Here is a 57671-nt window from a genome sequence, read left to right on the forward strand (position 1 = left end):
TCTTTTATATAGGAGATGATCTTATCGATTCTGGATTGATAGTCATTGTTCATTGGAAAAATCCCTCTATCTGCTAGGTTCTAATAGGATTTCGATTCTTCTTAAAAGGGAACAAAAAGCCGCCGTCATTGACGGCTTGACTTCTCCGTCAAATCAAGTGGCTGAGCAACGCAAAGATTCATACCAGTCACGGAAAACATTGGTCTGTATGTTGATTGTATCTCATCCGGACTCTTTAGCCTACAAACGAATTTATCACCAACCCGTAAGGTTGATTTACATTTCCTCCATTAAATTGGCCCGCGTGTACAGGGGCTGTCGGAGTAGAAATATTGTAGATTTCCACCGTACTATTGTTCTGATTGGCTACATACAACGTGATCCCGGTTATCGCCATTCCAGCAGGTTCGCTTACCTCGCCTGAACCAAATTCAGTTATACGCACCGGAGCGATTGGGTTCGTAATATTATAAATTTCAATCGTGCTGTTGCCCTGATTGGCGACATACAGCGTGGTTCCCGTTATCGCCAGACCTACAGGCTCGCTTAAGTCTCCAGAACCAAACTCAGTTACGCGTACCGGAGCTGTCGGATTCGCAATATCATATATTTCGACCGTACCATCATTTTGATTGGCTACATACAGCGTAGTGCCCGTTATTGCGAGGCCTTCAGGACGGTGCAAATCGCCTGAGCCGAACTCCGTGACATGAGCAGGGGAGGTTGGATTTACAATATTATAGATTTCGATGGTGTCGTCCCCCCGATTGGCTATATACAGTGTAGTGCCCGTTATCGCCAAGCCGTGAGGAGAGCTTAAGTTGGCTCCATTAAATTCACTAATATACAGAGGAGCTGTCGGATTAGCTGCATTATACATAGATACCGTGAAGCTGCCTGCATTCGCAACATAGAGCGTGGTTCCGGTTATCGCCATGCCTCTTGGATTGTTCAAGTTGCCTCCATTAAATTGCCCGATACGCACAGGAGACGCGGGATTTGCAATATTATAGATTTCTACCGTCTTATCGCCTACATTCGATACATACAGATAATCAGGTCCGTCAGCGTACATATCGACAGCAAATTGCAAGCCCGCTGGATTCGGTGGATTCATGACAAGATAATTCGTCACATGAAAGGAAACTACGATTTTGAACGTTCGAGCGGCAGTTGGCGAACCAGAAACGAGGCAGCGAGTAGAATATACGCGGATATCCTGCCAGTTATACGGCTGCGTCTCTAGGAGTCCGAGTGCGGGCATATTGGGATCTCCCGCCATCAAGAAGAAGTCATCTAACCCCGCAGGCTGCACAGCAGACTTCGCAAAGGGCCCCGTACCAGCACCGCCCGTATCCTCAAAAATCTCAATTCTCGCCTCCATCGCATTGTCGGCAAAGGCATTGAGAAACAAGCTGAACGAGACACTTGCACCCGCAGGAATCAGAAATGGTGCGGAAGCTGCTGCAAAAGCCGATGTCTGACCATCAGATACCGGCAGCTTCCATACATATTCCGGATTGGGAACGCCTCCGAATGGAGAATACGCTTGCAGGCTGTTATCATTATCGTACTTCTCCAATAGTGGCCACGCTACAGGAGCAAGAGTGCGGGCTACTTGGTCAGCATTCGTGCCTGTGCCGTTGGCCGCATTCAGCGCAGCTTGATCTATGTTCGTACCCACAAAGACAGAAGTCGCGTTGCTGACCAGCCTTTGAAACGCTTCTATGGACATGTCATCACCTTTTTATGAGAAGATAGGAGGTACAAGAGAGTGTAAGGGACGCTCGGTTGCAGCCCCGTAATCCCTTAGTACTGCTTACAGCATGGATTCCCCGATAAATGCTTCATCTGTAATTTGTCCTCCTATCCTATGAACCTATGGGTGAAGCTGCTTGTGCGTATGCCATCAATAGATAATTATTGCATGCCAACCTGATCGCAGTCTGGTGCGGTCAACCGTACAGGCGAAAGCCGATCGTTTTAGCTTTTTCCTACTTCTGCGCTTGTCTGACTAAGCCATAGTGGCTGCTTTTGTCTCTTTTCTGTTCGATAAAAGCTTCTTGCTTCATGAAAAGGTATTCGGTTATTTCAGAAACGAAAACCTTCTGGTGGCTTACATCGTAGAAAATCCGTATCCAAACATGTTGCAGAAAATGAAGGGGCATCGTAGGTAGACAAATGAACTGTAAATATATACTATTGAAACAAAACTTATAGATTGACTCATTCCAGCCACGGAAGGGCGATGTGATGAAACGGTCGGATTTGTTCTATATTTGGGTAGCAATCAGCAGTTATGTAACAGGGCCTCTGGTATACATGATTTCTCTTTGGGTCATTTATGGTGAACATACAAAAGATCTGCGGCGGTTAATTACGTGGACTGCGCCCGCATTTTTCACGCTCGGAATACCTCTATATTTTCTATGCACGATACTCCTTAGAAGGATAAATAAATATTCCTTTTGGCTACAAACCTTATTTTTCGTATTGATCGGAGCCATGCCTGTCTTTATTGTTCCTCTTTTTACTGGATTTTTTAATTTCTTCAATGTATCTTTTCTATTCACTCAAGAAGGATTCCTATTTTTTTATTTTTCTTTAGCATCGCTTTCGTGTGCTCATATGGTATTTGGGTAGCTCAGAAAAGACTCAACAAAAAACCGTATTTCATCATCTCATTTATCGTACTAATCCTTTTTACAGTCATGACAATCATCTAAAAAAAGACACTGTAATTGTGCAGTTCCTTTTGGATTATACGGTTTTATCTACTGAGCGTTCCACCGGCGGGAACAAGGAAATAGGAGTATCGCCTGTAACGCGCGGATCGTGAGTATAAATAGTAACCGGAGTACCTTTATCTACGCGCTTATAAATTTCATGTGCCGGGAAACCATCATGGTTACCCTTAACGGTACTTTCCCCTTGTTATCGACGGTTACATTGTATTCCCAGTCAATTGCTGGAGCATCGGTATTTAAAGGATTCGCTGCGCTGCCTTGTAATGTAAAAGATGCTGAAGTACTTCCACAATAAGTCTTACATTTTTTTTAGAAATAATCGCTTGAGTTAGTTCCAGACCTCATTGAATATTCCTCTTTCACGGAAAACTCCGATAACAAGGTAATGCTGCAGCATTATATGAATCAGTTACCCTCTAAAATAGGAAAAAAGGTCATCTATGAAATTTACATAAACGACAAGACAGAAGCACAAGTTGCACAAGAACTTCATATCAGCCAACAGGCGGTGAATAAATGGAAACGAAAGATGATTCGCGAATTATCTCGGAAGATTACTTCCTAGGTTTGTTATCTCGCATGCAAAATTATAATGATAAACATGCTACTGAGGAATTATTAGGCTTCTTTGAAAAAGATATGATAAGACTAAGCAGATTTATAAAAATGCCAAAGGAAGATGCTATACAAACTATGAAATTGGAGCTTATAGAGGTATTTAAAAGAAATTAACTAAATGTTAATCGTTAATCGCCCTATTTCAGTATCCCCTTCCTTTTGCAAACCATATCCATAATTGAGAGATTGGATCTATCAAATTTCGACAAAAATAGTATAGAAATTCAACCAGATGTCAATTTGCCATTCACTTCATCTTCATTTATACTAAAAACCAACAGAAACTTAAATAAATTGTCAATTCAGGAAGGATTTCGAATTGTTATGCTGAATTACTAAATAAGGAGGATTCGACATGACAAGCAATCTTCATGTAGCTCCGATGGAACTCCGCCACAGGTTACAAGATGAATTGAGCATAAGGGGGTGGAAGCAGAAAGAGTTAGCAGAGGCATCCGGCATCGACAGTTCAACCATTAGTTACATTTTCAACAACAAGCAATCACTTATGCTGCCTCAGCTCCACGCGATCAATCACGCATTCGGATTACCAATAGACACCTTCTATGAAGAATTCATAGGGGAATGCTGCAACGAACTGGGTCGATTGCGGCCTGATAAGACAAGCGATTTTATTCTCCACTGTATTGAAGTAGAAAAGTATGACCTGGTCAAACAGCTAGTACAACTCCTCTATGAAGAAACCAATCGTTCCAAACTGATCGACACCGCCTTCAAAATCGCCGAACGCATCTTCCAGTCACCGAAACGCAACTACTCACTCCCGTTCTACGACATCATCATTCGCAATGGATACAGCCGCAGCGAGAAAATAGCCATCTCCTACTTCAGAAGATTCCTCATCTTGAGAGACTTGGATACGAGTGGAGCCGGCAACGAAGCCTTATGCCAGCTGATTGAATATCTGCCTATACTTCCTGATTCACTAAGGCTCGACGCCTATTATCGTATTCTTACATACTACAATGTTGTAGAGAACTGGGCAAAGCTACTCCAGTATGCCAAAGAGTTGCGTGCTGTTGCGTTTGAGGTAGGGCAAAATGACTTTGTGGCAGAAGGCTGGTTGTATGAATCGTTTGCACTAATGGGAATGAAAAATTATGAGGGTGCTTTAAAAGCAACACAGCAGTATGTTTCTTATGGGGATCATTATGCTTGGCTATCTCAATGTAATCGTCTCTATATTTTTATTGAGATGAAGCAAACAGAGGCTATCGATAAACTCATGACTATGCTTGAAGGTGACCAATTGCTTCTTGTACTTCCTATCGCGTTAGAATGTTATATCAGCAATGGAGCTTTCCAAGACGCTGCTCAATATATCGAGAAATACAAGCTTCAGGTCGACGATTTATTATCCAGAAAAGATCCTTTTCACGAAAAACACAAATTACGCCTTACACATGCGTTGGCACAGTATTACTTGAAATCGGACCAGCATGAATTAGGGTTTGACTACAATGCCTTATCGTTGGAACTGGCGCTTACATTCAAAAATATGCAGTATGTCGGAATGGCTGTTCTTATCTTCCAAGAGTATGAGATACATGCTTCTGCAGAAAACAAAAGCCGTTTCACACATATTCTATTAAATGAGGTGGATTCAAATGAAAAAAGTATTAATCACGATGTCCATGGCTCTTTTCTTGTTCGGTTCTACCGGAGTATCTTCGGCAGCGAATCTAGCTGACATCGGTTCGGGATGGTTTGTTAGCAACATTGGATCGGGGTGGTCTAAAACAAGCAGTGATACTGAATCAGGTTACCATGTGAGCAATATCGGTTCGGGATGGTCACCGAAGAGCAATATTGGTACAGGTTGGTCTCCATCGAACAGTGACATTGGCTCTGGATGGTCACCTTTGAGTAGCGATATTGGGACAGGGTGGACAGTGAGTAACATCGGCTCTGGATGGAGTCCGTTGGCTAGTGATGATGGAATTAATGAAAATGTATAGATTCAAGGCCATATGGATAGCGACTCTTGAGTTCAAGGGTCGCTATTATCTTTCGTTCAAGCGATCAAAGGTATCGGTGCGATTAAAGTTATCACATGATGGTATTAGAATGTGGACAGTTAGGTTATTGAACGAGAATCCGAATGACGGTTGGGGCAGTCAACCGTACAGTCAATTGCTCAGCCTTCTCTCCTTATTCCTGCTTCTGCGCCTGCCCGACTAAGCCATAGAAGAACAGCTCTATGAATTGATCCATGCTCCGAGTTAAGCGTTCCTGATCCCCCGCTTTCCAATATCGGCCCAACTCATTTTTGAACATCGTGAAGTATCGCATCGCGACCTCTTCCGTCTGATCAGCGTGAATATATCCTTCTTGCTTCCCCAGCGCGACAAACTTCATGAAGAAGCGCATGACCTTCTCCCCGCTATCGCGTTCCATCCTTTCCGCCAATTCTTCTGACTCAGAAGATGGAGCACTCAGAAATTCATCAGATAAAAGCTTTAGATTTTGTGCCTCTAACAGCATAATTTGCTTAGTCTTCTCGGGAAAGGAAAGCGCTGAAGCAAGAATGCTCTCATACTGCTCTAGCTGCTTGTCCACCCAATTCATCAACATATCGGCATGGAGCTGTTCTTTCGTGCCAAAGTAATTATAAATGGTCGCTGGGGATACCCTCGCCTGCTGCGCGATCTCATTCACGCTGACCTTATGAAATCCGTATTCCGAAAACAATTGAAATGCGATGCTGTAAATTTGCTCGATTTTTTTCTGTTTCCGTCGTTCGAAGCCGTTCATGTTCTCCACCTCACATGTAGTGTAGCCCAAGTTTTAGAGTAATTCAACAAAATCACTATAAAATTATTGATATCCACATTTTTCTTCGTTATAATATTTTTGTAGTAAAATTAAATCATCACTACAAAACTTTCTTTAGAAAAGCATCGCCCGCAAACAAACATGATGAATGGGAGTGTACTGACATGAAGCAAATTCGGATTCCTTCGTTTCTGCATGATGTTTTTGGCGAGAAGCAATTTCTTGGATCTATTCTTGCCATACTGCTGTTCGGCGGACTGTTGACCGCTGCGTTATATGGGCTGTTTCCCGAACTTACGGACAATTTGCCGTTGTGGCGCAGTGCCTTGGCATTTTTATTAATTTTCGATATCTTCTCCGGCTGCATCGCGAACTTCTCAGCATCAACCAGCAACTTTTATGCCGCACGTAAAACGAACCGAATCGTATTCATTGCGATACACTTCCATATCATTCTTGTGGCGCTTCTATTAAATACGGATATTTGGTATTCGATCGCGGTATGGGCTTATACGATCACAGGAGCATTTATCGTAAACGCCCTGATCGGGAAACCGTCGCAGCCGTTCGTTGCAGGCTTGTTTCTCGCCTCGGGTCTGGGCATTATTCCCCTGCTGCCGAACATACAGCCTTACATGTTGACGATTTGCCTGCTATTCATGCTGAAGGTGCTGTTTAGCTTCGCCGTCGATCATTATCGTACAACCTTGAACAGCAACGGTAAAAAAGCATGAGTACCCCGTATCGAGTATCCAAGCTGGCTAAGTCGGACAAAGCTTCATTCGTGAAGCTCATGAGCGGAGCGTTCGCTCGCGATCCCTTATTTCTGCATCTATTCGGCGATTCGGAATTCGACAGCAAAGCAAGCAGCGGTGTGACCGCTTTTGTCACCTTTCTATTCGAAAAAAGCTTCCTGCTCCATGAGGAGGTGTGGGGTTATTTCGAAAATGAAAACCTTCTGGGGGCTTACATCGTGGAGAAGCCACAAGCAAGCATGCTGCAGAAAATGAAGGGGGTACTGCTTATCGCGAAGTTAATTCCATTATTATTTCAATTGTCCGGCAGCACGCTGCACCTCCTTAATTCCTATATGCGAGTCACCAGATCTGCTGCCCCTCCATGCGCGCATCACTATCTGATCATGATTGGAGTCAAACCAGGAGAGCAGGGCAAGGGAATCGGCAAAGCCCTGCTGCATCACTTATTGGATAAGATGAATGCGGACGTGACATCGCAAGGCGTCGCGCTCGATACGGAAAACAAAGAGAACGTAGACTTGTATCGGAGGTTTGGATTTGCGTTAAGCAGAGAAACACAATTTGATCATGTGCCTGTTTTTTGTATGTTGTATCAAAAACATAGTTCATGACGCGGAAACCTAAATATCGTATCCTCTGCGATTCAAGAAAAAGCAATTATCTTTGAGACAGACTATTTTACTTTCAATGGAACGAGAGATTTGTCCTCTCACTAGAACAATTGGAACATCATCGTCATCGCCGAGAACGAATTGGCCAATCCGTGCATAATCCAGCTTGGAATAATCGACCCTCCTGATAATTTCTCGTTTATGTATCCCATAAACCAGCCAATTAAAGCAGTAAACAACGTTATGATAACAGCATTGATAATTCCGGTTCTTGAAAAAAACATTACTCCGTGTAAACAACCAAACAATACCGCCTGAACCGTGTTCCCTGTTGCAAACCCAAACGCAGAAATCAATCTTTTTCCGATAAAACCTCTGAATAATATTTCCTCAGATAAACCGGTCTGTACGAAAGCATACAACAAAGCCGCGGCTATACCTGAAACGCCTACTCCATAAAATTGCGAAGCAGCAACGTCGGCATCATTGGTAAAAAACAACGTAATGATAAGCCCCAGAGAAAAGAACAAAAGTAACGCTGAGAAGAACAAGATGAAAAAGAGGTTTCTTTTCTGGATAACAGGAACTGTACATCCAATCCATTCAAAAAAAGACTGCTTCTTTCTGGCGAATAGGAACCAGCATACTAGAGGAATTGCGCTAAATAGGATTACTTGGATAAGGGATGAAACCAACATGGAAACAGCCATCGCTTACTACTCCTCTCTCTTGTACTCTAAAATGTCGCCAGGCTGGCAATCAAGTACTTTACAAATCGCATCAAGCGTAGAGAAACGAATCGCACTTATTTTCCCCGTTTTTATATTCGAGAGATTAACATTGGATATTCCTACCTTCTCCGCAAGCTCGTTCAGAGATATCTTACGGTCTGCCATCACACGATCCAGCCTCAAAACAATAGCCATAATACACACATCCTTACAGAGTTTCATCGGATTGCTGTTGCAGCATTCTGCCATAATCGAATATTTGAGCTAGGCAAAAGAATACGACCGCAGCCAAAATATAAAACAGCTCAAACGACACATTTACCTTGGCCGCTGGGGTGACCATTTGTATCATTGCTATTTCAACAAACCCAGGAATAATGGCCATCCCAGCTATGAGCAAGGAAATCCGTTTCAAACGCTTCATATGCTTGGCAACAAACGGTGTATAATCCTTACTAATATCCTTAAATATCCGCCCGGAAATAAATAATATCACCATGATTAGACATAGCCTCACTACATCCCCACTAAATGTAATTATCAGATCAGATTTGGTGTAATCACTATGGTCGATATGTAACAATATAGAGCTCATAGTGTTTATTGCTGCTGGAATTTCATCCCCTGACATCTGAGAAAGCCATAGGATTGCGACAATTCCCACAATCGTTACTAGCAACAGCATGATACACAGCATTTGCAAACAAACAGCCAATAGTTTGCTCGTTTTCTGAATTTTAAGGGTGCTCATATGATTCCTGCTCCTTTATTATGATGACTAGAGCATAACAGGAAAATATATGTATATCAATAATTATTTAATGTTTATCATTAAATTATTAACGATAAATATTCAAAAACAGAATTAACCTACGTTTCAAATTTAACTAACACTCATATTTTCATATGATATTTCTTAAAACAAAAAAAACCGCATTATTCGCGGTTTCTACTGTCATACTGTAAATTAACGTAACCCTGCCCATATTTCTTTTCAGAAGCAGCTGTACACTAGTATCGAGTTCCTCTGGAGAAACTTGCTGATTACAGTCTAATTGATTCGCAATATCCTTCATTGTTTGATCTTCGCATCTCGTACGGCCCGTCATCAATGATATTCAATATCACACTGTCATCAACCCGATTCGTCTCCCTGTCTATCGACTTAGACCCCGATAATCCCCGTTCATGCAGCATGTTAAGCACCCTATATTGCAGACCAATATCTGGTTTGGAATACCTGCTCCATACTTTTGGCACATAGCTATCCCTATCTGTTACAACCTGAACCACTTCCACCTCCATCCTTGCATCATTTGAGCTATCGAGGCTATCGTGTGCGCATCCACTTGCTGAAAAATGCAGCCGCATGTACCGCAAAGATTCTCGTAAAAGCAGCTTACGCCCAAAAATATGCAGCACGGTGCAATGGATGTTCTGCCTTTAATATGTATGAGATAATACATGGTTCTAAAGCTAGCAAAAGTCGTTTCATTAAATGAGGAGGATTCTAATAAAGAAAGATTAATCTAGAATTGATAGCTTACCTTAGTGTTCTACTCAATACTTTAATCCAATCTTCCCTTAGCTCACCGACTGTTGATTCCTGATATACTTTTACTCCTGCTTCAACCATTGATTTAGCCAAGTCACCTTTAAGGCTCTGTAGAATTTTCTTGTCTTTCTGTGAAAGGGGTAAACTGCCAGGATCAATATGTTTCCGGTACGTATCTGAATCCATTCGAAAAACATAAATCTTACCTTGTATCAGTTCTTCCATACCTACAAGCATTTGTACCCCTGGCAAATCAAAATCCCCCGAATAAAAAACTTCGCAATCTGGATTCGCTTCAAGGCTTTTTATTATGAAGTACTTAGTTGCAGCTCGAGCCTGCCCAGATGTACAAATTAACGGTGGACAATTTTCTGAGAGTTGCTCAAACGAATAGTCGCTTTTGTCTAGAAAATGTATTGTTTCATCCACTAAAAATGAAAAGACTGAAGGATTTTCAAAAATATATAAAGCTGGATATTTAGGCCATTCCTCACGTGATTCAATCTCTCGCAAGTTTAATGTCCTTGGTGAAGTCCCATAAATAAAACCTGATGCAAATACATGTGCAAAAGAACTTATGTCATCATCTATCAAGCCAAAAGTTCGGTAGATGTATCTTCGTTTCATAAATTCGGGTACTATTAAATATTCATTGGATGATAACTCCCCATTTTCTAGCTTTCTAGCATAAATAGTCTCCAATGATGTCAGTAACAGCCTCCCTGCTGGAAATTTCAAATCAAACGCATGAGGATCCTTAGTTACCAATTCAGAGAAAATCGGAATTCTTACATCCTGTGAATCGCTGTTTATTTTTTTCTTAATTCCAAGCTTATTACAAAACAAATACCATAAAGCTTTTACACAGTAAAAAAGCTCGTCATCTCCTTTACCATCATTCCGCAGTAGATTATTCAGAATTTGATAGCCCGGAGCATTTCCATCTCTTAGCCTTTCATACCAATTAAATGTATTTTTTCCTAAAGCTCCGTTAAAGAGAGATGATCCGCATTCCTTCTCAAATCGTTTGTTCACTCTTTCAAATAGTTCTAACCATTGCCTTTCTTTCATTTCCCGTTGTTCAGACTTGGTTAGCAATGGTTGCCCATATAACAATTCATATAATTCGGGAATGGTCAGTTTATACCCTAACTCCAACTCTTCAGAAAAAATTTGCAAAGGTACGACTACTTCAGTATGAGGGCGGATTAATCTCTTCACCCGATTGCCAAAATAATGTTGCAACCTATCTGCTTCAATATCTGATTGAACTACAATTTTTGCATTTCCGCGTACTCCATTTTGCCCTTGATATTTTTTAAATACAGTATTGAGCAAATTGACTAAGAGCGGATCGCTATAGTACTCTTTAGCTGTTTTACGGTATCCAATCTCCATTACCTGACTTCCTCACCTCCCTGAACATTCCGTTCCTAAGTTCCTAAGGTCAATCTTCAACAAGAACTTTACTTTTACCATTCCAGCGGTAATGAAATAGCGTAACTACATTGATGTCTTTCGGCCGATAAATTTCATAAATAGCCAATCGGGGCACTGTATCATAACAACCCCATAATACTTGTGAAGTCATAATGTAATCGAATCCCATGTCCGTAAGCAAGTGGAACATGTCTCTCATGTTAGCATCATCCACACCAGCAAAAGCTTCATCCAACGAAATAATTTTAGGTGCATCTTCACTTGCATCACTATAACGAGAGAAAGTAGCAGCAAATAAAGGGATATACATTGCCATTGCTTTCTCACCGCCACTTAATACATTAAATTTAGGATCGGTCAGTTCCTTAAAGCCTGTCTGGGCTCCTTTGCGGTAGTTGAGTTTAAACTCAAACCAGGAACGGTAATCGAGTAAATCATATATATATCTACGTAGTGCACCGTGTTCTTGCTCAGCAAATTGTTTAGCCTGCAATATGCGTTTTCTAAAATGTTCAATAACAAGTTCGATTTCTTCATCTTCCATTCGATGAGCATCACGCAGCAAAAGTTCGACTAACGTACTTGTATCTAGCTGAGCATCCGTTTCTGGGACTTTAGGTTCCCACATCAACGATAACTGTAAACCACTTGATGTGTTACGTTGACTCATTAGCTCTTTCATTTGATTCACCCAATCATATGCACGATGAATACGATGTCGAATAGCCTTTCCCACGCTGCCGATTATAATTTCCTCGTACAATTGTCGATCTTTCTCCGTTAACAAAGCATGTTGCTCATCTCGCAGCATAATCAGCTCATCCAGAAGTGCTGAGGGAGTCATAGGATTCATCCGGTCACGATTGGACGTAATTATAATTCTTCCCGATAGCAATAAATCCGATTCTAGTACATAGTCCCGCAAATTATTACGAATCGCATTATATTCCTGTTGAAGTTCGTTTCCAATGCGCTCCTTCGTCTTACTACCGAACTGTAAACTATATTCTTTTTTCATTTGTTGGCACATCTTTATAATTTCGCTCTCATTTATTAATTGATCGAAAGTCTCTTTCCACTTGGGAACGTGAGCGAATTGAACTTCAACCTTCCACAACTCCACTGAATATTCAAATTCCTTTTGGCACTCCGCTAATTGCCCTAAAAATATTTTTAGAGCTTCCTCTTTACGAGCTAAATTTGCAATTAACTCTTTTAAATCCTCATTTAGTGTATCAATACGACCCAATAAAGTTGTTTTTTCTTGTTTTAGAGCCACTATCTCTTCATGGATCTTCTCAATCCCCAACTCAGCGATCAATTTTTTGAGTTGTCCAACTTGGGCAGTATATTTTTCCTTCTTTTCATCAACCGTTTTTTGTTGAAATTCATCTTCTTCGATTTCTAACAAGAAATTCGTTTGTTGATCGACTTGGTTGGATAAATATTGGGAAATTTCTATGTATCGTAGCCAAGATGACTGCAACATCGAAATATGGGTACGATAAGTCATACACGAATCAATTGCTTCTTTAAGCTGCTTCTCTCCTTTTAGTAAAGACCACTCTACTGTATGTTCAGTTAATTTTAGCTGAAGCGCTCTTAATGTAACCATCTTCTCTTTGTACCATTGTTCTACTTTATGCTCTTGATTCATAATTTCTTTTAATCGATACGAAAGTTGAATAAAAGTATCAATTTCTGCTTGCAACTCTGCATCATCCGGAAAGGAATTTAACTCGAACTTTAAAGCTTTATTGTTCTCCTCTACTCTTGCTAGCTGATTATCTATCTCAGATATTTCATTTACTGACTGCTTTATATTCGCTTCCAATTGGGCCATTGCTAACTGTTTCGTCCGTAATCTCGTTTCAATTCCAATGTATTCTGCACGTGGCTTAGAAAAACCTTGACCTGTTAATGCTCCTAGGCGAAAAGTACCGTTTCCTATAACGAGGAAACCTTTTTCATTCTGTGCATTTGCATTTTCCTCTCCCCACCCTATACTCATTAATGCCGCCTGAACATCTTCCTGGGACAAACCGCTTTCTTGGGACGGAACAGCCTGTAGCACACTAGCAAGTGTCTTTCCATGGAATGAGTCTATAGTTTCAAACCACACCTCCTCCCCCTTTTCTTGATCCAATACCGATACTTGCCCATTTGGATAAATCCAAGCATCCAATAATCCTGCTTGTTCTAGTGTTTCTTCCAAACGTGCCTGTTCCTTATCTGTAAGCCCGTCTTTAAATTCACAGACCGCATAAAGCGGAGCTCCTGTACCCTTTTCACGCTGATCACGCGTTGCCTTTCTTCTCTCTGTCTGTATAGGTTCTGGTTCTTTTTTCGACTTCCATTGCTCCAATTCAAATTTAAGCTTATGATGATCTTCCATTAACTCTTTCTTATGATGTTGTAATTGAAGCACTTGTTGCAAGAATTCCTGATTTCTACGTTCATAGGCTTGAACAGCTACTTGCCTAACTTGATCAAATTGGCGACTTTTTGAAGTTATTGAAGACAGGGCACGCAAAGCATCTCGTAACGCTTCCCCGTTTACAGGCAACTGAGTTAATTGTTGCTGCCATCGGATCAAATGTTCCCTAATTTTTTCTTTTTCTATTTCCAAACGATTATCTTGTGCAGTGAGCTCTTCCTCTGCTTTACTGCGGTCACAATGTATTTCACCTAATCGAATTTCAGCTTCGGATGCTGCTCTATAAGCTTCTCTTTCCTCACGCGCAATTTTCAGAGCAATTTCCAGTTTATCTTTGTGACGCTCCAGATCTTTAAACCAATTGCGAGCCCATTGCTCATCTTCCGGTAAGCCATGTGCCCAAGCCCTATGATAAATATCGTGTTCTTTAAATTCTATAATTCGCGCAAAATCTTCAAGTTCTTCAACTGCTTCATGTTGTTCCTGATCTAATACATTTAATTTATCTTTTGCTCTTTCGATATCATTTTCAATTTGATGAAGAGCCATAACATTTTTATTTTTTCTTTTAAAAATGTCAGATAACTGCCTTAATGCATCTTCTAACAGTTCCTCTCCTCTTTCTAACTCTCTTTCCTTTTCGATCACTTTACTCCGATTTAAAATGTCTAGTTCAACCTCAACTGTTCCAAGTCTAGCCTTGCCCTGCTCGATGCTGGTGTTCATATTAAGTTGTTTTTCTTTAAGTTCAATAACCTGTTGCTTTAATTCCGTTACCTGTTTTTCTAATTTATGAAATGCTTCAAATTTGTCTAGAACCTGTTCAGCGTGCACTTTCAGCAAAAAACGGTTGTATTCACTGTATTTCTCACTCAATTTCTCTAGCTCATCCACATGGATACGAAGTTCTTCTAACTGATCTGTAATTTGATCCATGTCTTCTATAACATCCGATAGAGGTCCCAATTCTTCTTCCGTCAATGGTGACAAAGCTTTGGTCAAAATTTCGTACATTGAAGAAGGCTTAAAATCTTTAGACAATTTAGGACTGCGCAACTCCAGCAATAACTTCAACAAGTCTTTAAAAGAATCCAAATCTTGAAAACCAAACAAAGCTTTATTGACCATCTCTCGGTAACTGCTTTGCTCCTGCACTACCTGCCCACCAGAATCAATCAAATCTATTAACTCTTTTCGATTCAGCGGAATCTTACTTCCTTGTTCCAACCACGTATTGTAATCATATAACCGGAAGTCATGATTGACTCGTCGTCCGTCCTCTAATAGAAACCCCCAAAATCCTAATTGAGCCGCACCACGGCGTGCCCTAATCCCGATGCCAATTGTTTTATAAACCTCTTTATCCGTATGAAAAAATTCTAGCCATAAGTAACCCGTACGATCCGTATGTCCCTTTTCTTCATCCCCAAGCAAATAATATTCCAACTTACGATCTCGAGAGCCAAAAGGATCAAGTCGTTCTGGTCTCTTATCTCCATCAAGCACCAATGGAATAAAACTTTGCATCGTAACCGATTTTCCTGATCCATTCGCTCCTCTTAAAATCATTCTTCCTTCTTCAAAATGAAATTCTTCTTCATCGTAATACCAAAAATTGAGAACTCCAGCACGACTCATCTGCCATCTATTCACCTTGCGCAAAATTGTGTTTTCTTCTTCTAGATTTATTTGTAGTACCAAGGAATATCCTCCTTATGTATCTAAGTCTGCAGTTCCGTATTGAGCTATCCATTTTCCTGCTGCTGCATTTAACACAAAGAATGTTTCATCCACCCATTCTCCAAATCCCCATTCCATCACATGATCCAATACTTGCTCCGCCAATTGGGCCGACTTCATTTTTCGATGTTCATTGGTCCAATACTCCCCATGCTCTTCTTTTAATCGAATGAGTATTCGCTCCATTTCATGCTTTGTAAGGTGTATGCGCGCATTCTGCTTCATTACTTCTTCAGAGGCTGCCTGTTTCCGAATATGTCCAAATACAAGGAGAGATATATCAGAAATTGAAGACAACGTTGGAAATACTTCCGCATCTGTCGTCATTTCTGGTTCAAAAAATATAATTCCTTCACGATACTTACTGCCTTCCCAACCAAACATTGTTTTTAACTGATTGATTACGTAATTTTTTTGTCCGTGAAAATAAAGCGGATCCTCCTGCCATTGGTCATCCAGCACAACAGGCTCAAGTAAATAGCGACGATATAAGTAATGTTTTCGTTTTTGATTTATTTCATCTGTATTTTCTTTGTAATCAATCGTGTCTCTCATTTCTGTCATATCTGTATAACTCATGAGTTCGCGAGGAAAATTTCGTAATACATATCGCACATAAGCACTACATTCATACAGAACATTATGTTTCTCAACTTCGTCATCAATATTTGATGCCCAATCGGCTTCTTGCCCATCTACCGCTCGTATCACATCTAAACTTTTCAACTTTTTTAAGGCTCTCGCCATTGACAATCGATGGAAATAATTGCGCCAGTCTACCTCCATGCCTTGCTCAAACATGAAGTCTCGAACTTCTTTTACCAGATCGGTTAGTAGAAATTGTTCACGTTCTGTTTTCGCTTCTAAAAACCATAAGCTATAAGTAAATAATGCATAGTCCAGTGGTTCACGAAATTCTTGAAACCCCATCCATGGATATGCAATTACGGGAACCTTCTCTAATTTAGCAATTTTCCGATTCACAATAAGTGAGTACCCCGTGTAGTTCATAAACCAATCTCTCAATTCAGTATATTGCTCCTTAATCCAATAATATAATTGAGGATCACTATCTTTCGTAATCCAGGGAAGATTCAATAGAGCATTCATGCATTGTTTTTTTCTATTGGTAAGTTCATCCTTGTCTACAATATTTGTCCTTCTTCTCTTTGTATGTAACTTTCCTATTTTAATTGTTTCCATCCTGACCCCCTCCAGATGTTCCGATATCCCCCATCCACTGAAGCAAATCATTCCAACTATGTTGCTCTATAACCTGAAATTCAAACCCATAGTTTAACAGTTCCAACTCTCCATCCTCACAAACTAGACTTGCCCGTTCTTTGCTCACTGGTCGAACTAATTGAATGCGAATACCTTCAGAAATCTGAATCGCTAAATTAGCCGAAGCATTACAGCGGCTAATCCAATTCAGTATTTGTAATCTCGACGTCGTAGAGATTTCTTCAAGACGTGAGATATTGGTCTCTCCTTTATCAACCATATAAATTAGAAACTGTAGTTCCTGTTTATGCCGTTGGATAAATTCAGCTCTTAAGCGCTCTTTATCTTTTGTATGATCAATAACTGCTTCTGTCTCATGACGCTCGTGTTTCTTCCTACTCCGAGATCGCAATGATTTCATAATGGGTTGTTCTTCCCATATTGAAATTCCTTGACTATCCGAATCCCTCGTATCTTCACCATGCAAATGCCGCGTAGGGAATAACCCAAAAGTATACGCCGCTAATTGATGTGCCAATCCTACATTCCCTAGCTTATAGAACCATCTTCCTAAATAATCTAATTCCTTTCTTCTGCTAATGTTAGAACGTTTTCTTTCTTGGATACGCAGTGCACTACGTACCATTTTCACAATAGCTTCTTTGGTAGCTTGCTCTAATAATAACAATTCACTTGAGGAACTCCCTTCTCCAAGGAACCATCGCTGCAATACATTCCATTTATCTAGCAATTCATCAAAATATTGCTCTTGTGTCATTGTTTCCTCAATCTTCGGAATGTTCCATTCATCTTCTACTACTGCGTATAGAAAAACATCTCTAACATGATCAGTTATTTGAATAAGATTTCCCTCGATTTTGTAAGAACGTCGCTGAAGGGCATGTACAAAATCTTTCAAATAGTGAGTAATCGCATCTTTATATAGTAAAAAAGCATCCGTGACCATTAGCTCCTCTGCCGTTCCCGTCTGAAGACTCGCTATATAATCCACTGATGCTTCATGCAATTTTTGAAATGAGTCATGTACCAGATTCCATAACTCAAGTGCTTCTCCTGGTTCATAAGTACCTGCTTTTCTTCTAATGTTGAATAATGTATCTGCAATCGTATCAAACAAAGTTGGTTCCAGAGAGCCCCCATATCCCCGAACCGATTCTAAACTCTCAAGTAAACGTTCAATCTCTATAGAATAGGGGGTTAATAAATATTGATGCTTCTTACGTAAATATTCTTCAACCGAAGTCGCTCTTTCTCCGTAATGTCGTGATGATAAATTCCCCCACTCTACTAGTTGTTCCAAATCAACCTGACATTGTTCAAGAGTATAGTTTTTGTTCGCATTCCAAGACATGACGCCTGCGTAAATTTCATCAGCTTTCAGCCAATAGTTTAACTTTTGATATTGTTGATAAAGGTAGCGCATGATAGAGCGATATCGAACTACATTATCCGCATTAACATACTTTAATTCAGGTACTCCACGTAACAATTGTAAGTCCGGGATTTTATTCAAGATTGCCTCCTGTTAGAAAAATTTGCGTAATACCTTACTTTATTTTCGCTTATTTATAAATCTTAACCACTCTAAGATTTCGTTTTCGGCTCGATACTCTTTATCTAAATCACAATAAATCAACCCTTGGAGGTCTGACGCAACATGTGAATTTCCTCTTCTGCAAATGATGGTTCTCTCTTTTCCCAAAGCTGCTACAAAAATACCGTACTCGATTAGCACATTAGCTCTAGGCTGTAATACCCAGTCATTCCTATACCAAATCGGATCATCTTCGTTAAAAATCAATATCGCTGCCTCTACTCTCTTGCTGATTTCTATCAAACTATCCAGCATATAGTTTCCCAGTGGAAATACCCCTGCCTTGTTCCACGCATATGGAGTTTTCCCTTCAGATTCGATGAGTATTGCTATTTTCCTCAGATCGTTTAACGATTCGGCAGAACTCGAACTGCCAAGAAAAATCTCCATTTAGTTGCGACTCCTCTCGGTTCAAATCAAACAAAAGAAATTATTTCCATATTACAAGATCCAAATCTATTTGCCTAGCCCTGATAGATCTCTGTAATATCCATTGGTAGGTAATAGTTGCTACTAAGTTAAAAAGATGATACATTATCAAAAACACTTGCAAGGAGGATAAATTTGGGTGAGTCCATTAGAGAATGTACAAATAGCTTTGAATAATTGTGTAGAGCTAGACGAAAAAGGTTTGAAAGAACTTCAAAAGATATTGTGCCTCAAACTTGAATCCATAAAAAGAACATTAAAGTCTAGTTCTAGAAAGTCTCAATCTGCTCACCCCGATTGCCCCAATTGTTCTTCTAGTAATATAAAAGCCCATACCAAAAATCCCGTACCACGTTTTTTTTGCATAGATTGCACAACAACTTTCACTAAAAATAGACAACCACTCTTCTATAGAAGAAAAAACCGTAACAAGATTATTGATCTTATCGTCGCAATTTATACAACTGATAAAAGTATTACTAATATCATTGAACAGCTCGGAATATCCAAAAAAACTTATTACGAGTGGAGGAAGCAAATCTTATTACTGTTCCCCCAATTGCGAGATAAATTCGAAAATAGACGCAAAAAGTAGCTAACCTTTGGTTCTGACCTACATTTAGCTATTAAAATAAGTTACCATAACTATTTTTCTTACTTTTATCTAATCACGTTTTACTACTACTCCATTTTTTACACAAACATCCTTAAGGAACAAAAAAAGGGCTATCACAAGTTTTTCAACTTGCAATAAACCCTAAATTGTAACAACTATTTATTCATGCTTGCTTCCTAACCTATCATACAAGTAACTTTTCCATTGCTCAGGAAATCCCAATAACCGAATATCGACTTCATCATAATTTTCTATAATAGATTCTAATTCTGCAACCCATGAGTTCCATGTTTGATCTTCTTTTATTAAATATTTCATGTTGAAGATTATCGCATATAGTTGATTATCTCTAATCTCAAATCCTTTATCCCTTTTTCTGAACTTCACATTAACCGGTAGTTTCTGATTAAATAGCCTACTATAGTGGGCACAACGATTTCTCACTATTGTAAGGGTATGCAACCAGTTTGTTATTTCATCGAAATGAACATTATAATACCTTGAGATTTCCTTTTTGTCTTTGCTTTTGAGATTCTTATATAGTTTTGAAAGCCAACTGAAGGTCAATACCTCTACCGCAACCCAAATAGGGAACTTTCCAGAATATTTTGATATATGATGCAACACAAAAGGATCCTTGGATTTTGAAATGCATCGATCAAGTTCGTTATTAAGTTCTCTGTACCAATCAGGATCCCAGAATATTGACTCTGATTTATGCCCCTCTGAGCCGTACTTATGAGCAATCGTATATGCAATATGTGTTCGAAATGATATTTCTACATACTCAACCATTTTCATTACATGTTGCCTAAGACGAGCATCAAACTCATAGTGTCTATATATTGTATCAAAAGTTATACTTGGGAAGAATTTATCATTTTCTTTAAGGGTTAAGGCGTATGCGGAAAATCTATAGTAGTTTATACGTCTTAAAACAGCGATGGCTTTGGTTTCATCGGGGACAATAAGTCCGCGTGAACGTAGTAAGTCAAGTTGTTCTTCATATGTAGTAGGGGGCTTCAACTCTATAACAGAAGTGTCCATTAAATTTTCACCCAGATAAAAATAATGTCCGGCCCACTTTACGCTTCCAACGGAGAGGCGCGGACCGGATCTGTTACTTTCATATTATGGTAATTGCATAATGTTGTCAATCATATTTTTCGAATCACACATGTAAAGACAATCTCCTTATTTTAAAAACATATCCCAAAAAATTCACTTGCGAATTTTAGACAATGTTTGCGGATTGTAGGATTTGTAAGCGGTACCATACTTGCTACAATAGACACACAACGCAATGAACATTGCTCAAGGGGGAATAAACAAATGAAAAGGCTTTCTTTGATGCTAGCGGCTTGCATGATGTTTGTCGGAGTGTTAAGCGGTTGTGGCGGCAGTGAATCGGATTCGGGTTCATCCAATAAATTGGTCATTTACAGTCCGAACAGCGAAGAAATCATCAAGACGATCATCCCAATGTTTGAAAAGAAAACAGGCATTACGGTTGAGCTCGTAACAGCTGGTACAGGGGAAATTGTTAAGCGTTTACAGTCTGAAAAGAAAAATCCTTACGCGGACGTTATGTTCGGCGGCTCCATGGCGGGCTACCGCGAGCATGCTGACCTGTATGAGCCTTACGTATCTCCAGAAGATGCAAACTTGATTGAAGGCCATCGCAATAAGACAGGCTTCGCAACTCCGTTTGTATCAGACGGCAGCGTGCTGCTCGTGAACAAGAACCTGATCGGCGATATCAAAATTGAGGGTTATGAAGATTTGCTTAATCCGAAGCTGAAAGGCAAAATTGCATCCGCTGACCCGGCAAGCTCCAGCTCCGCCTTCGCTCAGCTTACGAACATGCTGAAAGCTATGGGCGGCGACTATGAAAATCAAAAGGGCTGGGATTATGTCAGCAAGCTGATCGAGAACCTCGACGGCAAAATTGCAAGCGGCTCTGGTGCGGTTCATAAGAGTGTCGCAGACGGCGAGTACATCGTTGGATTAACATACGAAGATCCTTCTAGCACATATGTCAGAAACGGTGCACCGGTAGAAGTCGTGTATCCGAAGGAAGGAGCAGTATTCTTGGATGCAGCATCCGCCATTATTAAAGACGCACCTCATATGGAAAATGCGAAGAAGTTCATCGACTTCATCCTGTCCAAGGAAGCGCAAGATGCATTCGGCACGCAATTGACGAACCGTCCGCTTCGCAAAGATACACAGCTCGGCGACTACATGACGCCACTCGACAAGATCAACATGATTGACGAAGATACAGACTACGTAAGTGCACATAAATCCGAAATCGTAGAGCGTTACATCTCTGTATTCACAAGCAAATAATCGGTTTTCAGAATCAAAATATGCGTGTCAAAAAGTCCGGTTCTCAGCACCACTTTTGATTATCGGACTTTTTGACTACCTATAAAAAGGTTAGGTGACAACAATGAGCGTAACAATAAAAATAAAAGACCTAGTCAAGAAATATGGCGATACGACCGTCATCCCAGAGTTGTCCTTGGAAATCAAGAAAGGTGAATTCTTCACTCTTCTCGGTCCTTCCGGGTGCGGCAAAACGACACTTCTGCGCATGATTGCTGGCTTCAACAGCATTGAAGGCGGAACAATCAACTTCAACGAGCGCGTTATTAATCAGGTTGAGCCAGGCAAGCGGAATATCGGTATGGTGTTCCAGAGCTATGCCATCTTCCCTCACCTTACCGTTAAGGGAAATATTGCGTTCGGTCTAGAGAACCGTAAGCTGTCCAAGGCCGAAATCAACGACAAAGTAGAAGATATCCTCAAGGTCGTGCAAATTGAGCAATATAAAGATCGCATGCCGAAGAACCTGTCCGGTGGCCAACAGCAGCGCGTCGCGCTTGCCCGTGCAATCGTCATCCACCCAGATGTACTGCTCATGGACGAACCGTTGTCCAACCTTGATGCGAAGCTCCGTGTCGATATGCGGAACGCGATTAAGGAAATTCAACGCGAAGTCGGCATTACAACGGTGTATGTAACACACGATCAGGAAGAGGCTATGGCTGTATCCGATCGCATCGCCGTTATGAAGTCAGGCGTCATTCAGCATTTGGGCACACCGCAAGAAATCTACCAACGCCCAGCCAACGTATTCGTTGCTACCTTTATCGGCCGCACGAACATTATCGAAGGCAGCTTAACGCGTCAGGGCGACAGCTATAAGGTGAACTTCGGTTCCGGCTATGCTGAGGAGCTTCCTAACATTCAGCTTCCGGCTTCAGCGAAGCAAAATGAATTGAATGTCAAAATCTCGGTTCGCCCAGAGGAATTCGTCATTACTGAGGATCAGACGGGAATGAAGGCAACCATCGTGCACAGCGTCTTTTTGGGACAGAACACGCATTACTTCGTCGATCTGGAATCCGGTCAGCGTGTGGAAATTACACAGGAATCGAAGACAACACAGATTCTTGATCCTGGGCAAGTCGTTCATTTGAAGGTGAAAAAGGAAAAAATCAATGTATACGATGCTGCAGGTGAATTGAACTATACAAGGGGCGGTCAACTATGAGGGGGACGCGCAAACGATTTGACGTCTGGACTAACATTTCGTTCCTGATATTTGGTTTCTATCTTTTGTTCCTAGCCTTGCCTTTATTTACGATGCTGTTCAAAAGCTTTTTCAACGGTACAACAGGCGATTTCTCACTCGCCTACTTCGTGAAGTTTTTCAGCAAGCCGTATTACACCAATGCACTATTCAACAGTATTAAAGTTACCGTCAGCGTAACCGCCCTTGCGGCGCTCATTGCAACACCACTAGCCTATATAATGGCTACCGTTAAGATTAAAGGGGACTCAACGATTCGGATTTTGATTCTGCTCTCGTCCATGTCGGCCCCGTTCATCGGAGCTTACTCTTGGATTCTCCTGCTCGGAAGAAACGGCGTCATTACCAAATTCGTCAGCAATACATTTGGCTTCCAAATGCCTGACATATATGGCTTTACCGGTATATTAGTTGTCTTGACCCTGCAAATGGTGCCTCTTATCTTCATGTACGTATCCGGGGCACTCAAAAATGTGGACCAATCGCTTATGGAAGCAGCAGAGAGCATGGGCTATAAGGGCATCAACAAGATGCGAAAGGTACTGCTCCCGCTCATCACACCGACCCTGCTCGCAGGCGGGCTGCTCGTATTCATGCGCGCGCTGGCCGACTTCGGTACGCCGATGCTGATCGGTGAAGGCTACAAGACCGTTCCTGTCCTGATCTTTACCGAGTTCATCAGTGAAGTCGGTGGCGACGACGGCTTTGCTGCCGCAATCAGTGTCATCGTTGTATTGTTCGCAACGGCAGTCTTCCTGATGCAGAAGTTCATCGCCAACCGCAAGTCCATCACAATGAGTGCTTTGCATCCACTTGAAGCGAAGAAGAAGAAAGGCATCGGCAACATCGCGGCGCATGCTGTCATCTATCTGTATACGTTAATCGCGCTATTGCCGCAATTGTACGTCATCTATACTTCATTCCTGAAATCGAACGGCCGCGTCTTCGTTGATGGCTTCTCACTACAAAGCTATCAAAATGCTTTCAGTAGCATCGGCGGTGTCATTACGAACACGTTCATCCTGGCTATCGTGTCGCTCGTCATCATTATCCTGCTTGCGATTCTGATTGCTTACGTAACCGTTCGCAGAAAGAATGCATTAACGAACACAATCGATATTTTCACGATGTTTCCTTACATCGTTCCTGGTTCTATCTTAGGTATCGCCTTGTTGATTACGTTCAACGATAAGCCGCTGGCACTAAGCGGAACAGCATTCATTATGATTATCTCGTTCGTCATCCGGCGTTTGCCTTATACGATTCGTTCCAGTGCAGCCATTTTGCATCAAATTAACGGCGGTATTGAGGAAGCCGCAATCAGCTTGGGCGCTTCTCAGATGAAGACATTCTTCAAGATTACACTGCCGATGATGCTCGCGGGCGTTGTCTCTGGTGCAATTCTAAGCTGGATCACAATCATTACTGAATTAAGTACCTCGATCATCTTGTATACAGGCAAGACGAAGACCGTTACGGTTGCTATTTATACCGAAGTTATTCGCGGCAACTATGGCGTGGCAGCAGCACTATCTACAATCCTAACCGTCATCACAGTCATATCGCTGCTCGTCTTCCTGAAGTTGTCCGGACAAAAAGAAGTCTCCCTATAAGAGAACGTTCAAAAAGTCCAACTTTGATCACGAAGTTACACAGGAAGTAACTCGGTACTGAAAACCAAACTTCTTGAACAACATATTTGAATGCTTCATCCACACCAAGTCGGTACCTCATCTGGAGGGCCGGCTTGGTTGTATTTGGATGATCTTCTTTCAACAGCGAACCAGTATAATATGGAATGAAAGGGCTTACCGACACTGGAGGGAGACATGGAACAGAAGAAGATACGCACCTTCAAGGAGTCAACCCGTCACTTATTTCAGCTGTATGCGGTGATTCCATTTTTGATTTTGATCGTGCTGTTTTTCATCTTTACGATCATTAATGGAAGGATGAATTTGACCCAAAAAACGACGGAGGCCGCCGAGTCGATCAGTAAATCTATGGCGGAGGTGTTTCAACAGTATCACGAGGAAATCAACCGGATGGCTATCTCACCTGCCGTGACGAAATATGTGACTACACGCTTAGGCAGCGACAAGGTGTATTCCGAATTCTATGACTTCAATAATCGGCAAAAGGTGAAGAGCATCTTCCATATCGTCGACACGGACGGCATCTTCCGAGCCAGCTCCGATTCGCCGGATGCACTCTACAACAGCTTCGCCTTCGGCAATCTCATCAACCGGATTGAACAGAAATCCGGCAACACGCTGACTGAAATGAACAGCTTCCGCTATTCCCATGATCGCGACACAAGCTACACGTTCGGCAAAGCGATCGTCAAGGGCAAGCAGACGATTGGCTATATCATCTACCAGCTCTACGAATCTGACATGCAGAAGCTCATTTTCGAACAAAACAATGAGATTGCGATGATCACGGACGAGCATAACACGATCATTGCCACTACCAGCAATGTCACCAAGGGCGTATTGAACAAATTCAGTCCTAAGCTGGACAAGCAAGGGCATGTTCTGTTGAACGACGGTACGTACTACATGTATACCAAGCGCATACCAGGCACACCGATTCAAGTGGTCACGCTCAATTCCTACAAGTCAGAGCAATACACCTACTACACGGTGTCTATCTTTATTCTCGCTGCCAGCCTGCTGCTGTGGGTTATCATTCATTTCCTATCGAACAAAATGTCTGCCCGCAATTCCGAATCGGTCGATAAATTAATTCTAGCCTTGGCCCAACTTCGCGAAGGGAATTTCAACGGCTATGTCGATATTCACACGAATGATGAGTTCGAGATACTCGGCGATGAGTACAATGTGATGCTGGACCGGTTGAAGGAATTGATGATGAAAAATAAAGAGCTGTCCGAGCTGCGCACGATTATCGAGGTCAAGCAGCTGCAATCGCAGTTCCATCCGCATTTCATTTTCAACGTATTGGAGACGCTGCGATACGCCATTAAGATAGACGCCAATCAAGCGCAGCAAATCGTTATGCTGCTGTCGAGACTGCTGCGATACAGCATCGGCAATGATCGGAGCGTCCAACTGAAAGACGACATGAATTATGTACGGGATTATTTGAAGCTGCAGCAAATCCGGTTCAATGAGCGGTTGGAATACCGCATTACCGTCGAAGAGGAAACCAATCATGTATACGTACCTAAGCTGCTGCTGCAGCCAATCATTGAAAACGCTATCAAGTATGGTTACCAAAATCAAAGCAATGTGCTTATCGAAATCCGCATCTACCCTTCTGACGGGAAGCTGATGCTGGAGGTATGCGACAACGGACAAGGCATGGACGCGGAGACACTGCTGAAGGTGAACCGAATCCTGCACAGCCAAAACAATACGACACAGCATATCGGGCTCTACAATGTTCACCGCCGCTTAGTGCTGCTCTACGGCGAGGAATCCGGCATTCACATCGACAGCAAACAAGGGACTGGCACTTGTATAACACTAACAATTCCTTATGAATGGAGTGAAGAGGATGTTCAAGGTTCTGCTAGTTGAAGACGAAGATATGATACGCAGAGGCATACGTTTCAGCATTGATTGGCTTCAATATGACTGCATCGTGATGGAAGAAGCGCTGAACGGACAGGACGGTTATGAGAAAATTTGCGAGCTGAAGCCGGATATCGTCATCACGGATATCAACATGCCCATTATGGACGGCATCTCCATGATTCGCGAGGGTTTGCAGCAGCATACGTTCAGCAGCATTATTATTTCCGGCTATAATGAGTTCCATCTTGCCAAGCAGGCACTGCAATTGGGGGTAACCGAGTTCCTCGTGAAGCCGCTGGAGGATGATCAATTGATCGCCGCCCTAGAATCGGCCAAGACGAAGGTCGATTTGCAGCGCAAATATGAGGTCATTTCGAATCATCCGCAAGAAACCGAAGAGATACTGAACAGCAAATTTATGGAGAAAGAAACGAAGACTTCGAAGTATGTATCGCAAATGATCGCGTACGTGCAGGAGAATTATGCGAAAAAAATCAGCATCCACGATCTCGTGGAGCAGCTCGACTTGAGTGCTTACTACTTGAATCAGAAATTCAAAGCTGAGACGAGCTATACGTTCAACGAGTTCCTGAACCGCTATCGCATCCAAAAGTCGATCGACCTGCTGAAATCAGGCGACAACAAAGTTTACAACATTGCTCACGATATCGGCTTCAGCGACTACAAGTACTTCATCAGCATTTTCAAAAAGTACGCCCACGTCACGCCGAGCCAGTACCAAGAATATTTTGCGGACAAGAATGCTTAGTATTACGATTGCAAGAGTGATAATCTTGTTCCATGTTTTCATCCATTATGCAATAAACACCTCTTCTAGCCGACGCGGATTCTTTGGCATTAGCCATTCCAGGCAAAGGAGGTGTTTTTTTGTTTTTTATTTAATAGCTACTACGGTTATGAATTGGAGAATATTACAATTATCTTGTGGGAGGTGATATTTCCACTACACATATGTTCACTGAAGTTATTCTTCCCTATCTTCACTGCCACATAGATTTGAATATACATAAGTAATGTGTGATGCCTATCCTATGTATTCGTAAATAGTTTTTGATAATCACGCTTTCCATATAGGACTCTACGGATTTCAACAATATCGTTAAGAATGACATAAAAATAAGATATTGATCAACTATCAACATCCGATGCTCATCATTTAATTTTTCGGGTTACTATATCTATTAAATTTAATTGGGCTCGTCTCAAGTAACGTATTTTAATTCTGGGTTCCACGTCATCAACCCCCTTATCTATGACTACATGAATTAAAAAAACCGGAGCATCATGATCTCCGGTTATACGTTAGAAGTTAGATTATTCGCTTATTTTCTTCCTTAGTTCATTCATCACTTCTGCGTGGCTATATCGTACGTTGGAATTAGCCGCTTCGAGCTCAGCCTCTTTTAATTTTTGAAAAACCATATTGTCTTGTTGTAAATGTTCATACTGCTCGATGCTCATTACAACCATGTCACCATACCCGTTTTTGGTAAGGAAAACAGGCTCACTGCTCTCGTGGACGATCTTAGATATTTCAGCGAAATGATTTCGTAAATCGGAAACAGGTCTAATGTGCGGCATAAAGCCACCTCCTCATTATCGAAATATTATCATAATTATGATATCCTCACAACTAACACAACGATACCCCATAATTCAATAATCCACCGTAGCCCATCTGTTGAAATCATAAACAGTAAAGCGACATCGTTTGCATAGCGTGTCAATTTATTAGGGGCGGCCTACAGCTCCATTTCACCATCTCCATGGCTTCACTGATCATTGAATAGAATGATGTCCGTGGGATCCCCGAACTTTTCGAATTTTACACTCTTATCCGTTATTATTTGCTGGTGCTCTTTGCGCCATCCGACTGTGGCCCATTCGCTTTTTTAGTACCTTTGCTTTTGTAAGGTTTTGGTTTGTTTTTGGCTCTCCGTTCACTAGCTTGCCATCTAGTCCAGCCCTTTTTGTCCGTTCCTCTACCTGTTCCGCCTTTACCCTTAGCTTTGCTCATATAATCACTCCATGATTGTTTGTATATAGAGTTCCCTGTACCTGGGTGGTTTTAATCCTTAATTTGCGACCTAAGAGCTAACTATATCAAAGCTAAGCATTAGAATCAAAGTTCTCTTGCCATTGAAATATATGGAAGTGATACGTAATAATAACCCTGTCAAAGCTAGTTCTTATTTCATAGCCTGCCAACTTTTAAAATCATGAACAGCAAATCCAGCATAGCTCATATAGCGTGTTAATTGGTTATGGGCGGCTTGCAGCTCCTTTTCCATCGTTTCGCTGCTCATGGAGTAGAATGATGTCCGTGGACCCTCCGAACTTTTTACTGTCTCCACGGCAATGACAATTTGCTTTTTAAGCGTGGAGGCTTCTCTCAGCATCGCCTGCGCATTTTCCACAATCCCGTTTTTACCTACCGCATGATTGCGATAATTCATGATCACCAGGCAATCGAATTTTTCCAAAAGCCATGCGCTCATGCTGTAATCCGTCCCCGGCACTTTGATCGTATTCAGCCAATATGGAACGTCCATCGTAATTTTAAGATCGTTCTCCTTGGTTTCCTTCTCGATCAGTCGCAAGTTGTCCATCCAGCCTTCCAATAGCACCTTATTGTCTTTCTTCCATTCGCTTAAGCGGTAAGGTTCAATATCGAAATGTAGTCCCGCAAACCTTGCCTCCGCTTCGACGGACGCATTGTAGGCGTTGACCCAAGCAATGAATTTTTTTATTTTATCCTGGTTTTTCTTATAAGCCCATTCGGGTCGTCCCTCTAGTGCCTCTACTTGAATCCCCTGTTCCTTGGCGCTGCGAACAAAGCTTCCATAGATCGCCGGGGCCATATCGGTATTAATTTGAAGGTAGATGGTAGTCACATTGCGCTCTTTAGCAAAGCTTATCGCCTTGTCTGAATCCTTTACGATCACTTGGCTGTCCCATATCCATGTCCCCTTCGGCACATTGCTGACAGCCGTCATGATGCTGACCTGATTCTGCTTCGGCTGCCATTCCACTTGAGCATGAAAGGCCTCGCTAATGAAGCGCAGCGGAACCATGGTGCGTCCATTTTTGACCAAAGCACCCCCACCGAATGTTACGGTTTCCCCGTTTACAATGGCATGATTTTCTCCAAGCCCCAGCGCGATCGTATCATTTTTATAGGTAAATAAGATCTGGTTCTGCGGCCTGTTCCACTTCACGGTTGCGCCAAGCTTCTCGGATACGAATTTGGCAGGGACCATCGTAAGGTTGGTGGCAGCGTCCACATAAGGGAGTTCGTCAGGGAAGGCTACTTCCTTCCCATCCACCTCGACTCGAAGTGAAGAAGCATAGACGTTAGGGATATTGAATCCAACACTCATACCTATACATATAACTGTCATGTACAAAAGCAATCTCTTCATATGATATATTACCTCGGCTTTTCTCTTTGATAGTTCTGACATACAAGGAGATTATAAAGTGCAGAGTAATTGGCAACAAGACCCATTTCTGTATGGTGCATATCACCTAAGGTCCTAGGATTGAAGTTGAATTTGTGATTGGGATACAATGAGGAATCTATTACCTTGCTAGGAGGCGTACATATGGTACCGCAACGAGTAAGTCTTCTCACAATTGGCGCATATCATTTGCCTTCCCTGAGAGCCTTCTATCAGCGGTTAGGATGGGCAGAAACGGACATAAGTTCGGATGAATATTCCATATTCAAGACGGCAGGGGTCATTCTCTCGCTGTATCCAATTGAGAAGCTGGCGGAAGATGCAGGGGTTGAAGTGCCTAAGGAGACAAATGTGTTCCGTGGAGTCACGTTCGCTATCAATGTCGATGCCCCTGAACATGTCGATTTCACCATTGAGCAAATTAGACTTGCAGGCGCACGCATTCTCCGCGAACCGAGCGATGCCTTCTGGGGAGGAAGAATTGCTTACTTCGCAGATCCGGAGAACAACTATTGGGAAGTCGCTTGGAATCCAGATTCCGTCTTCGATGAGCGAGGGACAATGCTTTCTTTTTAAATCGGTATAGAGTGAGGAGTTCATCACAAGATGAACTCCCTTTTTACTATCGTTCAAGAAGGGATGATGTCAGTTGTCATTTGAATGGAATACCTTCTTATTCGTAGAATCCTTCAGTAGATTTGCGAAGTCCCTTGAATTGATTGGCATCGTGTCCGAACCATACTTGGGATTTCGTTCGCTCGGCTAGTGTACGGATTCGCTCGACCGTATTCCGGTATCCAACCGAGTCATACAGATTGCCTGGCGGTCTCACCGGTGGACCATAGCTCTCCGCCGTATAAATGGTATCGGAAGCGAGGATGATCCCTCCCGTTTCCGGCATGTCGATCTGTAAGCCCAACATGCCCCAAGCATGCCCGCTTCCGAAGTTCAGCAGCGTAATGCCTTCGACTAGCTCCAATTGATCCTCTGCCCGCTTGATCGTTTTCCACTGTAGGTTATTCTTGATCCAGGCATCGATGTCGGCCCATATGTAGCCCCCTTCTTTTTCGTTGCGGGCATACGTTTGCAGAGCTCCGTTCAGTTCGTCCTCGTGAACGATAATGGTCGCGTTCGTAAACAATTCCAGGCATCCTGCATGATCCAAATGCAAATGAGAAGCCACGACATACTTGATATCCTGAGGAGATACGTTCAACTGTTCCAGTCGATTATGCAGATAACATTCCTCACTGGCTTTCCACGGAAAGAGCATTTGTATCGATTCAGCCCACCGGCCCTCCTTACCCATTCCGTTCGGATTGCAAGCCGTATCGAATAAAATCTTGCCTTCTGGATGATCAATTAACACCGTATAGACAGGAAATTCCACAAATTCGGTCGCCGCATTCGGATTCAGAACCGTAGCCGGATTATGCATGGCGAGCAACCAGTTCTTATCCATGCTCATGCGGCCATTATCCATCACATACAGCTTTGGACGAGCCTTGATCACATTTGTCATCTTCATTTCCTCCCATTAAACAGCTAAGTTTTCACCTACATGTGTTTCATTCGAAGTCCCTATTACTTTATGACTAAGAATGACGCCTATTCCGTTGATATAGACATACAATAATATATTTTATAAACTAAAATTACAAAAGTAGGCACTTTTTGGTGTCCAGGATACTTCAAGGTGCATAGGAGGGAGATCATTTGACATCTTCACCCACAACAAAGCACCCTGACATCTCGTTGGCAGGTTGCGGCTATAGCAGAGTACTTGAAATCATTTCGAACAAATGGACTTCACTCGTCATTTATGCATTGGAGAACGGAAGCATCCGATATGGGGAAATGGGAAGGAGAATCGAGGGGATCTCCAAAAAAATGCTGACGCAGACAGTACGGAAGCTGGAACGGGATGGACTGGTTCAACGACATATTACACCAACCGTGCCTCCAGCCGTTGAATACTCGCTAACGCCCCTAGGCGAATCCTTGCTTCAGCCAATGAAAGAGCTGAGGCAATGGGCAAGGGCTCATTATGCAAGTGTCGAAGCGTCAAGAGCTGCGTATGATCTGGCGAATGAAAAAGCCCCTCAATCTTCCACAAATTAAAGTTATATAAATTATAGCTGGAAGATTCGTAAGATAAAGATATGAAAAAAACAAGCATAATGACGTTCCATCTCCTTCGGAATATCATTATGCTTGCTCTTTGTTAGCTACCCTTACCCATTAACAGCAGACATTTCACGATAACCCGTTCAAGTAGTTGCTGCCGTTGTTTCTCATGAATCTGCGTCTTTAATGAAAATAATCTTAATTCCTATGATCTGACTTTGCCCATTGACAGCATAATACGCCGCATACGCTCCATCGCCAAATCCGGTACGAGAAACAACACCACCATCCAGCACACCGGCCTCTTCACCGCTCTCTGTAATATCGCAGCAAGCGTAATACCATTCGCTGTCCGTAACATTGGGTTCTATACTATCTGCTTCGGCATCCGGAATTCGATACTTGCTCACGTCAAAGATTCCAGCCTGTCCGCTATCTACACCTACAATGAAGTTCCCTTTCACCCATTCAAGGGTCTCCAGCTTATCGGCAACCGAGCTATGACAAGCAATGAGCTTGGCACAAGCTTCTCCCCAATCTTGTACCTCCGTCTTGCTTACATATGCGCTCCATGCTCCATTCAGCACGTTGTCCAGCACACCCATAATGATCGTATTCTCATTCAAGTCATAGCATGGATCGGATACAACCAGTTTCCCGGAGGTGATTTCAAATTGCCCTAATGATTTGTACATCGTTTCTCCTCCCTCAAATTTCTCTATGTGTATATTGTTATTACGTCATATATTCGATACTTGCTAGGCGTATCCTTTTCAAAAGGACATGAGGTAGAGACTGACTCATTCGTCCTTTCTACTATTTCTTTTTTTCTCCTCTATGCAACCTAAACGCAAAGAACCCGAGAGGGGCACGCTTTATCGTGTCCACCACTCGGGTTCTTAGGCTTGCAGCATTCATGTTATGCAATATTATTGGAATGTCGTAATAATAAGCCAGATATTGAGAATCGTTAATACTACGGAAGTGACCCAGGCAAGAATAACGACCCATAATTTATTTTTAAATTCGCCCATCAGTTTCTCATCGCTCGTAAAGAGGGTCAAAGGAATGATGGAAAACGGCAATGCGACACTTAAAAATACTTGCGAATAAATCAATAATTTCTCGACAACAGATTCCGTACTCCCGAACACGAGAATACATACAACGACCGGTATAATGGCCACAAGACGAGTGATCATCCGTCTAGCCCATAGCGGCATTTTCATATGGATGAAGCCTTCCATGACGATCTGCCCAGATAACGTCCCCGTAATCGTTGAATTTTGGCCTGACGCCAGCAGGGCGACGGCAAACAATACGCTCAGTACAGGGCTGGCAATCGCACCGACAATCGAGCTGTCATTCAGTGCACGGTATAACTGCCCCAATGTATCCAAGGAACCACTGTAACCGAAGAACAAGGATGCACCTAGAATAAGCAATAAGCAGTTCACTACAAACGCAACAGTTAGCTGTATATTGGAGTCGATCGTCGCAAATTTGACCGCTTCTTTGAGCGATTTCCGATCTCCACGATCATATTGGCGTGCCTGCACAATCGACGAATGCAAGTATAAGTTGTGTGGCATTACCGTGGCACCGACGATGCCTAGCGCGATAAACAATGCCCCATCATTAAATACGATCTCCGTTCTTGGAATGAACCCTCCAAGCATTTGAGCCACATTCGGCTGAGCAATAATGACTTCATACAGAAAAACAACAAGTATCGTTGCAATCAAGGTAACGACGATGGCTTCAATTTTCCGAAAACCAAACCGCGCTAATATCAATAGTAAAAATACATCAAGTACGGTAATAAATACACCAACGAGCAAAGGGATATTGAACAATAAATTCAGCGCCACCGCACTGCCGATAACCTCAGCTATATCTGTAGCCATAATGGCCAATTCAGTAATCATCCATAGGACGAAGCCCCATTTTTTGCCCGTTTTCAACCGGGTTACTTGCGCCAAGTCCATTCCGGTTACAATCCCTAATTTCGCAGACATACTCTGCAGCAGCATTGCAATGAGACTGGAAATGAGAATAACCGACAGCAGCAAATAACCAAACTGCGATCCACCTGCAATCGAAGTAACCCAGTTTCCAGGGTCCATATATCCAACTGCAACTAATGCGCCTGGTCCGGAGTAAGCCAGAAGTTTTCTCCAGAAACCTGCATTTTGCGGTATCGGAACCGTATTATTTATTTCCTCTAAGCTAGAACCATTTTGTGTTTTATGAAAGAATCTTCCTTTTCCGGATTCCATAATCAGCCCACCTTTTTTCCACTCCCAAAAATGTTTCTCTACATCAACTTTTAATCATTTTATACTTTTTTCTGAAAATTTCAAGTGTTAGACATGCTTCCTGCCACACTTTTTATATGAAAAGGGCGGCCGTTCCCTGTGTCAATCCAGAGAAGCGACCGCCTCTTATCCTAACGATATGTTATTGTTATTTGGCTAGTAGCCCCGCACTCTCACGCTACACGAGCATACCCGCAATTGCTGCACTCATCAGGTTCGCTAATGTTGCTGCAATGACCGAACGGAAGCCCAGCTCAGCGAGATCTTGTCTGCGGGAAGGAGCTATTCCGCCCAAGCCGCCAATGAGGAGCGCGATAGCTGCCAAATTGGCGAAGCCGCACAGCGCGAAGCTGATGATGACTACGCTCTTCGGAGACAGACTTGCAATCTCAGGCGCAAACGAAGTGTACGCGACAAATTCGTTTAGCACGAACTTTTGCCCGATGAAAGAACCCGCCTGCAGCGCTTCGCTCCATGGAACACCGATCAGGAAGGCAATCGGCGCGAATAGGTAGCCTAGAATTTGCTCCAGCGTCAGTGCCTCAATTCCGAACACGCCGCCACACCAGCCGATGATCGTGTTCACTAGGAAAATGAGCGAGATAAACGCCAGCAGCATAGCTCCTACGCCGGCAGCGATCTTAAGACCGTCCGCGGCACCGCGAGCAGCCGCATCAATCACATTTCGGGACTCGGTATCTTTAACCATGTTAACGCGTTCTACTCGAAGATGATGCTCGGTTTCTGGCATCATGATCTTGGCCATCAACAAGCCGCCCGGTGCACCCATGAATGCCGCCGCAAGCAAGTATTCAATCGGAACGCCAAGCATTGCGTATCCGCCTAGAACGGAACCGGAGACGCACGCCAGACCGCCGACCATAATCGCGAACAACTCCGACTTGGTCATTTTCTCGATATAAGGCTTAACGACAAGCGGCGCTTCGGTTGGACCGAGGAAAATATTCGCTGCCGCTGACATGGATTCCGTTTCGCTCGTCTTGAGCACTTTAGACAGAAATCCGCCAATGATTTTCGTTGCCCACTGCATAATGCCGAGGTAATACAGAACTGCGATTAAGGAACAGAAGAAAATAATGATCGGCAGCACCTGCAGTGCGAACGTAAAGCCCGCCTTCTCTGCCCCGAGTATTCCGCCGAACAAGAACTGAATACCCGCATTCGTGGAATCAATGATTGCCTGAACGACCGAAGACAGGTAGTTCAACATCTTCTTGCCAAACTCCCACTTCAATACGATCAATGCAAAAACGAACTGAATCGCGAACGCGCCAATGACCGTTCTCGGATTAATCGACTTGCGATTTTTAGATAACGCCAGTGCGATAACGAAAATACCTAAAATGCCTAGAAGCCCCCAAATGTATTGCATAAACAGATCCTTTCTTCATCGAGTCTATGACCAAGATTGTTATAGCGAAAGGGTCGGATAGACCTCTTCATTTTCACTTGTATGAATTCGAATATTCTATGTTAGTTTATGGATTTTAATACATCAACTAGCATTCCCTTAAACGCATCGCGATCGATCGCTTCACATACACGAACATTGCGCGTGCGCTCCAAGCGATTATTGATGTCGACTAGGCTGTAGCCTCTTGTCAGCTCGCCCACCGTCTCTACATCAACATGATAAAGATGAGAGTTCGTCATAATCGACTCATCTGCCGCAACTGCGGCCAGCAATGTATCTGGATGCGTTGTACCATTCAGACGGTGAACGGTCTTGTTGAAGCGCATGACGACCTTGTTCACGTCCTTGAAGAATTTCGCACCCTTTGTGCCGAGCTGCTCGATCTCCGCATGATCGTTGTCGTCCATGATGGAATATTGCGTGCACATTTCCCAGCCAACCATCGTGATTGGAATGCCTGAGTGAAGCACGATCTTAGCCGCTTCTGGGTCAACATAGAAGTTGTACTCTGCCGTCGGTGTAATGTTGCCGAGCGCATTGTTCGTGCCGCCCATAATATACAGATGCGGGATTAACGGTATAATCGTCGGGTCCTTCTTGATCGCCATCGCAATATTCGTCAGCGGTGCAATCGCCAGCAGATGGATTTCTCCAGGATTGTTATGCACCGTATCAATTAAGAAATCAACCGCATGTCCAGTTGCAGGGGATTGAATCGCCTTTTCGAAAAAGGAATCGCCCATCCCGTCCTTGCCGTGAACATCCTCAACAGTACGATGCTCTTTGTGTCCCAGTCCCATAATTGGACCTTCATATCCTTTGTACACCGGAACCTTGCCGCTATGTCCTGCAACCTGAACCGTATACAGTGCATTTTCCACCTGTTGATCGAACTGCACATTACCGCCTGTAATCATAATGCCTTCGACTTGGAAATAGTGAAGGGCCGTTAAGATCGCGATTGTATCGTCTCCTGCTGTGTCGGTATCAATAATGACGCGTTTCTTCTCTGACATTATGACTCCCTCTTCTCTGTTGCTTTTTTCGCTAGGTCTGTCATGTAATCGAAGAATGCATCGCGGTCTACATCGTATACGACCTGTACCGGACGACCGTCTGCCGTTTCTACCGTACGGCCTTGGCTAGCACCTTCGGTAATTACCTTGCTATTCACCGTCTGTACCTTCACAAGATCGTTCTTGCCAACGAAGGCAGTCGTTAATACATCCCACAGATAGTACGTCGAGTTCGTAGAGAAATGAACGAGCGGCGGCACCATTGCGTAGCATTGACCGAGGAAATCCACCCCGATATGCTTGCGCTCTGCAGCCCAGCGTTCACGAACATCCAATGTAAGCGGTACTTGGTTCGTGCTTTCCAGCGCTACGAGATCAATCTCGATTCCGCTCTCCCACACGCGAGCAGCAGCATCCGGATCCCAGAATACGTTCCATTCTGCTGTTCCATCATGCTCAGGCTCATGCACATTACCCGCTTCGCGGAATGTACCGCCCATCCATACAAGGCGTTCTACCTTCTCTTCAATTGTTGGATCCATATCTAATGCGCGAGCAAGATCAGTCAGCGGACCTGTGAATAATAAGGTCGTCTTGCCTTCCGTTGCTCGCAGCGTATCAATAATGTGTTCATGTGCCGGCTTGTCCGCAACCGGAGTTACGACCTTGCCAGATTCATTCAAGAGCGGCAGAGCATCCACGTAGAATGCATGCATGCGCCAGTCTTTCGGGAAAGGATTTTTCCCACGAGAATTAGACGCGGCTACATCTAGCCCGCCTGTTCCGAAGCGATCAATGATTTTACGGCTTGCAAACATCGCTGGTTCTAAGTAGCAATCCGCTGGAATAACGGATACACCTGTCAACTCAACGTTATCCATTTGCAATAACAAAAACAAAGAAATCAAATCATCAACGCCGCCATCGTGGTTAAAATAAATCTTTTTCTTCATCTTGTCTCCATTCCATACATCAACACTTCATGTGAAGTAAATGTATTCTATGTTATATCCGTACAAAGTGTCGCAAAACCGAACAAACAAAAATGATTTTTATCGTATTATTCGGATTCCGTTATAAATAATACTAAATTTTCTTTTAAAAATATATAGTTAAAAGAAAAAATTATTCGATTCTAAAGTATTAATAGGGAGAATTGTCACTTATTCCTATCTAACAACGATACTTCCTCTCCCGGTCCCGTACATCCCTCGCTTTATTGCAAAGAAATGTCCTCACCGCGAAGAGAGGACATTCGTACTTGATCTATCATAATAGAAAGTATAGGGAAATAAAATCAACAAAGTTTCTGACTCCATTCTGCCGATTACATATATAGTATTGTCTGATTCCTAAAACCTAATCCTCCTACGAAAGGAGAACAAATTGTGCAGCAGCGTCCATCTAGAACGCCAGTAAAACCTATTAACAGAACCACAGTGAAATCACCCAGCAGAACAGCAGCGACTGACAGAAATCGTAGAACTCGTGAGCAGCCCAGAACGATTCGCCCTGCTTCGAGCAACCCACAATCAGGGAAGCCGACAAAAGTGACAGAACTTCCTAAGACATCGACCAGCAAACCTGCTGCTAAACCTGTCTCACCTTCCAAGGCTCCCGTAAATAGACAGGGTCAAGCAGTTGCTTCCCTTATGTTCAGCCTACTTGGTATCCTGTCTTTTCTATACATATTGAAACATTTGAACGAGGTGATCAAGTATAACTCCATATTCTCGTCCGAACTGAAGCCCGTCATGATCACATCCTTTATCTTGAATATAATTGGATTTTCATTAGGAATCAGAGCGAGACATTCTGCGCGAGGCGGAGGGATAGCAATCGTTGGGGCGACATTTGCTTCGATTCCTCTCGGCATTTGCGTGGTTATTCTCCTTGTATTTATCCTGAAGTTGACGGGTGTCCAACCTCTATGAGGGGAGCGCTCCCCCTTGTCGTACTTCTGAAATTACAAAAAGAGAGAGTGGCTCCCCACTCTCTGCCTGCCTACTTGATGATCCATTTATCTAGAAATGCCATCTATCCAATTCTATTCTTCGACCGAAGGCCCAACTACTGTCAGCATCATAATCGAGGTTTGGAATCTACCGCTTTCGGGAACGATGCACAGCACTTGCTGCCCTTCCATTAGATGTCCCTCATTCATGAGCTCCTCCAGCATAATGTATATCGAAGCGGAAGCCGTGTTTCCCTTTGTATATAAATTCGTAAACCATTTCTCTGCTGGTATTGATACCCCGCCCTGCTCCAACAACCGGAATATCTCATCTCTGAAAAAATGCGAAGAGTAGTGGCAAACCATCCAATCGATGGTCTCAGGTTCAATCCGGCCTTCCTGCACCAGCTCCAAAAATCGACGAACACCTACCGTCGTGATTTCATTAACCAGTCTGACGTCTTGCTTCAGATTTAGCGCCCCTTGATCCGCCGCTTCATGAATGGATGCATAATCAAGCCAGGAAGATATTCCACTGTCCTTATCCATACCCGAATACATGCACACGTCATACTCATTTGCATAGGACTTATTATCAATCCATTCGATGCGCAGCGATAACCCCTTCGCGGAGGGCTTGTCTTGCAATATAGCCGCGCCTGCACCATCCGACAGCATAAATCGCAAAAAGTCCGTGTCGAACGGCACACGCCCATTGCTATGTACAGACTGCGCTTCAAACTTCGTATGCTTAAATTCACGGCTCAGAAACTCACTGGCACAGGCGGCTGCTGCTTCTTGTTCGCCAGATTTAATTTGTAAGTACGCATATTTAAGTGCCTGCATACCGCTAGCACACAAACCCGAATGCGAGGATATCTCCATTACTGGCAAGCCCGCTTCGGCATGTACCATACTCGCAAAACCAGGAAGAAGCAAATCGGCTCTCGTCGATCCCGTTGCTAGGAAGCCAATATCCTGTTCTGCTATGTTTTCATTTCGTTCTAGTGCATCTCGTATTGCTAGAGCAGCCATTTCTGCGTTCGTATATAAGCTCTGTTGTTCTTTATTCATTGCGTAGTAGCGATATTTTATCTGATTCTTTTCAAGGATGATCCGCTTGGTCTTTGAGGTCTTACCACCAATTTTGCCTAGATAATCTTCAATTTCATCATTACTAACCGGAGAGCCAGGAAGGAATTTACCTATACTTGTTATATAGACTTGATTCATGAAGCACCTCCATAAAATATGATATATTTCTTGATTATCATAGAATTTAATTAAATTGTAAAGTATTGGATTTTTGCGAACAACAAAAAAAGAACGCTCTATTCCCGTATCAGAGCGTTCTTCTTTCATTTTACTTTTCAAATGTATGCTACTACACGCTAACTAATCCTTATACGGATCGAACTCATCTGCTCCGGCCATACACACGCCGATCGGCTTTAATGTGTGCATCACTTCGATCGTTTCTGCATGTGCATCCAATACTTCCCGCAGCTTCCGATACACAAACGGACTCTCGTCCGTGCCCGCTCCGCGCAGCTCTACGCCGAATGTGCGCACGGCCTCCATCATTTGCTCTGTCGTAATCTTGCCTCCGCTACGAATGCGGGTTTTCCAGTTCATTTTGCCTGCAGCTTGCGTCCGGCTCATGATCCGTCCCGCGCCATGAACGGTGCTGTAATAAGCATCCCTATTTTCTATGCTATCCTTGCCTTTCACAATTACCGATATGTCGCCCATACTGCCGCCGATAAAGCCGACCTGCCCCGGTGCGGAAGGAGTCGCCCCTTTACGGACAACCATGACTTCCTTGCCGTTATGTGTTTCTTTCCAAGCATAGTTATGGTGATTGTGCACCTCAAGATCAGCATCCGTACCCAGAATCGCCAGCACTTGCTCGATTACGTAATCCCGTCCTGCATAGGCATATCGCCCAGCCAGCTTCATGGCACGGTAATACATATCTCCAACCTCGCTGCTCAGATCAAGCAGGATAGGAGGCTGATCCATCTTCTCTCCTGGAGCACTGGCAAGGAACTCCCGTCCGACAGCCAGATTCATGAATCCGCTCGCCGACTTATGCCCGAATCCTCTGCTCCCGAAATGATTCGCAACCCATAGGCGTCCCGTCCCTACTTCCTCGAACAAGTCTACAAAATGATTGCCGCTTCCGACGGTACCAAGCTGATTGCGAGCCAATGCTTTCAGCTTGTCATGCTCCTGCTTGCCAATCGCTTGATAGACGTTCCAGTCCGGATCATCGAAGAGATCGTGATCCACTTTCTCATTATTGACTCTCCCCATCCCGAAGGAGATTTTGCGGGCGATTTTGTCCATGATTTTAGGCAATCTAGGCTTGATTTCTTCTGCTGTCAAATGAGTACGGACTGCTTTGTTCCCGCAGGCAATGTCATACCCGACACCTGAAGGCGAGATTTGCCCGTCATAGACTACGACCCCGCCAATCGGCTGACTGTATCCTTTATGATGATCCGCCATCAGCAGGGCTTGAACCACATTACCCGTCTTAGCGCACATTTTCGCTTGCGCAACGGCGCTCTCCTCCGGGTTGCCCCACACACGTACGCCATCTATATGTTGATATGCCATATATTCCTTCAACTCCAGGTAAAATATGATTTCTATTCTTACATTCAAACGCCTTTTGCTTCTCGCAGCGCACAAATTCGTTCTCTTACCGATTCTTCCGTCTCTACTTCTAACGAATGAATGACCGCCCCGATGAGCTGCTCACCCCATGAAGCAGCGTCCCAGCCCTCCAATGCCCGCAGCGCCATATTCCGATTGCGAACGACAGGACTGCTTAGACCCGCCTTAATGAGCCTCTCTCCAATACCAGCGAATCGCTCCAAGCTCTGCAAGATGCTATTTAAGCATTGATGCGCAATATACTCTTTCCCAAGCCCCATCTCATCCCCCGGACCTGTAGCGATATGCTGCAGCGGCAGGTGTTCCTCTGCGAACTGAACCAGCTTCTGAATTCTGCTCGGGTCTTCCGATTTCATGAGCTGCAAGTAAAGGGAATCCTGCAGTGGATCCTCCGCCAGCTGATGATAAAGGTTTTCCCAAATATCTATCCCTAGCTTCCCTGCGCATGCTATGCCGTAATAGCGATTCACCGATTCGCTCGATTCAATTGCATCCAGCACGTTCCCCTTCCATTTCGACTGGGCAATGATCACTTGAACTGCTTCTATCGTATCGGTTCTAAGCTGCTCCGTCCATCCTGCAGACATTCGCTCGTTCCATCTCTCCTCATCTTGGGCTAAGAAGTCGTGCAGACGGAACATAACCGATAGATGCTTGACCGTGGAACACATTTCTCGCGCCAATCTTACATAATCCGATAACACTTGTGGAGCATACTCATAATCATCGATATCCTCTGCGGGGCCTCCATTTAACAAAGCTTCAATAATATCCGTCGCACCTTCATACAATTCGTGGTCAACCTGCTCGACGGATAGCGCCCCCTGCAAGCCTCCATTTCTCGCACATATGCATGCCAAATATTCATCCATAATATTGTTCTGGCATCCATAGCGCAGCAGCCAATCTCGAATTTCCTGCGTCGCCGGCTCCAGCCTCTCAACGAGATGAATTTTCCCCCAACCATGAACATGCTTGGCTAATTCCCACAGCACCTCGTTGCTGTCGTCCATTCCATTCCGAATCGCGACTGCCGTATACAGCGTGAACTCATCATGCCTACCGAGCGTTAGAAGCAGCTCCTTCACGTGTTCATTTTGGAAAAGACCGAGCAGCGCAATACCGAACTTTACGACATTGCGATGTGCCCCATGCTCAGCGAGCCATACCGCTTCATGGAATACGGGCTCTGGTCGTATATCTGGATGAGTACGTACCTGCTCCAATATATCGTCAATCATGCTGCTTATTTGAGCCGTAGCGAGCTTCATATACAGTGCCTTTCGCGTAGCATGCTTCATCTCTCTAGATTGCTTCACCAGCAATTCGACGATTTCGTCTACCTCTTCCTCCCGCTCACTACCAGCTGCATGGTGACTGAGCACTCCGTCCAAAGCACCTGATGCCCATCGTAACTTGCTGTCAGCCCAGAATTCGTCGTCATCCGGCAAAGAGCCATTTACTGACTCCCCTTGATCTCGTATGTATGAATAAATGGAAGGTCTCCCCTTCCATGGTGCCGCTTGGTCAAAAGAAATAATCATCGTACTGTTCCCCTTTCCCGATACGTTCTTCTGCCTCTATCTTCGCTTAATTCCAATGCAATGAACATGGTAAAAGTATTACGACATCTATAAACCCGTTCTTTTATGCGATGCAATCTTGCGACCACAGAATATATACAGCTCCCTTTCTTAATTCATGGTAAAATTTATCTATTATTCGCATAAGTGAGGTGCTGAGTATGAACATTCGTGCAGTGAGAACGTCCGATTATACGAGCGTGCTTTCTGTTCTTAATGATTGGTGGGGTGGCAGAAATATGTCTGATATGCTGCCAAAATTGTTTTTTGTCCATTTTCAACAAACGAGCTTTATTGCAGAACAAGACGGGGAAATGATCGCCTTCTTAATTGGGTTCGTGTCGCAAACCTACCCGAACGAGGCCTATATCCATTTTATCGGTGTTCACCCGAATCATCGAAAGTCCGGGATCGCGAAAAGGCTGTACGAAACGTTCTTCGATACCGTACGGCAATACGATTGCGACACCGTCCGCTGTTTGACTTCACCCGTTAATACGACTTCGATCGCATTTCATACGCGGATGGGCTTCCGAATCGAAGAAGGAGACGGCGAGATAGATGGGGTGCCCGTACATACGAACTATGACGGAAGAGGCGGAAGCAGAGTGCTGTTTGTTACCTCTATCAAGTAAATCCTCCATTAAATAAGCGCCATAGTTCGGATAAATGACAGCCGTTTCCCAGTACATACCGAGAAACGGCTTCCTACTTTTTGTTGACGATAAGCATCGCGTACGCTACTACTTACACCTCGGTGGCTCCATCCTTCGGCGGGACGGATATCCCCTGTTCTGCCGCTCTGCTCACTGATTCCCACGCTTCCCAAGTCGTAATACGCTCCTTATAAGTGTTTCTGGCGATATCAAAAATCGCGCTTCCCAAAATAAGCCGCAAAGGCGGATTCTCGCTATCCACCAACTTCATAAGCGCTTCGGCAGCCAATGTAGGATCGCTATCTATCGAACTTTCCGCATACTGTTGGGCTAGCTCTTCTCGAAGAGAATGGTAAGCCTCTAATGGCTGGCTATAGCGCATCGTGCTGTATAAATCCGTCCAATACCCGCCCGGCTCCACGAGCGTCAACTTCACCCCAAAGTGGGCTGCTTCCTGCGCCAACGCTTCGCTTAGGCCCTCTAGTGCAAATTTGCTTGCACTATACATGCCTGTCATTGGACCTGAGATTACTCCCCCTATGCTGGAAATTTGAATCAAATGCCCTGACCGCTGCTCACGCAAGTAAGGGAATACCGCCTGAGAAACTCATAGCGCCCCGAAAAAATTCGTTTCCATGAGATCTCTTGCATCGGCTTCGCTCAGTTCCTCGACCATGCCTAACGTCATCGTGCCCGCGTTGTTCACGACAATATCAAGACGCCCGAAATGCTCTACCGCCGCCTTTACGGTTGCAAATACAGATTCCCGCTCCCGGATATCAAGCCGTAAAAATAGCAGTGCATCTTGGTATTGCTCTTTCAGTGATTCTAACTTCCCGACGGTTCTGGCGACGGCTGCAACCTGATCTCCTGCTTCTAGCGCAGCATTGGCAAATGCATAGCCCAGCCCCTTGCTGGCGCCCGTAATCAGCCACACACGTCTCTTCTTATTCTTCCGATCTTCAGGATTGAACAGTTCCTGTGTTGTCATAGGAAATCCCCCCTAAACCAAAATAAAAAAACACAGACAAATGCTCTGCCTGTGCCAACTATAATCGGGTAGGAATATCCCTGTATAAGTCCATGTTTGAACAGCGCCAAAGAAGCCCTCGATAAAAAAAACGCAGGCAAATCCTCACGACACTCGCCAAGACATGAACTAGACGGCATATGGACAGACTTATCCCGATTGCTCTGCTGACAGGCAGAGAAACAAAGAACCAATGAATGCAATTTGCATGGTTGGCTTATCGGGAACAATCTATCACACATAACCCTCCGTTCCTGTTAGATACCAATACTGTAGCAAAGACGTCAGGAAATTTCAACCAAATATAAACTAACTAACTAACTAACACCATCAACATTGCCTTTATCCTGACCAGTCTTCATGTTCCGTTTGTTAGGGCAGCACGCTCCCTCCATTATACCTGCCAAGGATGAACAGAAACGCGGAATTTTGACCTGTTCACTTAGAGGAGCTTAGGGAACTGTGTGTAGTTTAACAGATGATTCGAATATAGACTTTCTAATTAAAAAATCCCCTCCAGAAGGTATTGGTTGCTCCAATTACCTCTGAGGGGATGCTATCTATTTTATTATACTTTCTTCACATGGACGAAATCGAAATAAGCTCTATCTTTTCCCCGGATCGTACGGCTCTCCGAGTGCGGTTGGTCCGCTCGTACGCCCAACTGCGAAGAGCAGCACCAGCAAGGTCAACAGGTAAGGAAGCATGTAGAACACTTCGGTCGGTATCGTCTTCGCCCAATCATAGATGACAACCTGATCCTTGAGCGCTTGGGCAAATCCGAAGAAAATAGCTGCGCCAAACGCCCCTATTGGGTTCCACTTCCCGAAGATGACCGCGGCAAGGGCAATAAAGCCTTGACCGGAAATCGTGCTCTGCGCGAAGCTGCTGTTCGCCGTTAAGGCGACCGTTGCGCCTCCTAGGGCAGCGATGGATCCCCCAACCAGAATGGATAACGTACGAAGACGATTGACCTTCACACCTGCCGTATCAGCAGCCCCAGGGTGTTCCCCAACCGCGCGCATCCGCAAGCCAAGCGGTGTCTTATACATGACGAACCATACCACGAATACACAAATATAAGCGATATAGGTCGTTGGATATGCCGTAAAGAATGCTTTTCCGAAGAACGGAATGTCACTCAACAATGGGATGGACCATTTAAAAAACACCTCAATGATCGGCGTCTCCGCTGCTCCATCGAACAAGAGCTTGACCATGAAGAACGTCGAGCTCGCCGCCAGCAAGTTGACGACAATCCCGCTGATTACCTGATTTGCTTTAAATTTTATCGAAGCAAGTGCATGAATGCCGGAGAAGATCAGCGTGAAAATCATGGCACCGAGGAGACCTAACCAAGGCGAAGCACCGCCAAGCCCCGCACTCTCCGCATAATGCGTCGTAACCGCAGCAGCGAAGGCTCCCGATATCATAAACCCTTCAAGTCCCAGGTTAATAACACCGGTACGTTCGACGATCACCCCGCCGAGTGCGGCAAAGATCAATGCCGTGGCAAACACGAATGTTCCATTCAATAGATTGGCTAGAATATCCATGGTTTACCCCTCCTCCCGCTTCGATTTGCGTTTGAACATCTTGATGAACATGCGGATGGCTCCTGGAGCTGCCGCGAAGAAGATAATGATGCTGATTACCATCTTAATCACTTCAGGAGGCACATCAGCACCGAAGCTCATTCCTTGCGCACCATAATACAAGCCGCCAAATAGAGCTGCGGACAAGGTTACCCCAACTGCCGTGTTCATGCCGAGCAGGGCTACCGCGATTCCATCGAACCCAATGCCAGATGTATTAGGCGTAATCGCCATATACTTAAATACACCGAGCACTTCGAACGTGCCAATCAAGCCGCCAAGCGCGCCGGAGATAAAGAACGTACGAATCGCAATCTTGGATACATTCATCCCTGCGTATTCCGCAGCATGCCTATTATATCCTACTGCACGAATCTCATAGCCCTTCTTGGTGCGGTTCATATAATAGTAATAACCGATAAGGATGAAGATGACGATGAAGAATCCCCAGTGAATACGAGCCCCGCTGAGCAGATCCGATAACCACGGAATCTGGATGTCCGCAGATTCATGGATCATTTGTGAACGGGATGTGCCTGCTTCAGCCATGTACGATTTGATTGCAATATGACTAATATATAGGGCAATCCAGTTCAGCATGATGCACGAGATAACTTCATTCAACCCGCGTTTGACTTTGAATATGGCGACCAGTGCCCCCCATATTCCGCCGAACAAGGTTCCGACGAGTATCGCTACGATCCCATGAATGAATGGCGGCAATTCCAGCATATTTCCGACCATCAAGGCCCCGAGAGAGCCCATCACGATCTGCCCTTCCACCCCGATATTGAACATCCCGCCGCGGAATGCGATCGCAACCGCGAGACCTGATAGAATCAGTGGGACGATAGAACGCAGCGTTTCACCGATGTCATAGACACTACCGAAAATCTTATCTATCAACGAAGAATAGGCAAGCAATGGATCATATCCGCCAATCAGCATCACAATCGCGCCGATGACAATCCCGATCACAATGGAAATGACCGGTATCCAGATCGATTCTTGACGCAGAAGCTTGTTCACACGATTCAATTCGATTCGCCTCCTTGTCGTCTGCCTGCCATCATCAATCCTAGCTCTTGATCATTGGTTTCTTCCGGACGAGCTTCTCCTACGATTTGACCATTGAAGAGCATGATAATTCGATCAGCTACGTTCATGATTTCTTCCAATTCGAAGGATACGAGAAGTATGCCTTTGCCATTATCGCGTTCCGCAATGAGCGCCTTATGGACAAACTCAATCGCTCCAACATCGAGGCCGCGTGTCGGTTGCGCGGCGATCAACAGCTTGGGATGCCGATCAATTTCCCGCGCGATAATTAATTTCTGCTGGTTGCCTCCGGACATTGCACGTACCGGTACCTCATATCCGGGAATACGGATATCGAATGATCTCACGTATTTCTCGGCGAGCGTTAACGCAGCTTTGTGATCCATAAGTCCGCCCTTCGTCAATTCAGGCTTATCATAGGTCTGCAAGATTGCATTCTCCGGCACGGTAAAGTCCAACACCAGACCATGCTTATGGCGATCCTGCGGAATATGCGACATTCCAGCTCGGCCAACCTCACGCGGAGTCTTGTTCACGACATTGACGCCGTCCAACTGAATCTCGCCCGAATCTACACGCCGCATGCCTGTTAATGCTTCGATTAACTCGGTTTGTCCGTTCCCATCAACCCCCGCGATGCCGACGATTTCACCCGCATGAACCTGGAAGGAGAGGCCGTCTACCGCAAATTGTCCATTATCCCTGCGAACGTGTAAGTTGTTTACGTTCAGAATAGGCTGCATCGGATTGGCTGGAGCCTTCTCCGTCTTGAACCGCACTTCGCGGCCCACCATCTTCTCAGCCAATTCTTGAGGACTGGAATCCTTGACCATAACCGAGTCGATCACGCGCCCCCGGCGAATAATGGTGCACGTATCCGCAACCTCCATAATTTCCTTCAGCTTGTGCGTGATGATAATAATGGACTTGCCTTCACTCGCAAGCCGCTTCATAATGGCAAGCAGATCCGTAATCTCTTGAGGTGTCAGCACCGCCGTCGGCTCGTCCAAGATGACGATATCTGCGCCGCGGTACAGCGTCTTCAAGATTTCTACCCGCTGCTGCATTCCTACTGAAATATGCTCAATCTTGGCAGCAGGATCCACATTTAGGCCATACTGCTCCGATAATTGCCGAATTTTAGCTGAAGCACTCTTCAAATCAGTTCTCAGACCGGATTTCGGTTCCATGCCGAGAATGATATTTTCAGTGACCGTAAAAGGCTGTACAAGCTTGAAATGTTGATGCACCATCCCAATCCCCAGCTCAATCGCCCGGTTCGGGGTATCCATAATCACTTCTTGTCCGTTGACCCAAATAGAGCCTTCTGTTGGCTGATACAATCCGAATACGATATTCATCAATGTCGACTTGCCCGCACCGTTCTCACCAAGCAAGGCATGAATTTCGCCCTTCTTCAAGGCAAAGCAGATGTCTTCATTCGCGACGACGTCACCAAATCGCTTTGTGATTCCTTTTAACTCCAATACCGTCTCTGTATGCACCATTAGACTTGGCTCCTTCCTCCTCCAGAAACAACCCCCCGCTGATTAGGCGAGGGGAGCTTTTCGGTTCCAATCGGTTCTTTGCTCTAAATTTCTGGTACGACAATTTCACCGTCAATAATTTTTTTGCGGTATTCTTCTACTTTCGCCAATACATCTGCCGGAACGTTCTTAGTGGATGTTGGTGCAATGTCAACACCGTTATCTTTGAGACCCATGTTCGTCACTTTACCGCCTGGGAAGTTGCCTTCTGCTAGTTGCTTCGAGATTTCATAGACAGCGACATCAACTTTCTTGATCATGGACGTTAAGGTTACTTCATCGCCGAACGTCAAAGACTGGTCTTTATCTACCCCGATAACCCATACTTTTTGCCCTTGGGAGACACGCTCTTTCGCCTCGTTAAATACGCCGTTGCCTGTCAATCCTGAAGCATGGAAAATAATATCTGCGCCGTCATTGTACATCGTCGCCGCAGCGGATTTCCCCATATCAACGCGTGTAAATTGCCCTGTATAGTTCACGGATAATTGTGCATTCGGATTTACGGCTTTGATCCCTTCACGGAAACCGGCTGCAAAGCGTTGGATTGGAGGGATTTCCATGCCGCCGACGAAGCCAATTTTATTCGATTTGGTCATCAAGCCAGCGATTACCCCTACTAAGTAGGCCCCTTCTTGTTCTTTGAAGGAAACAGCTGCAACGTTTGGCACAACAATGGAGGAATCAATGATGCCAAGCTTCGCATCCGGGTTTTCTTTGGCAATTTGCGTTATGGCGCCATCCAATGTATAAGCTGTCGCCCATGTGAGGTCATACCCGCCTTTGACGAATTGATTCAAATTTGGGATGACTTCAGAATCTTGTTTGGGTTCCGCGTATTTGACATCGTATCCAAAGTCAGCCTTCAACTTCTGCAATCCTTCCCATGCATTCTGGTTGAAGGATTTGTCATTGACGCTACCCAAGTCAGTAACCATACCGATTTTGAGCTTTTTGCCGCCAGTTTCTCCAGCTGTGCCAGCTCCGCTCTTGGATTCATTCTTCGCGCCACATGCGGATAACACCATGGAAACCATCAATACGAATACAAGTAAAAGATTCATCTTTTTCTTCATCTCTAGACCCTCCGACATATTATTTGTGAAAATCTATTTCATTAACGGTAATGGGCTTCACTTGCCTTGAATTTCAGCCGCATCACGGTCATAATGAACAGTAAAAAGCTTCGTTTCAACACTCAACACGGCTCTATTAATCTATCTTTTATGGACTAGCTTCGGTGATTTTCTAACATGCCACATATATTGGAAAGTGAGGGCATCTATGATGATTACAGACATAAGAAGCATTTCAATCTTTGAAGAACTATCAGATGAAGCAGTAGAGCGTATTATGCCTATGCTCAGCAAACGGCAATTCCGCAAGAATCAAGTTATTATCTACGAGAGCGATCATAATGGCGATGTGTTCCTTATTCGCTCCGGATCCATAAAAATATATAGCTTGTTCGAAGACAAAGAAATCATATATGGCGTTGCCTTCCCTGGCCATGTCGTCGGCGAGATCGAAGCCATCCATTATGATGATTACCGCATTGCCTCCATCGCTGCTATGGAAACCGTGCACACCTGGTATTTGAAGAAGCAAGATTTCCAGACCATTCTGGACGAGTATCCCAGCGTGCTGCGACGCTGTTACTGGCTGCTCGTAGAGAGCATCCGGATTCTCAATCGCAAAGCCCAGTACATCTCCTTCCTTGACACTCGTCTGAAGACGGCGAACCTCATCTATGACCTGTATTGCAACCTAGGACGGAAAGCTGAAGGTGAATCCGCTTACATAATTGGCTATAAATTAACGCATCATGTCATTGCTAATATGCTCGGCGTAACCCGCGAATCCGTCTCCAAAGTATTAAAGGATTTCCAAGATGAAGAGATCATCTCGATTGAACAGAAAACGATCAAAATTGTTGATCTCCCCACGCTGCGCGGCATATGCGATCGTGTATGCTCTCATTCGCCTGACCAGCGCAGGTGGTACACAAAAGCTGGAGACAACTCGATTATAGATGGAGCGTAGAAGAAGTTCAGTTAAACGCTGCACTGTTTTTTTGTAATCTACTTCACAGAAAAGCGATAGCTTGCATTACTGAATTGATGTGTACACGTATGATAGGGTATTGGAGTAAAGCGTTTTCATGATTTATGCGCTTGAAAATGAAAAAGGAGGTACGTTCCAATGAGTGTACATATAGAAGCTAAAAAAGGTGAAATCGCACCAGTTGCCTTAATGCCTGGAGATCCGCTGCGCGCGAAGTATATTGCTGAGACATTCTTGGAAAACGCGAAATGCCACAACCAAGTCCGCGGGATGCTTGGATTCACAGGGACATACAAAGGGAAGCCTGTTTCTGTACAAGGTTCTGGGATGGGTGTTCCTTCATTCGCGATTTACGCAACAGAATTGATTCAAGATTATGATGTGAAGACGATCATTCGCATCGGAACATGCGGCGCGATTCAACATGATGTGAAGCTGCGCGACGTGCTTATTGCCCAAGCGGTATGTACGGATTCTTCGCTTAATACGAACCGGTTCCCAGGTTATGCATTCGCGCCGATTGGGAACTTCGATCTCATCAAGACTGCGTACGATATCGGCATGGAGAAGAAACTAAATCTGCGTGTTGGGAACATCTTATGCTCTGATATCTTCTATACAGAGGACAATGACAAGGAAACGATGCTGAAGCTTGGCGCTTACGGCGTGTTGGCTGTTGAAATGGAGACTGCAGCATTGTACACGCTGGCGGCGAAGCATCAAATCAACGGACTTGCTATGTTCACAGTAAGCGACCATATCCTAACAGGTGAAGCGACGACATCCGAAGAGCGGCAATTGACGTTCAACGATATGATTGAAGTCGCTTTGGAGACAGCGATCCGCCAAGGATAATGCTGCTTCACCGTAACCGTAACAAACCCGAATATGGGCGCATCAGGCATAAGCCTACGCGATGCGTCATATTCGGGTGATGGCAATCAGTCTCACGGCACGTCCCCCTCTCCAACCATCCTCTCCGCCTAGTTTACCATATTTAGACAAAATTTTACACAAAAATCTTTTACTGCCTCACGATAAAGTAGATCAAGAACAATACCGCAATCCCATACATGGCTGCCGTGACTTCAGAGCGCCGTCCCGTGACGATTTTGACCATCGGATAAGCAATAAAGCCACATGCGATCCCATTCACGATACTGAATGATAACGGCATCACGAGCATCATCAGAAATGCTGGAAAAGCCTCCGTCAAGTCATCCCACTGAATATGTCTGACCCCTTGCATCATCAAACAGCCTACGATGATAAGCACAGGTGCAATCGCAGCATACGGGATCAATTTCAAAATCGGAACAACAAACAATGCCGGAATAAACAGCAAACCTGCGATAAATGGCGTTAATCCAGATCTCCCCCCAGACGCAATACCTGTTGCGGATTCAGCAACCGTAGTCGTCGGGCTGCATCCGAGCATGGATGCCGTAATGATAGATAACGCGTTGGCTTGAAATGAACGCTTGAACTTCGAATGGTCCGGCAGCATGCCTAACTGCGCCCCCATATTCGCAAAGAGAATAACCATCAATAAGGAAAATACGGAAATCCAGAAATGAAAGCTGCTCAACAGGCTAAAATCAAAAGCAAACAGCAGCTGCTCATACCCCGCCATGGAGAACGTGAAGCTATCCATTTTCGAGAAATCGACAATCCCAAGAACTCCCCCAATCAGTGTTCCTGCAATGATTCCAATCAAGAAGCTCCCCTTCACCCCGCGCAAAAACAGCGGTACTACGAGAGCAAGCGTCAATAGAGTCGTTAACGCATACGGATCGCTGAAGCTCGCCAATTGCACGAACGTACTCTCACTGGGTATGATCACCCCGCCATTTTTCAATCCTAGAAATCCAATGAACAATCCGATGCCTGCCGTCATGGCTCGTATCATCGATTCGGGTATCGTCTGCGACAAATAGAAGGCGCTTCTCGTCATCGAAATGCCAAAGAACAGAACACCTGCGATACAACTCGCTGCCAGTGCCTGCTGCCACGTCAGGCCGAAGGAGGCCACCAACGTAAACACAAAAAATGCGTTATCCCCCATGCCTGGCGCCAGAATGAGCGGTGATTTCGCCCAGAATGCCATTAGCATGCATCCGACTATGGAAGACAGTACGGTCGCTATTGTTGCGGCTTCATACGGCATGCCCGCAATGCTTAAGATAGCCCCGTTAACCGCAATAATATAGGCAATCGTAATAAATGAAGTCAGACCCGCCAGCATTTCCGTACGTATATTGGTCTCGTTGTCCCGAATTTGGAACAGTTCCTTCGCTCGCACCCTCAATTCTCCTCTTCCTCCATCCAAATATTCCTGATTATTACTTACGGTCAAACCATGTTACAATAGTGCTGATCTCACTATGAAAGGATCTGGACGTATGATAGACATTGCTCAAATCCCACTTTTCTCTGAGATTCCACCTGGTGATTTAGCTGCACGTATCGCACCAATGCTTAAAGAACGTCATTATAAAAAAAATCATGTCTTCATGTTTGAAAATGACCATAGCGATGAGATCTTCATTCTTCGAACCGGCAAAGTCAAAATATACCGGATTCAAGATGGGAAGGAAGTTGTGCTTAGCATTCAACTCGCGGGTGAAATATTCGGCGAAGCCGAAGCCATTTCTGGCGATAACCATCGAATCTGCACCATCGAAGCGCTGGAACCGCTTATTGCCTGGCAGATCAGTAAACCAGATTTTTTGCAAATCATTAAGGAATATCCTTCTGTTCTCCACAAAGCATACGGGATTATGTTTCAACGGGTGCGCGTCTTGAATCGCATGATCCGTTATATGACATTCTGTGATGTGCGAACGAAAGTCGCCAATCAAATTATGGACTTATACTATAATTTTGGTCAAGAAGATGGAACCGCTTACAAGATTGATATGAAAATCAATCATGCCCTGCTCGGCAATATGGTGGGGATCACACGTGAATCCATCTCCAAAACCCTTAGTGACTTTCAGAGCGAAGGACTGATCGACATTCGTCAGAAATTTATATATATCCTCAATTTACAGAAGCTAGAACAGATGTGCGAGGAAACAGAGGAAGTCCCTGCACTTCGGAAGTGGTAATGACCACGTTGGCTTACAGCCTAACTATATCAAAAGAACCGAAGGCGTATCAGTTACGCCCATAACGTTTATTTTGTGAACTGGATCATAAATGCAAAAACGCTCCACCTCGCTTATCGCTTGGTGGAGCGTGATAACAACTAGTCTCATCATTTCGGCTCCATAACGAGATATTTCAGCTATGGCTGCCTTCTGCGGCCATGGCACTCGCCTTCGTTGGATGAACGGTTCCAAACGGATGCTTGGGCGGGCCATAGATCGAGTAGAGCTTAAGCGGTCCATACCCGTTGTTGACGACATTGTGCCATGTTCCTGCCGGGATCATAATGGCATAATTACCATCGACGTGCTGCTCGAAGTCCAATTTTTCCTTACTCTCCCCCATCCTCACAAGCCCTTGCCCTTCTTCAATCCGTATGAACTGATCGGTTGTCGGATGCATTTCCAAGCCAATATCACCTCCGGCTGGAATACTCATCAGCGTCACTTGCAAGTGCTCTCCCGTCCACAGAGCCGTACGATACGTCTTGTTTTGCTCAGCTGCCTGCTCAATATCAACGACGAACGGCTGGCCTCCGTAATCCTTCAACACCATATTGCTCCTTGAAAAAGGCCACTGATGATTGTTCCAGCTATAATCATACGGATTCCAACTATAGCACCGGTTCATGCTGTCCTGGGGATAATGAGAAGGATAATGCCACGGTTGGTAATTGCACGGATACATATTCATTCTCCTCGTACTGTTTTTCATTACCACCGTATATCCTATGCAGCTGCCCATATAGAGGCGCATACTTCTTACTCAGCCTTATTACGAGAAATGGGATGTTCCAATTCAGCATGCCCCATGAAGCTATCTAGAGCTTTTCCATCACTAAGAAGTTCGATGTTCTCGATCTCCTTAAATTGAAATAGAGTTTCCTTGAGCGCATCCAAAGCCAATAGTTCACCGCCAGCTCCTAATCTCGCCTCGCCTGGAATATGCACATCAATTGTTAAAACGCCCTCGTGGAATTTCATTGCGTTTAACTCGATTTTATTCCATAAGGATAGAAGATCAGCAGGATTGTTGCTTTGCAGAGCTTTAAATACTTTCTTATATTTGTCCAGACTATCCGAATAATGAATTTCCATCTTACTCTGCTTTAACTCCGTTACTTGAGAATCCACGAAGTAAACGACAATCTCCTCCGTTTGATTTTCAGCTTTATCTACTGCCTTATCCGTTCCAGTTGCGGGCGAATAAATCCCCTCGTTCGACGTTGAAGCCGCCCCTGATTTTGTAGCAGGCTTGCCTCCACAGGCTGTCGCTACTATTGCGATAACCAATATCAAAATCGTAATCGACATACGTTGCTTCATACCAGCACATCCTCACCGATTTACTTCCCCAAATATTCTTTGATTCCATCAACAATAGCTTGAGCAGCTTTATCTTGAAAAGAATCTGATAACAGTGCTGCTTCTTCTTCAGGGTTACTTAGGAATCCAATCTCTAACAGGACTGCCGGCATTGTTGTTTCTCGAATGACTTGCAAGTCGCCATTTTTCACACCGCGATCCTTTAGCCCGATAGCCTCAATCAAATGCCTATGAATCACTTCAGCCAGACTTTTACTGCTGCTTCGTTGATAGTAGAACGTCTCTGTACCTGTCGTTTTGGGTGAATCCTTCACGCTGTTGCCGTGTATCGATACAAATACATCCGCCTTACCTGTATTGGCCAATTGAACACGTTCTGTACGAGTAGGATATACATCGGTTTCACGAGTCATGACAACTTTGATTTCAGGTTCCTCTAAGAGCAGTGCTTGTACTTTCAAGGACAACGCTAACGTAAAGTCCTTCTCAACTTGATTCGAATAACCCGATGTCCCCGGATCGCTACCGCCGTGACCTGGATCGATAACTACGAGTTTGGCACCTGAATGAGGAAGCACAGCATCGGGATTGGTAGTAATGAGATCACCATTCATATTCAGATCAACAATTAATTGGCCTTCGATCCATTCGGAAGTATACTGTACATTGCTTATTTGATTTAACTCAATGACAATTCGAATCTGAGCCGGGTCTTGATTAAATAACGAATATCTTACTTCCGTAACATTGGGTACCCCACTTAAATCTAATTTACCTACCGATTTAGAACCGAGGGATTCAGCCAAAGACCCTCCAAATGCAGTATGGGGCAGATCAACAACGATCCGATCTGGGCTCGTCAATTGAGTAATTACTGGAGTAACCTCCTGATCTAAAGAAACAACCAGTTGATTGTTTGCAAATTGAATGTCATTCACATGATGTAACTCCGATTCAGACTCTTCACCTGTTGCAGGAGGAGAGGGATCCGGGTTGACTCGATCCAACGTGACGATTTTGTCTACGTTATTCCAGCCTACTTTTAACCCCATCTCTTCACTAACGAATCGTATAGGGACAACCACTGTGTTTTTTATATTTTGAGGGGCGAGATTCAGCGTTTTTTGCTCATTATCGACTAATGCTTCTTTCTTACCAACTGCTAATGAGATCACCTTGGCGTTTTGCTGTATTTTCACATTTTGCGTTTTTTGATGCCAGTCCACTTTAAACTTTAGGTTTTCCGCAACTACACGAATGGGAATCATCACATTATTGTTAAGATTTACGACGTCAGCATTCTCAGGAAGAACGCACTCTTCACCATCCAAAATAATTTTGGTTTGCTTAGCTGCCGCATCACTATGATTCGGTAAAGCTATCAAAAAAAATACACTAAATAAAATAAAAAGTATGGATTTCTTCATCGTACACCTCTGTCTCATTCAGCTTCGGAATTGTTATTCATGATCACATCTACGACCAACCACCCATGTAAAACCACACCATGATCCTCTCGACTGCATCTATAAAATGAATAAGTAATTGATATGAAATTACTATAGAGCAAATAATTTCGAGTCTCGTAAGTCGACCATCCACCTCCCGGCACCGAATATAGGTATTCGTAGTCCTCTATCAAAATTTCCAATTATTTGACATACAATATTCTACAAGTATATGTGAATCCCCTTCCATGTTGTTGGCAAAAATGTTCATTTATTTTCTGATTGGCTAATAGATAGGGTTAATCGAAGCATAATTATATGCACACCAATCAATGGTGTGACCTTTTTGATTGTTGAACCTCCAAAGTTGTTGCTACCATAGTTCAACGTAGCAAGTTTATTCGCATTCACGAAATGGTAGAGGAGTTATTCATGATGAAAAGAATCGTAACACTAAGCACACGCAAACTGATGGACACTGCAAAACACGGCGGATGCGGCGCATGCCAGACATCTTGCCAGTCTGCTTGCAAGACTTCCTGCGGCGTAGCCAATCAACGTTGTGAGAATGACATGAACAAATAACAAATAGGCAATGAAACTCACCGCCGTCCTTCCAAGGACGGCGAAGTTGTTTCTACGGAAACCACCTGCAATTTGTAGACAAAAAGGAGCTTGATTCGCAGTATGATTCATCAATACCAACTGAACGGATACAACATCGTGATCGACACCTATAG

53 protein-coding genes and 2 pseudogenes (2 of these 55 running past the window's edge) are annotated in these 57671 nt (G+C 44.0%); 20 read left to right on the forward strand and 35 right to left on the reverse strand.

The window, feature by feature from the left end:
* The 3 genes and pseudogenes from ABN764_RS19815 to ABN764_RS19825 form a co-directional block, all read right to left on the reverse strand.
* Nucleotides 1–53: the 5' portion of an AraC family transcriptional regulator gene (locus tag ABN764_RS19815; RefSeq protein WP_446672844.1), read on the reverse strand. Its footprint begins 886 nt before the window's first position; only the first 53 of its 939 coding nucleotides appear in the window; the start codon lies at nucleotides 51–53; its stop codon lies beyond the left edge, outside the window.
* Nucleotides 54–235: 182 nt separating this feature from the next.
* Complete coding sequence (locus ABN764_RS19820; RefSeq protein ID WP_446672845.1) at nucleotides 236–1735, reverse strand: LVIVD repeat-containing protein; 1500 nt, start codon at nucleotides 1733–1735, stop codon at nucleotides 236–238.
* Nucleotides 1736–2760: 1025 nt separating this feature from the next.
* Nucleotides 2761–3020: pseudogene (locus ABN764_RS19825) on the reverse strand (DUF3238 domain-containing protein); the annotation flags it as partial.
* A gap of 243 nt (nucleotides 3021–3263) precedes the next feature.
* Between ABN764_RS19825 and ABN764_RS19830 the strand changes: the two are divergent.
* From ABN764_RS19830 to ABN764_RS19840, 3 genes are all read left to right on the forward strand, one after another.
* Nucleotides 3264–3479: a hypothetical protein gene (locus tag ABN764_RS19830; RefSeq protein ID WP_446672846.1), complete on the forward strand. Its 216-nt coding sequence runs from the start codon at nucleotides 3264–3266 to the stop codon at nucleotides 3477–3479.
* 241 nt (nucleotides 3480–3720) lie between these two features.
* Nucleotides 3721–5076: a helix-turn-helix domain-containing protein gene (locus ABN764_RS19835; protein WP_251487272.1), complete on the forward strand. Its 1356-nt coding sequence runs from the start codon at nucleotides 3721–3723 to the stop codon at nucleotides 5074–5076.
* A complete protein-coding gene (locus ABN764_RS19840) occupies nucleotides 4994–5344 on the forward strand; it encodes a hypothetical protein (RefSeq protein ID WP_446672847.1) in 351 nt (116 codons plus the stop codon). The genes ABN764_RS19835 and ABN764_RS19840 overlap by 83 nt, the downstream gene beginning before the upstream one ends.
* A gap of 193 nt (nucleotides 5345–5537) precedes the next feature.
* On the opposite strand, the gene ABN764_RS19845 is transcribed toward ABN764_RS19840, so the two are convergent.
* A complete protein-coding gene (locus tag ABN764_RS19845) occupies nucleotides 5538–6140 on the reverse strand; it encodes a TetR/AcrR family transcriptional regulator (RefSeq protein ID WP_446672848.1) in 603 nt (200 codons plus the stop codon).
* 185 nt (nucleotides 6141–6325) lie between these two features.
* Here ABN764_RS19845 and ABN764_RS19850 point away from each other — a divergent pair, with 185 nt between their 5' ends.
* The gene (locus ABN764_RS19850; protein WP_446672849.1) at nucleotides 6326–6895 is read left to right on the forward strand and encodes a hypothetical protein; all 570 of its coding nucleotides are present in this window, start codon (nucleotides 6326–6328) and stop codon (nucleotides 6893–6895) included.
* Nucleotides 6892–7530, forward strand: a complete 639-nt coding sequence (locus tag ABN764_RS19855) for a GNAT family N-acetyltransferase (protein ID WP_446672850.1) — start codon at nucleotides 6892–6894, stop codon at nucleotides 7528–7530. The genes ABN764_RS19850 and ABN764_RS19855 overlap by 4 nt, the downstream gene beginning before the upstream one ends.
* Before the next feature lie 101 nt (nucleotides 7531–7631).
* On the opposite strand, the gene ABN764_RS19860 is transcribed toward ABN764_RS19855, so the two are convergent.
* The 9 genes from ABN764_RS19860 to ABN764_RS19900 form a co-directional block, all read right to left on the reverse strand.
* Nucleotides 7632–8240, reverse strand: coding sequence for a CPBP family intramembrane glutamic endopeptidase (locus ABN764_RS19860; protein WP_446672851.1), 609 nt, complete (start codon nucleotides 8238–8240; stop codon nucleotides 7632–7634).
* Between the two features lie 6 nt (nucleotides 8241–8246).
* Nucleotides 8247–8456, reverse strand: a complete 210-nt coding sequence (locus tag ABN764_RS19865; protein WP_021261114.1) for a helix-turn-helix domain-containing protein — start codon at nucleotides 8454–8456, stop codon at nucleotides 8247–8249.
* Nucleotides 8457–8469: 13 nt separating this feature from the next.
* Nucleotides 8470–9012, reverse strand: coding sequence for a hypothetical protein (locus ABN764_RS19870; RefSeq protein ID WP_446672852.1), 543 nt, complete (start codon nucleotides 9010–9012; stop codon nucleotides 8470–8472).
* Between the two features lie 293 nt (nucleotides 9013–9305).
* Nucleotides 9306–9554 carry a hypothetical protein gene (locus ABN764_RS19875; RefSeq protein ID WP_446672853.1) on the reverse strand — a complete coding sequence of 83 codons (249 nt, stop codon included), beginning with the start codon at nucleotides 9552–9554 and terminating at the stop codon, nucleotides 9306–9308.
* 250 nt (nucleotides 9555–9804) lie between these two features.
* Nucleotides 9805–11214 carry a TIGR02679 domain-containing protein gene (locus tag ABN764_RS19880; protein ID WP_446672854.1) on the reverse strand — a complete coding sequence of 470 codons (1410 nt, stop codon included), beginning with the start codon at nucleotides 11212–11214 and terminating at the stop codon, nucleotides 9805–9807.
* 49 nt (nucleotides 11215–11263) lie between these two features.
* The gene (locus tag ABN764_RS19885) at nucleotides 11264–15394 is read right to left on the reverse strand and encodes a TIGR02680 family protein (protein ID WP_446672855.1); all 4131 of its coding nucleotides are present in this window, start codon (nucleotides 15392–15394) and stop codon (nucleotides 11264–11266) included.
* Nucleotides 15395–15406: 12 nt separating this feature from the next.
* Nucleotides 15407–16636, reverse strand: coding sequence for a TIGR02678 family protein (locus ABN764_RS19890; RefSeq protein WP_446672856.1), 1230 nt, complete (start codon nucleotides 16634–16636; stop codon nucleotides 15407–15409).
* The gene (locus ABN764_RS19895; RefSeq protein ID WP_446672857.1) at nucleotides 16623–18191 is read right to left on the reverse strand and encodes a TIGR02677 family protein; all 1569 of its coding nucleotides are present in this window, start codon (nucleotides 18189–18191) and stop codon (nucleotides 16623–16625) included. Before ABN764_RS19895 ends, ABN764_RS19890 begins: the two co-directional genes overlap by 14 nt.
* A 39-nt stretch (nucleotides 18192–18230) precedes the next feature.
* On the reverse strand, nucleotides 18231–18662 hold the full coding sequence (locus tag ABN764_RS19900) for a nucleotide-binding protein (protein WP_446672858.1): 432 nt from the start codon (nucleotides 18660–18662) through the stop codon (nucleotides 18231–18233).
* Nucleotides 18663–18840: 178 nt separating this feature from the next.
* Here ABN764_RS19900 and ABN764_RS19905 point away from each other — a divergent pair, with 178 nt between their 5' ends.
* A complete protein-coding gene (locus ABN764_RS19905) occupies nucleotides 18841–19296 on the forward strand; it encodes a transposase (RefSeq protein ID WP_446672859.1) in 456 nt (151 codons plus the stop codon).
* 180 nt (nucleotides 19297–19476) lie between these two features.
* Here ABN764_RS19905 and ABN764_RS19910 read toward each other — a convergent pair whose 3' ends face one another.
* Nucleotides 19477–20364 carry an Abi family protein gene (locus tag ABN764_RS19910; protein WP_446672860.1) on the reverse strand — a complete coding sequence of 296 codons (888 nt, stop codon included), beginning with the start codon at nucleotides 20362–20364 and terminating at the stop codon, nucleotides 19477–19479.
* A 285-nt stretch (nucleotides 20365–20649) separates the two neighbouring features.
* Here ABN764_RS19910 and ABN764_RS19915 point away from each other — a divergent pair, with 285 nt between their 5' ends.
* The 5 genes from ABN764_RS19915 (at nucleotide 20650) to ABN764_RS19935 (ending at nucleotide 27229) form a co-directional block, all read left to right on the forward strand.
* Nucleotides 20650–21669 carry an ABC transporter substrate-binding protein gene (locus ABN764_RS19915; RefSeq protein ID WP_021255468.1) on the forward strand — a complete coding sequence of 340 codons (1020 nt, stop codon included), beginning with the start codon at nucleotides 20650–20652 and terminating at the stop codon, nucleotides 21667–21669.
* Nucleotides 21670–21772: 103 nt separating this feature from the next.
* Entirely contained in the window at nucleotides 21773–22879 is a 1107-nt protein-coding gene (locus ABN764_RS19920) for an ABC transporter ATP-binding protein (protein WP_065292493.1), read from the forward strand.
* A complete protein-coding gene (locus tag ABN764_RS19925; RefSeq protein WP_021261118.1) occupies nucleotides 22876–24531 on the forward strand; it encodes an ABC transporter permease in 1656 nt (551 codons plus the stop codon). Before ABN764_RS19920 ends, ABN764_RS19925 begins: the two co-directional genes overlap by 4 nt.
* Nucleotides 24532–24747: 216 nt before the next feature.
* Nucleotides 24748–26463: a sensor histidine kinase gene (locus tag ABN764_RS19930; RefSeq protein WP_446672861.1), complete on the forward strand. Its 1716-nt coding sequence runs from the start codon at nucleotides 24748–24750 to the stop codon at nucleotides 26461–26463.
* The gene (locus ABN764_RS19935) at nucleotides 26441–27229 is read left to right on the forward strand and encodes a response regulator transcription factor (protein WP_065292491.1); all 789 of its coding nucleotides are present in this window, start codon (nucleotides 26441–26443) and stop codon (nucleotides 27227–27229) included. The genes ABN764_RS19930 and ABN764_RS19935 overlap by 23 nt, the downstream gene beginning before the upstream one ends.
* Nucleotides 27230–27795: 566 nt before the next feature.
* Here ABN764_RS19935 and ABN764_RS19940 read toward each other — a convergent pair.
* From ABN764_RS19940 to ABN764_RS19950, 3 genes are all read right to left on the reverse strand, one after another.
* A complete protein-coding gene (locus tag ABN764_RS19940) occupies nucleotides 27796–28062 on the reverse strand; it encodes a type II toxin-antitoxin system Phd/YefM family antitoxin (RefSeq protein WP_065292489.1) in 267 nt (88 codons plus the stop codon).
* A 262-nt stretch (nucleotides 28063–28324) separates the two neighbouring features.
* Entirely contained in the window at nucleotides 28325–28498 is a 174-nt protein-coding gene (locus tag ABN764_RS19945; RefSeq protein ID WP_446672862.1) for a DUF3934 family protein, read from the reverse strand.
* A 172-nt stretch (nucleotides 28499–28670) separates the two neighbouring features.
* Nucleotides 28671–29882: a copper amine oxidase N-terminal domain-containing protein gene (locus tag ABN764_RS19950; RefSeq protein ID WP_446672863.1), complete on the reverse strand. Its 1212-nt coding sequence runs from the start codon at nucleotides 29880–29882 to the stop codon at nucleotides 28671–28673.
* A gap of 204 nt (nucleotides 29883–30086) precedes the next feature.
* On the opposite strand from ABN764_RS19950, the gene ABN764_RS19955 reads away from it, so the two are divergent.
* Nucleotides 30087–30518 (forward strand): VOC family protein, encoded by a 432-nt coding sequence (locus ABN764_RS19955; protein WP_446672864.1) that lies wholly within the window; start codon nucleotides 30087–30089, stop codon nucleotides 30516–30518.
* Between the two features lie 97 nt (nucleotides 30519–30615).
* On the opposite strand, the gene ahlS is transcribed toward ABN764_RS19955, so the two are convergent.
* Nucleotides 30616–31464, reverse strand: a complete 849-nt coding sequence (ahlS, locus tag ABN764_RS19960) for an AhlS family quorum-quenching N-acyl homoserine lactonase (protein ID WP_446672865.1) — start codon at nucleotides 31462–31464, stop codon at nucleotides 30616–30618.
* 194 nt (nucleotides 31465–31658) lie between these two features.
* On the opposite strand from ahlS, the gene ABN764_RS19965 reads away from it, so the two are divergent.
* On the forward strand, nucleotides 31659–32063 hold the full coding sequence (locus tag ABN764_RS19965; protein WP_021255478.1) for a winged helix-turn-helix transcriptional regulator: 405 nt from the start codon (nucleotides 31659–31661) through the stop codon (nucleotides 32061–32063).
* Nucleotides 32064–32236: 173 nt separating this feature from the next.
* Here ABN764_RS19965 and ABN764_RS19970 read toward each other — a convergent pair whose 3' ends face one another.
* The 5 genes from ABN764_RS19970 to ABN764_RS19990 all read right to left on the reverse strand — a co-directional run bounded on the left by ABN764_RS19970 (nucleotide 32237) and on the right by ABN764_RS19990 (nucleotide 37791).
* Nucleotides 32237–32764: a DUF4241 domain-containing protein gene (locus ABN764_RS19970; protein WP_446672866.1), complete on the reverse strand. Its 528-nt coding sequence runs from the start codon at nucleotides 32762–32764 to the stop codon at nucleotides 32237–32239.
* Between the two features lie 234 nt (nucleotides 32765–32998).
* The gene (locus ABN764_RS19975) at nucleotides 32999–34348 is read right to left on the reverse strand and encodes an Nramp family divalent metal transporter (protein ID WP_446672867.1); all 1350 of its coding nucleotides are present in this window, start codon (nucleotides 34346–34348) and stop codon (nucleotides 32999–33001) included.
* A gap of 217 nt (nucleotides 34349–34565) precedes the next feature.
* A complete protein-coding gene (locus ABN764_RS19980; protein WP_446672868.1) occupies nucleotides 34566–35780 on the reverse strand; it encodes a NupC/NupG family nucleoside CNT transporter in 1215 nt (404 codons plus the stop codon).
* Nucleotides 35781–35881: 101 nt separating this feature from the next.
* Complete coding sequence (locus ABN764_RS19985) at nucleotides 35882–36838, reverse strand: nucleoside hydrolase (protein WP_446672869.1); 957 nt, start codon at nucleotides 36836–36838, stop codon at nucleotides 35882–35884.
* Nucleotides 36838–37791: a nucleoside hydrolase gene (locus ABN764_RS19990; protein ID WP_446672870.1), complete on the reverse strand. Its 954-nt coding sequence runs from the start codon at nucleotides 37789–37791 to the stop codon at nucleotides 36838–36840. The genes ABN764_RS19985 and ABN764_RS19990 overlap by 1 nt, the downstream gene beginning before the upstream one ends.
* A 435-nt stretch (nucleotides 37792–38226) precedes the next feature.
* Here ABN764_RS19990 and ABN764_RS19995 point away from each other — a divergent pair, with 435 nt between their 5' ends.
* Entirely contained in the window at nucleotides 38227–38772 is a 546-nt protein-coding gene (locus tag ABN764_RS19995) for a hypothetical protein (RefSeq protein ID WP_446672871.1), read from the forward strand.
* A gap of 113 nt (nucleotides 38773–38885) precedes the next feature.
* Here the strand turns inward: ABN764_RS19995 and ABN764_RS20000 are convergent, their stop codons facing one another.
* The 3 genes from ABN764_RS20000 to ABN764_RS20010 all read right to left on the reverse strand — a co-directional run bounded on the left by ABN764_RS20000 (nucleotide 38886) and on the right by ABN764_RS20010 (nucleotide 43018).
* Nucleotides 38886–40025 carry a beta-ketoacyl-ACP synthase III gene (locus ABN764_RS20000; protein WP_446672872.1) on the reverse strand — a complete coding sequence of 380 codons (1140 nt, stop codon included), beginning with the start codon at nucleotides 40023–40025 and terminating at the stop codon, nucleotides 38886–38888.
* 162 nt (nucleotides 40026–40187) lie between these two features.
* Complete coding sequence (locus ABN764_RS20005) at nucleotides 40188–41414, reverse strand: RtcB family protein (RefSeq protein ID WP_446672873.1); 1227 nt, start codon at nucleotides 41412–41414, stop codon at nucleotides 40188–40190.
* Nucleotides 41415–41458: 44 nt separating this feature from the next.
* Nucleotides 41459–43018 carry a limonene hydroxylase gene (locus ABN764_RS20010; RefSeq protein ID WP_446672874.1) on the reverse strand — a complete coding sequence of 520 codons (1560 nt, stop codon included), beginning with the start codon at nucleotides 43016–43018 and terminating at the stop codon, nucleotides 41459–41461.
* Nucleotides 43019–43218: 200 nt separating this feature from the next.
* Between ABN764_RS20010 and ABN764_RS20015 the strand changes: the two genes are divergently transcribed.
* Nucleotides 43219–43692, forward strand: coding sequence for a GNAT family N-acetyltransferase (locus ABN764_RS20015; RefSeq protein WP_072732187.1), 474 nt, complete (start codon nucleotides 43219–43221; stop codon nucleotides 43690–43692).
* Nucleotides 43693–43804: 112 nt separating this feature from the next.
* On the opposite strand, the pseudogene ABN764_RS20020 reads toward ABN764_RS20015, so the two are convergent.
* The 5 genes and pseudogenes from ABN764_RS20020 to ABN764_RS20040 form a co-directional block, all read right to left on the reverse strand.
* Nucleotides 43805–44704, reverse strand: a pseudogene (locus ABN764_RS20020) (SDR family oxidoreductase).
* Between the two features lie 644 nt (nucleotides 44705–45348).
* A complete protein-coding gene (locus tag ABN764_RS20025; protein WP_021255492.1) occupies nucleotides 45349–46299 on the reverse strand; it encodes an ABC transporter permease in 951 nt (316 codons plus the stop codon).
* A 3-nt stretch (nucleotides 46300–46302) separates the two neighbouring features.
* Nucleotides 46303–47376 carry an ABC transporter permease gene (locus ABN764_RS20030; RefSeq protein WP_021255493.1) on the reverse strand — a complete coding sequence of 358 codons (1074 nt, stop codon included), beginning with the start codon at nucleotides 47374–47376 and terminating at the stop codon, nucleotides 46303–46305.
* Nucleotides 47373–48905, reverse strand: a complete 1533-nt coding sequence (locus ABN764_RS20035; protein ID WP_446672875.1) for an ABC transporter ATP-binding protein — start codon at nucleotides 48903–48905, stop codon at nucleotides 47373–47375. The genes ABN764_RS20030 and ABN764_RS20035 overlap by 4 nt, the downstream gene beginning before the upstream one ends.
* An 83-nt stretch (nucleotides 48906–48988) precedes the next feature.
* Nucleotides 48989–50020 (reverse strand): BMP family lipoprotein, encoded by a 1032-nt coding sequence (locus ABN764_RS20040; RefSeq protein WP_028532627.1) that lies wholly within the window; start codon nucleotides 50018–50020, stop codon nucleotides 48989–48991.
* A 208-nt stretch (nucleotides 50021–50228) separates the two neighbouring features.
* On the opposite strand from ABN764_RS20040, the gene ABN764_RS20045 reads away from it, so the two are divergent.
* Entirely contained in the window at nucleotides 50229–50987 is a 759-nt protein-coding gene (locus tag ABN764_RS20045; protein ID WP_446672876.1) for a Crp/Fnr family transcriptional regulator, read from the forward strand.
* Nucleotides 50988–51146: 159 nt separating this feature from the next.
* Complete coding sequence (gene deoD / locus ABN764_RS20050) at nucleotides 51147–51863, forward strand: purine-nucleoside phosphorylase (protein WP_072732191.1); 717 nt, start codon at nucleotides 51147–51149, stop codon at nucleotides 51861–51863.
* 169 nt (nucleotides 51864–52032) lie between these two features.
* Here deoD and ABN764_RS20055 read toward each other — a convergent pair whose 3' ends face one another.
* A complete protein-coding gene (locus ABN764_RS20055) occupies nucleotides 52033–53310 on the reverse strand; it encodes an NCS2 family permease (protein ID WP_446672877.1) in 1278 nt (425 codons plus the stop codon).
* A gap of 100 nt (nucleotides 53311–53410) precedes the next feature.
* Between ABN764_RS20055 and ABN764_RS20060 the strand changes: the two genes are divergently transcribed.
* Nucleotides 53411–54118, forward strand: a complete 708-nt coding sequence (locus ABN764_RS20060; protein ID WP_021255499.1) for a Crp/Fnr family transcriptional regulator — start codon at nucleotides 53411–53413, stop codon at nucleotides 54116–54118.
* A gap of 175 nt (nucleotides 54119–54293) precedes the next feature.
* Here ABN764_RS20060 and ABN764_RS20065 read toward each other — a convergent pair whose 3' ends face one another.
* The 3 genes from ABN764_RS20065 to ABN764_RS20075 all read right to left on the reverse strand — a co-directional run bounded on the left by ABN764_RS20065 (nucleotide 54294) and on the right by ABN764_RS20075 (nucleotide 56910).
* Nucleotides 54294–54845, reverse strand: a complete 552-nt coding sequence (locus tag ABN764_RS20065; RefSeq protein ID WP_446672957.1) for a cupin domain-containing protein — start codon at nucleotides 54843–54845, stop codon at nucleotides 54294–54296.
* Nucleotides 54846–54919: 74 nt separating this feature from the next.
* Complete coding sequence (locus ABN764_RS20070; RefSeq protein WP_446672878.1) at nucleotides 54920–55483, reverse strand: GerMN domain-containing protein; 564 nt, start codon at nucleotides 55481–55483, stop codon at nucleotides 54920–54922.
* 20 nt (nucleotides 55484–55503) lie between these two features.
* The gene (locus ABN764_RS20075) at nucleotides 55504–56910 is read right to left on the reverse strand and encodes an N-acetylmuramoyl-L-alanine amidase family protein (protein WP_446672879.1); all 1407 of its coding nucleotides are present in this window, start codon (nucleotides 56908–56910) and stop codon (nucleotides 55504–55506) included.
* 456 nt (nucleotides 56911–57366) lie between these two features.
* Between ABN764_RS20075 and scfA the strand changes: the two genes are divergently transcribed.
* Both scfA and scfB read left to right on the forward strand, forming a co-directional pair.
* Nucleotides 57367–57516 carry a six-cysteine ranthipeptide SCIFF gene (gene scfA / locus ABN764_RS20080; protein WP_021255503.1) on the forward strand — a complete coding sequence of 50 codons (150 nt, stop codon included), beginning with the start codon at nucleotides 57367–57369 and terminating at the stop codon, nucleotides 57514–57516.
* A gap of 102 nt (nucleotides 57517–57618) precedes the next feature.
* Nucleotides 57619–57671, forward strand: the start of a protein-coding gene (gene scfB, locus ABN764_RS20085; protein ID WP_446672880.1) for a thioether cross-link-forming SCIFF peptide maturase. The gene runs 1327 nt beyond the window's last position; 53 of the gene's 1380 nt are visible here — the first part of the coding sequence; it begins with the start codon at nucleotides 57619–57621; the stop codon falls past the right edge of the window.

The organism is Paenibacillus wuxiensis (assembly GCF_040195695.1).
GTDB classification, from domain to species: domain Bacteria; phylum Bacillota; class Bacilli; order Paenibacillales; family Paenibacillaceae; genus Paenibacillus_B; species Paenibacillus_B suaedae.

Excerpts from the sequence above, each read along its gene's own strand:
- ABN764_RS19950 (WP_446672863.1), bottom strand. The coding sequence starts at position 29,882 with ATGACAGTTATATGTATAGGTATGAGTGTTGGATTCAATATCCCTAAC.
- ABN764_RS20025 (WP_021255492.1), bottom strand. The coding sequence starts at position 46,299 with ATGGATATTCTAGCCAATCTATTGAATGGAACATTCGTGTTTGCCACG.
- scfA (WP_021255503.1), top strand. The coding sequence starts at position 57,367 with ATGAAAAGAATCGTAACACTAAGCACACGCAAACTGATGGACACTGCA.
- ABN764_RS19835 (WP_251487272.1), top strand. The coding sequence starts at position 3,721 with ATGACAAGCAATCTTCATGTAGCTCCGATGGAACTCCGCCACAGGTTA.
- ABN764_RS20065 (WP_446672957.1), bottom strand. The coding sequence starts at position 54,845 with ATGTATCCGTGCAATTACCAACCGTGGCATTATCCTTCTCATTATCCC.
- ABN764_RS19970 (WP_446672866.1), bottom strand. The coding sequence starts at position 32,764 with ATGTACAAATCATTAGGGCAATTTGAAATCACCTCCGGGAAACTGGTT.
- ABN764_RS19935 (WP_065292491.1), top strand. The coding sequence starts at position 26,441 with ATGTTCAAGGTTCTGCTAGTTGAAGACGAAGATATGATACGCAGAGGC.
- ABN764_RS20000 (WP_446672872.1), bottom strand. The coding sequence starts at position 40,025 with ATGAATCAAGTCTATATAACAAGTATAGGTAAATTCCTTCCTGGCTCT.
- ABN764_RS19955 (WP_446672864.1), top strand. The coding sequence starts at position 30,087 with ATGGTACCGCAACGAGTAAGTCTTCTCACAATTGGCGCATATCATTTG.
- ABN764_RS19860 (WP_446672851.1), bottom strand. The coding sequence starts at position 8,240 with ATGGCTGTTTCCATGTTGGTTTCATCCCTTATCCAAGTAATCCTATTT.
- ABN764_RS19845 (WP_446672848.1), bottom strand. The coding sequence starts at position 6,140 with ATGAACGGCTTCGAACGACGGAAACAGAAAAAAATCGAGCAAATTTAC.
- ABN764_RS20005 (WP_446672873.1), bottom strand. The coding sequence starts at position 41,414 with ATGGCATATCAACATATAGATGGCGTACGTGTGTGGGGCAACCCGGAG.
- ABN764_RS19910 (WP_446672860.1), bottom strand. The coding sequence starts at position 20,364 with ATGGACACTTCTGTTATAGAGTTGAAGCCCCCTACTACATATGAAGAA.
- ABN764_RS19880 (WP_446672854.1), bottom strand. The coding sequence starts at position 11,214 with ATGGAGATTGGATACCGTAAAACAGCTAAAGAGTACTATAGCGATCCG.
- ABN764_RS20060 (WP_021255499.1), top strand. The coding sequence starts at position 53,411 with ATGATAGACATTGCTCAAATCCCACTTTTCTCTGAGATTCCACCTGGT.
- ABN764_RS20040 (WP_028532627.1), bottom strand. The coding sequence starts at position 50,020 with ATGAAGAAAAAGATGAATCTTTTACTTGTATTCGTATTGATGGTTTCC.
- ABN764_RS19840 (WP_446672847.1), top strand. The coding sequence starts at position 4,994 with ATGAAAAAAGTATTAATCACGATGTCCATGGCTCTTTTCTTGTTCGGT.
- ABN764_RS19940 (WP_065292489.1), bottom strand. The coding sequence starts at position 28,062 with ATGCCGCACATTAGACCTGTTTCCGATTTACGAAATCATTTCGCTGAA.
- deoD (WP_072732191.1), top strand. The coding sequence starts at position 51,147 with ATGAGTGTACATATAGAAGCTAAAAAAGGTGAAATCGCACCAGTTGCC.
- ABN764_RS19925 (WP_021261118.1), top strand. The coding sequence starts at position 22,876 with ATGAGGGGGACGCGCAAACGATTTGACGTCTGGACTAACATTTCGTTC.
- ABN764_RS19865 (WP_021261114.1), bottom strand. The coding sequence starts at position 8,456 with ATGGCTATTGTTTTGAGGCTGGATCGTGTGATGGCAGACCGTAAGATA.
- ABN764_RS19975 (WP_446672867.1), bottom strand. The coding sequence starts at position 34,348 with ATGGAATCCGGAAAAGGAAGATTCTTTCATAAAACACAAAATGGTTCT.
- ahlS (WP_446672865.1), bottom strand. The coding sequence starts at position 31,464 with ATGACAAATGTGATCAAGGCTCGTCCAAAGCTGTATGTGATGGATAAT.
- ABN764_RS20070 (WP_446672878.1), bottom strand. The coding sequence starts at position 55,483 with ATGAAGCAACGTATGTCGATTACGATTTTGATATTGGTTATCGCAATA.
- ABN764_RS20035 (WP_446672875.1), bottom strand. The coding sequence starts at position 48,905 with ATGGTGCATACAGAGACGGTATTGGAGTTAAAAGGAATCACAAAGCGA.
- ABN764_RS19945 (WP_446672862.1), bottom strand. The coding sequence starts at position 28,498 with ATGAGCAAAGCTAAGGGTAAAGGCGGAACAGGTAGAGGAACGGACAAA.
- ABN764_RS19920 (WP_065292493.1), top strand. The coding sequence starts at position 21,773 with ATGAGCGTAACAATAAAAATAAAAGACCTAGTCAAGAAATATGGCGAT.
- ABN764_RS19915 (WP_021255468.1), top strand. The coding sequence starts at position 20,650 with ATGAAAAGGCTTTCTTTGATGCTAGCGGCTTGCATGATGTTTGTCGGA.
- ABN764_RS20075 (WP_446672879.1), bottom strand. The coding sequence starts at position 56,910 with ATGAAGAAATCCATACTTTTTATTTTATTTAGTGTATTTTTTTTGATA.
- ABN764_RS19870 (WP_446672852.1), bottom strand. The coding sequence starts at position 9,012 with ATGAGCACCCTTAAAATTCAGAAAACGAGCAAACTATTGGCTGTTTGT.
- ABN764_RS20045 (WP_446672876.1), top strand. The coding sequence starts at position 50,229 with ATGATGATTACAGACATAAGAAGCATTTCAATCTTTGAAGAACTATCA.
- ABN764_RS20015 (WP_072732187.1), top strand. The coding sequence starts at position 43,219 with ATGAACATTCGTGCAGTGAGAACGTCCGATTATACGAGCGTGCTTTCT.
- ABN764_RS19900 (WP_446672858.1), bottom strand. The coding sequence starts at position 18,662 with ATGGAGATTTTTCTTGGCAGTTCGAGTTCTGCCGAATCGTTAAACGAT.
- ABN764_RS19980 (WP_446672868.1), bottom strand. The coding sequence starts at position 35,780 with ATGCAATACATTTGGGGGCTTCTAGGCATTTTAGGTATTTTCGTTATC.
- ABN764_RS19985 (WP_446672869.1), bottom strand. The coding sequence starts at position 36,838 with ATGTCAGAGAAGAAACGCGTCATTATTGATACCGACACAGCAGGAGAC.
- ABN764_RS19820 (WP_446672845.1), bottom strand. The coding sequence starts at position 1,735 with ATGTCCATAGAAGCGTTTCAAAGGCTGGTCAGCAACGCGACTTCTGTC.
- ABN764_RS19855 (WP_446672850.1), top strand. The coding sequence starts at position 6,892 with ATGAGTACCCCGTATCGAGTATCCAAGCTGGCTAAGTCGGACAAAGCT.
- ABN764_RS19930 (WP_446672861.1), top strand. The coding sequence starts at position 24,748 with ATGGAACAGAAGAAGATACGCACCTTCAAGGAGTCAACCCGTCACTTA.
- ABN764_RS19890 (WP_446672856.1), bottom strand. The coding sequence starts at position 16,636 with ATGGAAACAATTAAAATAGGAAAGTTACATACAAAGAGAAGAAGGACA.
- ABN764_RS19830 (WP_446672846.1), top strand. The coding sequence starts at position 3,264 with ATGGAAACGAAAGATGATTCGCGAATTATCTCGGAAGATTACTTCCTA.
- ABN764_RS19850 (WP_446672849.1), top strand. The coding sequence starts at position 6,326 with ATGAAGCAAATTCGGATTCCTTCGTTTCTGCATGATGTTTTTGGCGAG.
- ABN764_RS20010 (WP_446672874.1), bottom strand. The coding sequence starts at position 43,018 with ATGATTATTTCTTTTGACCAAGCGGCACCATGGAAGGGGAGACCTTCC.
- ABN764_RS19990 (WP_446672870.1), bottom strand. The coding sequence starts at position 37,791 with ATGAAGAAAAAGATTTATTTTAACCACGATGGCGGCGTTGATGATTTG.